48 protein-coding genes and 1 pseudogene (1 of these 49 only partly in view) are annotated in these 57,671 nt (G+C 70.1%); 28 read left to right on the forward strand and 21 right to left on the reverse strand.

Going from position 1 to position 57,671, the window contains the following annotated elements:
* Positions 1-1,090, reverse strand: the 5' end (the start) of a protein-coding gene (locus ACYQ78_RS33000) for an AfsR/SARP family transcriptional regulator (protein ID WP_459804872.1). It extends 1,955 nt beyond the left edge of the window; the window shows 1,090 of its 3,045 coding nt (coding positions 1-1,090); the start codon lies at positions 1,088-1,090; its stop codon lies beyond the left edge, outside the window.
* A gap of 172 nt (positions 1,091-1,262) precedes the next feature.
* On the opposite strand from ACYQ78_RS33000, the gene ACYQ78_RS33005 reads away from it, so the two are divergent.
* From ACYQ78_RS33005 to ACYQ78_RS33020, 4 genes are read left to right on the forward strand one after another with little or no spacing between them, the layout of a single operon-like run.
* Positions 1,263-3,923: a LamG domain-containing protein gene (locus tag ACYQ78_RS33005; RefSeq protein ID WP_459804873.1), complete on the forward strand. Its 2,661-nt coding sequence runs from the start codon at positions 1,263-1,265 to the stop codon at positions 3,921-3,923.
* Positions 3,920-10,018, forward strand: a complete 6,099-nt coding sequence (locus ACYQ78_RS33010) for an RHS repeat-associated core domain-containing protein (protein WP_459804874.1) — start codon at positions 3,920-3,922, stop codon at positions 10,016-10,018. The genes ACYQ78_RS33005 and ACYQ78_RS33010 overlap by 4 nt, the downstream gene beginning before the upstream one ends.
* Before the next feature lie 16 nt (positions 10,019-10,034).
* Complete coding sequence (locus ACYQ78_RS33015; RefSeq protein WP_459804875.1) at positions 10,035-10,295, forward strand: DUF2087 domain-containing protein; 261 nt, start codon at positions 10,035-10,037, stop codon at positions 10,293-10,295.
* A gap of 34 nt (positions 10,296-10,329) precedes the next feature.
* Complete coding sequence (locus tag ACYQ78_RS33020) at positions 10,330-11,253, forward strand: YhjD/YihY/BrkB family envelope integrity protein (RefSeq protein ID WP_459804876.1); 924 nt, start codon at positions 10,330-10,332, stop codon at positions 11,251-11,253.
* Here the strand turns inward: ACYQ78_RS33020 and ACYQ78_RS33025 are convergent.
* The 16 genes from ACYQ78_RS33025 to ACYQ78_RS33100 form a co-directional block, all read right to left on the reverse strand.
* Positions 11,171-11,527, reverse strand: a complete 357-nt coding sequence (locus ACYQ78_RS33025) for a hypothetical protein (RefSeq protein WP_459804877.1) — start codon at positions 11,525-11,527, stop codon at positions 11,171-11,173. The genes ACYQ78_RS33020 and ACYQ78_RS33025 overlap by 83 nt on opposite strands.
* A 46-nt stretch (positions 11,528-11,573) precedes the next feature.
* A complete protein-coding gene (locus ACYQ78_RS33030; protein ID WP_459804878.1) occupies positions 11,574-12,998 on the reverse strand; it encodes a sensor histidine kinase in 1,425 nt (474 codons plus the stop codon).
* 89 nt (positions 12,999-13,087) lie between these two features.
* On the reverse strand, positions 13,088-13,891 hold the full coding sequence (locus ACYQ78_RS33035) for an SMP-30/gluconolactonase/LRE family protein (RefSeq protein WP_459804879.1): 804 nt from the start codon (positions 13,889-13,891) through the stop codon (positions 13,088-13,090).
* Positions 13,884-14,810 (reverse strand): ABC transporter permease, encoded by a 927-nt coding sequence (locus ACYQ78_RS33040; protein WP_459804880.1) that lies wholly within the window; start codon positions 14,808-14,810, stop codon positions 13,884-13,886. Before ACYQ78_RS33040 ends, ACYQ78_RS33035 begins: the two co-directional genes overlap by 8 nt.
* Positions 14,807-15,733 carry an ABC transporter permease gene (locus tag ACYQ78_RS33045; protein WP_459804881.1) on the reverse strand — a complete coding sequence of 309 codons (927 nt, stop codon included), beginning with the start codon at positions 15,731-15,733 and terminating at the stop codon, positions 14,807-14,809. The genes ACYQ78_RS33040 and ACYQ78_RS33045 overlap by 4 nt, the downstream gene beginning before the upstream one ends.
* Positions 15,726-17,249, reverse strand: coding sequence for a sugar ABC transporter ATP-binding protein (locus ACYQ78_RS33050; protein ID WP_459804882.1), 1,524 nt, complete (start codon positions 17,247-17,249; stop codon positions 15,726-15,728). Before ACYQ78_RS33050 ends, ACYQ78_RS33045 begins: the two co-directional genes overlap by 8 nt.
* Positions 17,246-18,328 carry a sugar ABC transporter substrate-binding protein gene (locus ACYQ78_RS33055; RefSeq protein ID WP_459804883.1) on the reverse strand — a complete coding sequence of 361 codons (1,083 nt, stop codon included), beginning with the start codon at positions 18,326-18,328 and terminating at the stop codon, positions 17,246-17,248. Before ACYQ78_RS33055 ends, ACYQ78_RS33050 begins: the two co-directional genes overlap by 4 nt.
* A gap of 84 nt (positions 18,329-18,412) precedes the next feature.
* Positions 18,413-19,576: an ROK family protein gene (locus ACYQ78_RS33060; protein ID WP_459804884.1), complete on the reverse strand. Its 1,164-nt coding sequence runs from the start codon at positions 19,574-19,576 to the stop codon at positions 18,413-18,415.
* Positions 19,577-19,702: 126 nt separating this feature from the next.
* Positions 19,703-20,344, reverse strand: a complete 642-nt coding sequence (locus ACYQ78_RS33065) for a hypothetical protein (RefSeq protein ID WP_459804885.1) — start codon at positions 20,342-20,344, stop codon at positions 19,703-19,705.
* A 94-nt stretch (positions 20,345-20,438) separates the two neighbouring features.
* Complete coding sequence (locus ACYQ78_RS33070; protein ID WP_459804886.1) at positions 20,439-23,036, reverse strand: hypothetical protein; 2,598 nt, start codon at positions 23,034-23,036, stop codon at positions 20,439-20,441.
* On the reverse strand, positions 23,033-23,368 hold the full coding sequence (locus ACYQ78_RS33075) for a hypothetical protein (RefSeq protein WP_459804887.1): 336 nt from the start codon (positions 23,366-23,368) through the stop codon (positions 23,033-23,035). Before ACYQ78_RS33075 ends, ACYQ78_RS33070 begins: the two co-directional genes overlap by 4 nt.
* A gap of 132 nt (positions 23,369-23,500) precedes the next feature.
* Positions 23,501-24,721, reverse strand: coding sequence for a family 16 glycosylhydrolase (locus ACYQ78_RS33080; RefSeq protein WP_459804888.1), 1,221 nt, complete (start codon positions 24,719-24,721; stop codon positions 23,501-23,503).
* 101 nt (positions 24,722-24,822) lie between these two features.
* Positions 24,823-25,608 carry a phosphotransferase gene (locus tag ACYQ78_RS33085; protein ID WP_459804889.1) on the reverse strand — a complete coding sequence of 262 codons (786 nt, stop codon included), beginning with the start codon at positions 25,606-25,608 and terminating at the stop codon, positions 24,823-24,825.
* Positions 25,605-25,934, reverse strand: a complete 330-nt coding sequence (locus ACYQ78_RS33090) for a cupin domain-containing protein (RefSeq protein WP_459804890.1) — start codon at positions 25,932-25,934, stop codon at positions 25,605-25,607. Before ACYQ78_RS33090 ends, ACYQ78_RS33085 begins: the two co-directional genes overlap by 4 nt.
* A gap of 32 nt (positions 25,935-25,966) precedes the next feature.
* A complete protein-coding gene (locus tag ACYQ78_RS33095; RefSeq protein ID WP_459804891.1) occupies positions 25,967-27,571 on the reverse strand; it encodes an arylsulfatase in 1,605 nt (534 codons plus the stop codon).
* Between the two features lie 187 nt (positions 27,572-27,758).
* Positions 27,759-30,188, reverse strand: coding sequence for a M14 family zinc carboxypeptidase (locus ACYQ78_RS33100; RefSeq protein WP_459804892.1), 2,430 nt, complete (start codon positions 30,186-30,188; stop codon positions 27,759-27,761).
* Positions 30,189-30,382: 194 nt separating this feature from the next.
* Between ACYQ78_RS33100 and ACYQ78_RS33105 the strand changes: the two genes are divergently transcribed.
* The 3 genes from ACYQ78_RS33105 (at position 30,383) to ACYQ78_RS33115 (ending at position 33,673) form a co-directional block, all read left to right on the forward strand.
* Positions 30,383-30,856, forward strand: coding sequence for a low molecular weight protein-tyrosine-phosphatase (locus ACYQ78_RS33105; RefSeq protein ID WP_459804893.1), 474 nt, complete (start codon positions 30,383-30,385; stop codon positions 30,854-30,856).
* Between the two features lie 62 nt (positions 30,857-30,918).
* On the forward strand, positions 30,919-32,616 hold the full coding sequence (locus tag ACYQ78_RS33110) for a VanW family protein (protein ID WP_459804894.1): 1,698 nt from the start codon (positions 30,919-30,921) through the stop codon (positions 32,614-32,616).
* 121 nt (positions 32,617-32,737) lie between these two features.
* Positions 32,738-33,673, forward strand: coding sequence for a helix-turn-helix domain-containing protein (locus ACYQ78_RS33115; protein ID WP_459804895.1), 936 nt, complete (start codon positions 32,738-32,740; stop codon positions 33,671-33,673).
* Between the two features lie 106 nt (positions 33,674-33,779).
* On the opposite strand, the gene ACYQ78_RS33120 is transcribed toward ACYQ78_RS33115, so the two are convergent.
* A complete protein-coding gene (locus ACYQ78_RS33120) occupies positions 33,780-34,025 on the reverse strand; it encodes a DUF397 domain-containing protein (protein ID WP_459804896.1) in 246 nt (81 codons plus the stop codon).
* A 305-nt stretch (positions 34,026-34,330) separates the two neighbouring features.
* On the opposite strand from ACYQ78_RS33120, the gene ACYQ78_RS33125 reads away from it, so the two are divergent.
* The 4 genes from ACYQ78_RS33125 to ACYQ78_RS33140 are packed head-to-tail and all read left to right on the forward strand — an operon-like array spanning position 34,331 to position 38,997.
* Complete coding sequence (locus tag ACYQ78_RS33125; protein WP_459804897.1) at positions 34,331-35,269, forward strand: AfsR/SARP family transcriptional regulator; 939 nt, start codon at positions 34,331-34,333, stop codon at positions 35,267-35,269.
* Entirely contained in the window at positions 35,266-37,446 is a 2,181-nt protein-coding gene (locus ACYQ78_RS33130) for a hypothetical protein (protein WP_459804898.1), read from the forward strand. Before ACYQ78_RS33125 ends, ACYQ78_RS33130 begins: the two co-directional genes overlap by 4 nt.
* Entirely contained in the window at positions 37,443-38,246 is an 804-nt protein-coding gene (locus ACYQ78_RS33135; RefSeq protein WP_459804899.1) for a hypothetical protein, read from the forward strand. The genes ACYQ78_RS33130 and ACYQ78_RS33135 overlap by 4 nt, the downstream gene beginning before the upstream one ends.
* Before the next feature lie 10 nt (positions 38,247-38,256).
* Entirely contained in the window at positions 38,257-38,997 is a 741-nt protein-coding gene (locus ACYQ78_RS33140; protein WP_459804900.1) for a hypothetical protein, read from the forward strand.
* A gap of 5 nt (positions 38,998-39,002) precedes the next feature.
* Here ACYQ78_RS33140 and ACYQ78_RS33145 read toward each other — a convergent pair whose 3' ends face one another.
* Genes ACYQ78_RS33145 through ACYQ78_RS33155 form a run of 3 tightly spaced genes read right to left on the reverse strand, consistent with a single transcriptional unit; the run spans position 39,003 to position 40,910 of the window.
* Positions 39,003-39,770 (reverse strand): SDR family NAD(P)-dependent oxidoreductase, encoded by a 768-nt coding sequence (locus ACYQ78_RS33145; protein ID WP_459804901.1) that lies wholly within the window; start codon positions 39,768-39,770, stop codon positions 39,003-39,005.
* Positions 39,767-39,964: a CDGSH iron-sulfur domain-containing protein gene (locus tag ACYQ78_RS33150; RefSeq protein ID WP_459804902.1), complete on the reverse strand. Its 198-nt coding sequence runs from the start codon at positions 39,962-39,964 to the stop codon at positions 39,767-39,769. Before ACYQ78_RS33150 ends, ACYQ78_RS33145 begins: the two co-directional genes overlap by 4 nt.
* Positions 39,954-40,910 carry an iron-containing redox enzyme family protein gene (locus tag ACYQ78_RS33155; protein ID WP_459804903.1) on the reverse strand — a complete coding sequence of 319 codons (957 nt, stop codon included), beginning with the start codon at positions 40,908-40,910 and terminating at the stop codon, positions 39,954-39,956. The genes ACYQ78_RS33150 and ACYQ78_RS33155 overlap by 11 nt, the downstream gene beginning before the upstream one ends.
* A gap of 103 nt (positions 40,911-41,013) precedes the next feature.
* On the opposite strand from ACYQ78_RS33155, the gene ACYQ78_RS33160 reads away from it, so the two are divergent.
* The 17 genes and pseudogenes from ACYQ78_RS33160 to ACYQ78_RS33240 all read left to right on the forward strand — a co-directional run bounded on the left by ACYQ78_RS33160 (position 41,014) and on the right by ACYQ78_RS33240 (position 57,485).
* The gene (locus ACYQ78_RS33160; protein ID WP_459804904.1) at positions 41,014-41,136 is read left to right on the forward strand and encodes a hypothetical protein; all 123 of its coding nucleotides are present in this window, start codon (positions 41,014-41,016) and stop codon (positions 41,134-41,136) included.
* Positions 41,129-41,893, forward strand: a complete 765-nt coding sequence (locus tag ACYQ78_RS33165; RefSeq protein WP_459804905.1) for a tetratricopeptide repeat protein — start codon at positions 41,129-41,131, stop codon at positions 41,891-41,893. Before ACYQ78_RS33160 ends, ACYQ78_RS33165 begins: the two co-directional genes overlap by 8 nt.
* 53 nt (positions 41,894-41,946) lie before the next feature.
* Complete coding sequence (locus tag ACYQ78_RS33170; RefSeq protein ID WP_459804906.1) at positions 41,947-42,864, forward strand: N-acetylglucosamine kinase; 918 nt, start codon at positions 41,947-41,949, stop codon at positions 42,862-42,864.
* Positions 42,854-44,317, forward strand: coding sequence for a glycoside hydrolase family 3 protein (locus ACYQ78_RS33175; protein ID WP_459804907.1), 1,464 nt, complete (start codon positions 42,854-42,856; stop codon positions 44,315-44,317). The genes ACYQ78_RS33170 and ACYQ78_RS33175 overlap by 11 nt, the downstream gene beginning before the upstream one ends.
* Positions 44,314-45,186 (forward strand): MurR/RpiR family transcriptional regulator, encoded by an 873-nt coding sequence (locus tag ACYQ78_RS33180; protein ID WP_459804908.1) that lies wholly within the window; start codon positions 44,314-44,316, stop codon positions 45,184-45,186. Before ACYQ78_RS33175 ends, ACYQ78_RS33180 begins: the two co-directional genes overlap by 4 nt.
* Positions 45,187-45,295: 109 nt before the next feature.
* Positions 45,296-47,086, forward strand: coding sequence for an ABC transporter substrate-binding protein (locus ACYQ78_RS33185; RefSeq protein WP_459804909.1), 1,791 nt, complete (start codon positions 45,296-45,298; stop codon positions 47,084-47,086).
* Positions 47,083-48,087: an ABC transporter permease gene (locus ACYQ78_RS33190; protein ID WP_459804910.1), complete on the forward strand. Its 1,005-nt coding sequence runs from the start codon at positions 47,083-47,085 to the stop codon at positions 48,085-48,087. The genes ACYQ78_RS33185 and ACYQ78_RS33190 overlap by 4 nt, the downstream gene beginning before the upstream one ends.
* Positions 48,084-48,983 carry an ABC transporter permease gene (locus tag ACYQ78_RS33195; protein WP_459804911.1) on the forward strand — a complete coding sequence of 300 codons (900 nt, stop codon included), beginning with the start codon at positions 48,084-48,086 and terminating at the stop codon, positions 48,981-48,983. The genes ACYQ78_RS33190 and ACYQ78_RS33195 overlap by 4 nt, the downstream gene beginning before the upstream one ends.
* 5 nt (positions 48,984-48,988) lie before the next feature.
* The gene (locus ACYQ78_RS33200; RefSeq protein WP_459804912.1) at positions 48,989-49,999 is read left to right on the forward strand and encodes an ABC transporter ATP-binding protein; all 1,011 of its coding nucleotides are present in this window, start codon (positions 48,989-48,991) and stop codon (positions 49,997-49,999) included.
* A complete protein-coding gene (locus ACYQ78_RS33205) occupies positions 49,996-50,997 on the forward strand; it encodes an ABC transporter ATP-binding protein (protein ID WP_459804913.1) in 1,002 nt (333 codons plus the stop codon). The genes ACYQ78_RS33200 and ACYQ78_RS33205 overlap by 4 nt, the downstream gene beginning before the upstream one ends.
* Positions 50,994-51,242: pseudogene (locus ACYQ78_RS33210) on the forward strand (GNAT family N-acetyltransferase); the annotation flags it as partial. The gene ACYQ78_RS33205 and the pseudogene ACYQ78_RS33210, both read left to right, overlap by 4 nt.
* Positions 51,243-51,245: 3 nt before the next feature.
* Entirely contained in the window at positions 51,246-51,758 is a 513-nt protein-coding gene (locus tag ACYQ78_RS33215) for a GNAT family N-acetyltransferase (RefSeq protein ID WP_459805079.1), read from the forward strand.
* Positions 51,755-52,651, forward strand: coding sequence for an N-acetylmuramic acid 6-phosphate etherase (gene murQ / locus ACYQ78_RS33220; protein ID WP_459804914.1), 897 nt, complete (start codon positions 51,755-51,757; stop codon positions 52,649-52,651). Before ACYQ78_RS33215 ends, murQ begins: the two co-directional genes overlap by 4 nt.
* The gene (locus ACYQ78_RS33225; protein ID WP_459804915.1) at positions 52,644-53,666 is read left to right on the forward strand and encodes a serine hydrolase domain-containing protein; all 1,023 of its coding nucleotides are present in this window, start codon (positions 52,644-52,646) and stop codon (positions 53,664-53,666) included. Before murQ ends, ACYQ78_RS33225 begins: the two co-directional genes overlap by 8 nt.
* 51 nt (positions 53,667-53,717) lie before the next feature.
* Positions 53,718-54,227, forward strand: coding sequence for a PadR family transcriptional regulator (locus ACYQ78_RS33230; protein ID WP_459804916.1), 510 nt, complete (start codon positions 53,718-53,720; stop codon positions 54,225-54,227).
* A complete protein-coding gene (locus ACYQ78_RS33235) occupies positions 54,224-54,916 on the forward strand; it encodes an ABC transporter ATP-binding protein (RefSeq protein ID WP_459804917.1) in 693 nt (230 codons plus the stop codon). Before ACYQ78_RS33230 ends, ACYQ78_RS33235 begins: the two co-directional genes overlap by 4 nt.
* Before the next feature lie 67 nt (positions 54,917-54,983).
* A complete protein-coding gene (locus ACYQ78_RS33240; RefSeq protein ID WP_459804918.1) occupies positions 54,984-57,485 on the forward strand; it encodes an FtsX-like permease family protein in 2,502 nt (833 codons plus the stop codon).
* The last annotated feature ends 186 nt before the right edge of the window (positions 57,486-57,671 follow it).

Genomic DNA, 57,671 nt, shown 5'->3' on the forward strand with positions numbered 1-57,671 from the left:
GGATCCGGCTGCCCGGCACGCCGAGCGCCCGCAGGAACCGGTCGACCACCTGGCGGGGCGCCAGCGGTTCGGCGTCCTCGGCGTAGCCGCGCAGGTCGACGTAGAGCTGGCCGTCGGCGAAGCGCCCGGCCACGCGATGGGCCCAGTGGACCGCGAGGCCGGTCTTGCCGACGCCGCCCATGCCGGTGAGTCCGAGGAACGCCGGAACCCCCTGGCGCTGGCGCAGGTCGAGGAGCCGGTCGAGTTCGGTGAGCTCGCCGGTCCGGCCGACGAAGTCGGCGACGTCGTGGGGGAGCTGCGCCGGGGTGGGGAAGAGGTTGGGGCCGGTCTTCGGCTCGGCCGGGCGGGGCGCGGGCACCCGGGAGTCGCCGCGCAGGATCTCCTCGTGCAGGGCGCGCAGTTCGGCGCCGGGCTCCAGGCCGAGCTCGCCGATGAGGACGCGCCGTCCCTCGCGGAAGGTCTCCAGGGCCTCGGCCCGGCGTCCGGCCCGGTGGAGGGCGAGCATCAGGTGGGCGCGCAGCCGCTCGCGGGTGGGGTGTTCGGCCACCAGTCCGGTCAGTTCGCCGATGAGGTCCTCGTGGCGGCCGAGCGTCAGGTCGGCGGTGATCCGCAGCTCGGCCGCGCGTAACCGGGCCTCTTCGAGGCGGGTCGCGGCGGGCCAGATGGCGGGGTGGTCGGCGAGGTTGCCGTAGGCCGGGCCGCGCCACAGTTCCAGGGCCTTGGCCAGCAGGCGGCGCCCGGCCGCCGGTTCGCCGCCGTTCATCGCGCGGGCGCCCTCGGCCGTGAGGGCCTCGAAGTCGGCCGCGTCGAGCTCGCCCGCCCCGACCGACAGGGCGTAGCCGGACGGGTGGCGGACCACCCGGTCCCGGTCTCCCAGGGCTTTGCGCAGGTGGTAGACGTACAGGCGAAGATTTTCGTGCGCGGACGCGGGCGGATCCTCCCAGAGCGCGCCGATGAGGCGCGAGCCCGCCGTGGGCGCGTTGGCGTTGCCGATCAGCAGGGCCAGCAGGAGCCGCTGTTTCTCCGAGCGCAGCGGCACGGGCGCGCCGTCGACCGTGATTTCGAGCGGACCGAGAACGCGAAGCCTCATCGCCACCTTCGGGGGGTGATCTTCGGGAGTGACAGCACCCTATCGGGCGATCGTGCTATGTGCCTTATCCAATTACGGATCGGGGCAAGACGGCCGTATACCGCGTTATACGGCAAAAATACGCTGCTGCCTCATGGTGTGCCTCAGCCCCAGCCTTCACTGAGGAGACATCGTGGTGTCCCGTTCCCGGGCGGCCTCGTTAGCCGTCCTGCTCTCCCTCACGACCGTCGTGGCGCAGCCCGCCCCGGCGGCCGCGATCCCGGTCCCGATTCCGGGTGGACCGCAATGTGTGGCGTCCGTTGACGACCAGTTCGGCGCCGCCGGAATGGCCGCCCAATGCGGCAACCCCGTCGAGGTGCTCTCGGAGCGCACCGAGACCAGCCAGGTCTTCGCCCAGCCCGACGGCTCGCTGGAGTCCGTCACCTCGCTGTTCCCCACGCAGGTCGTCAAGAACGGCGTCTGGACCGACGTCGACACGGACCTTCGCCTGGCCGGCGGGGTGACCCCGGTCGCGACCTCGGCGAACGTGCGCTTCTCCACCGGCGGCACCGACCCGATGGTGACCCTCACCGAGGGCGCCGCCAGCGTGAAGATCAAGTCGCCCTGGACCCTGCCGGCTCCCACCCTGAACGGCGACACGGCGACCTACGTCAACGTGCTGCCCGGCGTCGACCTCCAGCTGCGCGCCGAACCCGACGGCTTCTCGCAGTACCTCGTGGTGAACACCCCCGAAGCGGCCGAGAACGACGAGCTCGACCGGATCGCGTTCCCGCTGGAGACGACCGGAGGGGCGTCGATCCGCGAGACCGAATCGGCCCTGGAGGTCGTGGACGCCGCCGGGAACACCCTCTTCGCCTCGGGCTCGGCCCTCATGTGGGACGCCGACGGCGCCGGTGACGACGGCGCCGACGGCGCGCCCGGCCGGACCGCCGAGATGGACGTCGAGGTCGCCGCCCACGAGCTGGTGATCACGCCCGACCAGGAACTGCTGACCGCGACCGACGCGACCTTCCCGATCTACATCGACCCGGCGTTCAGCAAGCCCAACCAGGGCGGCAACTGGACCCACACCAACAGCTGCTCGCCCGGCACCAGCTTCTACACCAGCTACCGGACCGAGCTGCGCGTCGGCCGCCAGTGGGGCACGTCGTGCAAGTGGCGCTCCTACATGCGGTTCGACACCACCCAGCTCGCGGGTTCGACGATCCAGGCCGCCGAGTTCGCGGTGACCGCCGACCACGTCGCCAACTGCGCGGGCGCCAACACCAACCTGATCTTCCGCAACAACATCGCGGCACTGAACACCGCGACCTGGAACAGCACCGCCAGCGGCAACGTGGCGACCATCGGCACCGAGAAGTTCGACGCCAACGAGTCGAGCTGTCCCTCGGGCGACCAGCGGAAGGTCTACGACGATGGCAGCGCCAAGGTGCTGGAGGGCAGGATGCAGGCCCAGGCCAACGCCCGCGCCGCGCAGACCACCTTCCTGCTCTCCTCCGCCAACGAGGGCGACGACATGGGGTGGAGCAACTTCATCCCCGGCTCGGTGGCGCTGATCATCACGTACAACCACACCCCGACGGTGCCGACCGCGCTGACGATCACCACCGACTGCGGCATCTCGTGCGCCTGGGTCCGGTCCGGCACGCCCACCCTGCGGGCGGTCGCCGCCGACCCCAACGGCGGCACCCTCGCCAGGGTCGAGTTCGAGGTGTACGACCGCGCCCGCACCACCCGCAAGGCAGCGTCCGGCTCGGCCGTCTCCAACCGCACCTCCGGCCAGGCCGCCCCGTGGAAGGTGACGCCCACACTGCCCGAGGGCGCCTACTCCTGGCGGGTGCGCGGCTGTGACGCCTACGTCTGCGGCGGCTGGGGCGGCTGGTTCGACTTCACCGTCGACACCACCCCGCCCACGAACGTGAGCGTGACCTCGGCCGAATACCCGCCCGCGAGCGTCGGCACCTGGAACGGCGCCGCCGGTCAGGCGGGCACGTTCGCCATCGGCGCCTCCGGCGCGAACCGCTTCGAGCTGACCCTCAACGGCGTCAACAAGGGATGGGTGAACACCACCGGCGACGTCTGGACCGGGCCGCTGACCCCCGACCGCGACGGCGTCAACCTGCTCACCGCCCGCGCCGCCGACGCGGCCGGGAACGTCGCCGGAAGCCCGTTCACGTACGAGTTCCTGGTCCGCCCGGTTCCGGCCAAGGCCGTCGGCTGGGGCTTCAACGAGGCCACCGGCACCGTCGCCGCCTCCGACCCGGCCGGTACCACGCTCGACAGCAAGGCCGGTCCGGCCGCCCGCATCGCGGGGAAGACCGGCGGCTACGCGCTGGCCCTCGACGGCGCCTCGGCCTGGGCCACCACGCAGCCGGTCGTCGACACCAAGATGCCCTTCACCGTCACCGCCCTGGTGAAGCTGAACTCCACCACCGTCAGCGGCCCGATGACCGCCGTCTCCTCGCACGGCGCCACCGGCTCCGGATTCCGGCTCGGCTACCGCGCCGAGGGCTGGTGCTTCTCCATGTACGCCGCCGACGACGGCGCCGAGACCACGGCCTGCTCCCGCGAGGGGATCGGCACCGGCTGGACCCACCTGGCCGGGGTCTACGACGGCACCCGCCTGCGCGTCTACGTCAACGGCCTGAACTGGGAGGAGGCCGACCAGGTGCCGTTCACCTCGACGTGGTCGGCGACCCAGGGCTGGTCGGTCGGCCGGGCCAAGGCCGCCGGTGTCCTCACGCAGTACTGGACCGGCGCGGTCGACCGTGTGGGGGCGTACCAGAAGGCCCTGACCCAGAGTGAGATCGTCACGGACGGAGCCAAGGGATGAGAAAACCCGCCGCGTTACTCATCGCCCTCGTCCTGACCGCATCAGGCGTGGTCAGCGGGGGCACGGCCAACGCCGTCGCCGACTGGGAGCCTCCCGTCCCCGTCGACGTGGAGTCGGTCCCGACCGTCGACGACACCAAGCGCACCAGGGTCGCCGTCGGCGAACCGCCCCGGGTGAAGGGCCCGTCGACCATCGTGTGGCCGCCGGACACCGCCGCCCAGATCACCCCCGGCGCGAAGGCGGCCGCCGGTCAGGCGGTGACCGTCGAGTCGGCCTCGGCGGCGAAGGTCGGGGTCCGCACGTACGGCCGCGCCACCGCGGAGAAGGCCGGGATCAGCGGCGTCATGATGTCGGTGACCAGGGGAGACGGCCTGAGGACGGCGGGCACCGTCGGCGTCAACCTCGACTACTCCGCGTTCGCCGGGGCCTACGGTGGCGACTGGGCCAGCCGCCTGCGGCTCGTCCGGCTCCCGGCCTGCGCCCTGACCACCCCCGGCGCCAAGGGCTGCGGCCTCGACGCCGCCACGCCGGTGGTCTCGAAGAACGACTACGCCGCCCAGAGCCTGACGGCCGACGTGGCCCTCCCGGCGGCCGGCGCCCCCGCGCTGCTGGCGGCGGCGCCCGCCCCGTCGGGCCCGAACGGCGACTACAAGGCGACCTCGCTGACGGCGGCCTCCACCTGGCAGGTCTCGCAGCAGACCGGCGCCTTCGCCTGGCAGTACCCCATCAAGTCGCCACCCGCCGTGGGCGGCCCGGCGCCGAGCCTGGCCTTCTCCTACTCCTCGCAGTCGGTCGACGGACGCACCTCCGGCACCAACTCGCAGGGCTCCTGGGTCGGCGACGGCTGGGACATGTGGTCGGGGTACGTCGAGCGGACGTACAAGGGCTGCATCGAGGACGACGACGCCATCGGCGGCAAGGACCCCAACAACAAGGACAAGAAGACCGGCGACCAGTGCTGGTGGAAGTCCAACGCCACCATGAGCCTCAACGGCGGCTCGACCGAACTGGTCGACGTCGGCGGTGGCAAGTGGAAGGGCGTCACCGACGACGGCTCCCGGATCGAGCTGCTGAAGGACGCGTCCAACGGCGACAACGACGGTGAGCACTGGAAGGTCACCACGATCGACGGTACCCAGTACTTCTTCGGGCGCCGCACCGACTCGGCCTGGACCACCCAGGTGTACGGCAACCACCCCGGCGAGCCCGGCTACGACTCCACCTACGCCGACTCGCGCGAGACGCAGGCGTGGCGCTGGAACCTCGACTACGTCGTCGACCCCCACGGCAACACGATGACGCTGAACTACGGCAAGGAGACCGGCGCCTACGGCCGGGAGGGCGAGCCCGACAAGCGCCAGACCTACGACCGCGGCGGCTACCTGACCACGATCGACTACGGCACCCGTACCGACCAGTCGAGCGCCTCCTCGCGGATCGCCTTCGAGGTGGCCGACCGCTGCCTGCCGGGCGCGACCTGCTTCGACTCCGACGGCAAGGCCGTCGCGGCGTCGTGGCCGGACGTGCCGTGGGACCAGTACTGCCGGGACAAGTGCACCGAGCAGCTCGCCCCCACCTACTGGACCCAGAAGCGGCTCGCCGCCGTGCGCGCCCAGGTCCGGGACGGCTCAGGGTTCCGGACCATCGACACCTGGACGTTGAAGCACTCGTGGCTGAACGCGGGCGTGAGCCAGAGCGAGGGCGTGCCCATGTGGCTCGACTCGATCACCCACGCCGGCAGCGGCATCAAGGGCGGCCCCACCATCACCGACCCGGCGGTCACCTTCTCGCCGGGCGCCGACCCGTTCCCCAACCGGGTCGACGGCGGGAACGACAACCGCACCGCGCTCAACCGCTTCCGCGTCGTGTCGATCACGACCGAGACCGGCGCCCAGATCGGCGTCACCTACCTGCCGGGCGACTGCACCCGCGCCGCCCTGCCGCAGCCCCACTCGAACACCAAGCGCTGCTTCCCGCAGTGGTCCACCCAGGACGGCACCGACGCCACCCTCGACTGGTTCCACAAGTACGTCGTCGACCGCCTCGACGTCTACGACAACGGCGGCGGCTTCACCCACGAGCAGACCAACTACGACTACCTCGACACCCCCGCCTGGCGCTACGACGACAGCGAGCTCGTCGAGGAGAAGAAGCGCACCTGGGGCCAGTTCCGCGGCTACGGCCACGTCCGCGTCCGCACCGGCCTGGAGAGCGGGCCGCAGTCGTCGACCGAATACCGCTACTTCCGCGGCATGGACGGTGACAAGCAGCCCGACGACAAGGTCCGCGACGTCTGGGTGAAGGACAGCCTCGACGGCACCGGAGACGCCCACTCCAAGAAGATCGAGGACCACGACGCCCTCAGCGGCCAGCTCCGCGAGGAGACCGCCTTCGAGGGCCTCGGCGGCACCTGGGTCAGCGGCAAGCTCATGGAGCCCGCGTTCACCCAGACCGGGGCGTCGGGCTCGATCAAGGCGTACACGACCCAGATCCCGGTGGCGCTCACCCGCACCCGGATCAGCGACGGCACCACCCGCTGGACCAAGACCCTGACGAAGGTCAACGCCGACAACCTGCCGACCGAGGTCAGCGACCTCGGCGACGAGACCACCGCCGACGACGACCTGTGCACGAAGACCTCCTACGCCGTCAACAGCGGCCTGTGGATCAGGGACAAGGTCCTCCAGACCGAGCAGTACGGCGTCGCCTGCGCCACCACCCCCGCGATCCCGGCCGACGTCGTCAACATGCAGCGCAACTACTACGACGACGTCACCAAACCGCTCGGCACCGCGCCGACCCGCGGCCTGGTCGTCAAGGAGGAGGAGCTCAAGGGCTGGAACGGCACCACCGCCGAATGGCTCACCTCGGTCACCACCTCCTACGACGCCAACGGCCGCATCCTCAACGCCACCGACGCCCTCGGCCGCACCAGCAGGAACGAGTACATCCCGGCCAAGGCCGGGCCGGTCACCGAGACGCGGATGACCAACCCCCTCGGCCAGGTCACCACGAACGTGCTGGACACCGCCTGGCAGATCCCGCGCACCGTCACCGACATGGGCGGCCGGGTGACCGAGCTGGAGTACGACGCCGCGGGCCGCCTGGCCAAGGTCTGGCTGCCCGGCCGGGCCAGGACAGACCACGCGAACCTGATCTACGAGTACAAGGTCCGCAACAACGCCCCGTCGGTCACCACCACGAAGAGGCTGCTGCCCAACGGCACCGGCCGCTACCAGGTCTCGACCGTCCTGTACGACGCCATGCTCCGCCAGCGCCAGGCCCAGACCCAGGCGGTCGGCGGCGGCCGGGTGATCGCCGAGACCATGCGCGACTCGCGCGGCCTGGTCACCTGGACCTCCGAGCCCTACTACCACGACGGCACCGGCCCCACCGACACCATCGCGGTGCCGACCAAGGCCATCCCCTCGGTCACCGAGAACACCTACGACGGCGCCGGGCGCGTCATCAAGACGGAGTTCAAGGCCAACGGCGTGGCCAAGTGGGCCACGACGACGACGTACACGGGGAAGAGCACGATCGTCACCCCGCCGCAGGGCGGTGTGAAGACCGAGACGGTCGCCGACGCGCGGGGCCGGACCGTCGAGCTGCGGCAGTTCCACTCGCCGACGGCCACCACCTACGACCGCACCCGCTACGCCTACAACGACCGGGGCGACCTGGCCACCATCACCGACCAGGCGGGCAACGTCTGGCGCAACCACTACGACGCGCGCGGCAACAAGGTCAGGATCGAGGACCCCGACAAGGGCGCCAGCGACCAGACCTTCGACCTGGGTGACCAGGTCCTGACGGTGAAGGACGCGCGCGGCGTCGTCCTCGCCTACGGATACGACGCGCTCGGCCGCAAGACCAGCCTGCGCGACGGCTCCGCGACCGGCCCGCTGCGGGCCGAGTGGCTCTACGACACCGCCCCGAACGGCGTCGGCAAGTCGGCCGGGTCGATCCGCTACAACGGCACCGCCAAGTACTCCACCCTGATCACCGGCTACGACACCGGCGGCTACGCGACCGGCATGACGGTCACGCTCCCCGCCGAGACCGGCGCCCTGGCGAAGACGTACGAGTACAAGACCAGCTACAAGCAGGACGGCCAGCCCGCCACCCTGACGCTCCCGGCCGCCGGCAACCTGCCGGAGGAGACGCTGGAGTTCGGCTACAACGCGGTCGGCAAGCCGAGCTACCTGCTGTCGGGCACGCAGACCTACGTCAACGACACCGTCTACAACCAGCTCGGCGGCGTCATCCAGCGCATTATGGGCCAGGACGACGAGCGCGTCTGGCAGACCGACACCTTCGACGAGCCCACCGGCCGCCTGGTCACCAGCTCGGTCACGCCCGAGCTGAAGAACCAGACGATCAACCTCAACTACCAGTACGACCCGATGGGCAACGTCACCAAGGTCAGCGACCTGCCCAACGGCGGCCAGGCCGCCGACCACCAGTGCTTCACCACCGACTACCTGCGCCGGATGACCGAGGCCTGGACCCCCACGTCGGGCGACTGCGCGGCCACCCGCTCGGTCACCGCGCTGGGCGGGCCAGCCCCCTACTGGCACAGCTACACGTACACGAGCACCGGCAGCCGCGACGTCGAGACCTGGCGCGGCACGACCACCACCGTCCGCGACTTCGTCCAGCCCGCCCAGGGCGGCGCCGCGGGCAGCAAGCCGCACACCACGACGCGGGTCGACAAGTCGACCGGCGGCTCCGACACCTACGCCTACGACGCCACCGGCAACATGACCGGCCGGACCGTCAACGGCGCCGTCACCAACCTGACCTGGGACGCGGAGGGCAACCTCGCCACCACCACCCAGGGCACCGCCGCCCCCACGTCGTATCTCTACGACACCGAGGGCTCCCGGCTGATCCGCAAGGAGGCGGGCGCGATCACCGCCTACCTGCCCCACGGGCAGGAGGTCCGCGCCGTCGGCACCACCGTCACCGCCACCCGCTACTACGACCACGGCGAGGAGACCGTGGCCGTCCGCACCGCGCCCGGCACCACGGGCCTGTGCTGGATGGCGCGCGACCACCACAACACCGCCGAGGCCATGGTCAAGGCGTCCGACCTGAGCGCGGCCCGCAAGCGCAGCCTCCCGTTCGGCGCCCAGCGCGGGGCCAACCCGGCCTTCTGGGCGGGCGACAAGGGCTTCGTCGGCGGCACCAACGATCCGACCGGCCTCACCAACATCGGGGCCCGCGACTACGACCCGCTGCTCGGCGCCTTCATCAGCGTCGACCCGGTGATCGACCCGCTCGACCCGCAGCAGATGCACGGCTACAGCTACTCCAACGGCAACCCGCTCACCTTCACCGACCCCGACGGCCTCTGGTTCAAGATCAAGAAGCCGCAGTTCCTGTCGACCGTGGTCAACGTGGCCAAGGCCACGGCGGCCGTGGCGGTCCGGCCGTACGTCTCGGCGGTGAAGTCGACCGGCAAGTGGCTGTGGGAGAACTCCGGCAAGATCTCCGCGGTCACCGGCATGGCGGCCATGGGCGTCGGCCTGATCCCCGGCCTCCAGCCGGTGGCCGCCGCGCTCACCGTGGTCTCGATGGCGACGGGGGCGCTCGACACCATCAAGTCGTGCAAGGAGGGGAAGAAGGTCGACTGCGCCGTGGGCGCGGCCGGCATGGTGCCGGGCGTCGGGAAACTGGTCCAGCGCGGGGCCAGACAGGCGATCAAGAAGGCGGCGGGCGACGTCCGGAACGCCGTGCCCGACGCCATGGTGGCCAGGGCCGCCTACCAGGGCCAGGAGAAGGCCTACAACATGGTCAAGAGCCGGGGCTGGGACACCGACGGCGCGCAGCTACGGCTCACCGAGGCCGCCACCGACTACCGCCGGGCCCAGCTCGAACTGGCCCAAGCCAGGAAGTCCTACGAGGCGGCCCAGGAGAAGCTCAGGTCGTGGGACCGCGCCGACAACGTCATGACCTGGGAGAACGGCGCCAACGAGGCCTTCAAGAACGGCTGGGGCCGCGAACGGGAGGACTACGTGCAGCGCACGGTCGCCAAGGTCGTCCAGATCATCCGCACGCACTTCCGCATCCCGCGGAACTTCCTGATGTAGCCCCTACGATCGAGGCATGACCCCGCAAGAAGTGATCGAAAGGTTCCTCGTCGAGGGCCGCCTGGTGCAGATGCCCGCGAAACACACGGTGCGCCTGGCGGTCCTCGACCGCATCGCCCAGTCGTTCGAGATCGGGGTGCGCTACCCCGAGAAGCAGGTCAACGAGATTCTCGTCGCGTTCTTCGACGACTACGCCGCGTTGCGCCGCTATCTTGTCGAGAACGAGTTGCTGTCCAGGGAGGACGGCGTCTACTGGCGCAGCGGCGGCACCGTCTGAGGTGCCGCCTCACGGGTAATAAGGGGCCATGCGGGTGAACCGGAGATTTCCTCCATGGCTTGATCACCACATCCGCGCGGGAGTCCGGTTCGACCGGCTGGGCGGCGGCCGCCTGTCGGCCGGCATGACCTACTACGCGTTCTTCGCGATCTTCGCCCTGGGCCTGCTCACGTTCGTGATCATCGGCCACGTCTGGGACACCCCGGCCGCGCTCACCCAGATCGCCGGATATCTCAGCGACACCTTCCCGAGGCTCGACGTCGCCGCCCTCCGCGACGCCCGCGACACGGCGGGCTGGATCGCGTCGTTCGGCCTGCCGCTGACCGGCCTGTTCTGGATAGATTCGATGCGGTCGTGCAGCCGCACCATGTGGGGCCTCGACGAACACCCCGGCAACTTCGTCGTGCGGTGGCTGATCGACCTGGCCGTGCTGGTCGCGCTCGGCCTGCTGCTCGCGACCTCGCTGTCCCTGTCGTTCGGCGCCCAGTCGGCACTGTCGTGGCTGACCGGCCACACGGTCGGCCCCGACGCCCCCGCGTCGAGGTGGGCACTCCAGGGCGCGGCCCTGCTGCTGGGCTTCCTGGTGAACCTGCTGCTGTCGATCGCCCTGCTCACGCTGGCACCCCGGCTGCGCCTGTCGTTCCGCCGGGTGATCGGCCCCGCGCTGATCATCACGGTGGGCCTGGAGATACTGAAGACGATCGGCCAGTTCTACTTCAACATGAGCTCGTCGAACCCGGCGTACACGGTGGTGGCGAGCGCCGTGGGCATGCTGCTGTTCCTGAAACTGCTCAACATGCTGATCCTGTACGCCGCCGCCCACGCCGCCACCAGCACCCACGGCACCGTGGTCGACTACGCGCAGGGCCGGCCCGTCACGCCAGCCGCATCCAGTTCTGCCCACGCTGCACAACCCCAGCCCGATTCGTCCGGATCCCTCGTGACGCCAACTCCGTGATCAACCGCCGCGGATCCCGCGGGGTGACCGCCGGCACGATCTTGGCCCCGACATCGACCCAGAGCGCCATCCGGCGCGAGGGCCGATCGCGGTCGAGGTTGTACCAGTGGACGAAATCGCCCGTCCCCCAGATCCGCCACGAACCGTTGGGCAGCGGGATCGCGTTGACCGCTCTGATCGCCCTCAGGGAGATGCGCTTGTCGCCGCCCCAGAGGTAATACCGCCTGATGATCAGCTCGGCATCCGTGCAGGCGACCAGACCGTCGTCGTACATATTTTGAACATATACCCAGGTCAACGGAGGGACGACCTGCGTCGTCCTAGCCGGTGGCCGGGACGCGCGCTCCCGGTAGGACGGCCGGTGACGGTCTCGGAGCGCAGCCCTCGCCGGGGCGGCGGGATCCCGCGCCTGGGAGGCGGAGGACGAACCGTGCGCCTCGGACGCTGTCCTCGACGGTCAGGGTGCCCTCGTGCGCTCGGGCGATCTCTCTGGCGATGGCCAGACCGAGCCCGGTCCCTCCGGCGTCGCGGGACCGTGACGCCTCCAGGCGGGTGAAGCGTTCGAAGACCCGTTCGCGGTCCTCGGCGGCGAGGCCGGCGCCGTCGTCCAGGACCTCCAGGACGGCGGTTCCGTTCTCGGCGCGTACGGTGACGGTGATCTGGGACACGGTGTGCCGCTCGGCGTTGTCGAGCAGGTTGACCAGGACCCGGGAGATGCGCAGCCGGTCACAGTCGACGCACACGCCCTGCTGGAAGTTCCTGACGATCTTCGCGCGGTGGGGGCGCCGGTCCAGTTCGGCTCCGGCCAGCACACCCAGGTCGGTCGGCTCACCGTCGAGGGGCGCGCCCGCGTCGAGGCGGGCGAGGGCCAGCAGGTCGGTCACGATCGCCTGGAGCCGGTCCACTCCGGTCAGGACCGTGGTCGCCACGGTCGGCCAGTCGGCGTCCCCGGGGCGCATCAGGGCCTCCTCCAGTTGCAGCCGCATGGCGGTGATCGGGCTGCGGAGGTCGTGGGAGGCGTCGGAGGTGAAGCGCCGCAGCCGTTCGTAGGCGTCCTCCAGCCGGTCGAGCGTGCCGTTGACCGTCTCGGCCAGGACCTTCACCTCTTCGTAGGTGTCGTAGGTGCCGGGCACCGGAACCCGGCGTTCGAGCTGCGCGGCGGTGATGTCGGCCAGCTGCCGCCGTATCGCGACCACCGGCTCCACGGCTTTGGAGATGTCCCGGAACACCCAGGCCGTGACGGCCGTGGTGACCAGGAGCGAGGCGCCGATCGCCAGGAACACGGCGGTGGAGGTGCCGTACCAGGGGACCGTGGGGGTGGCCACGTACACCGACCAGATGCCGTCCGGCTGGTAGACGTTGATCGACGTCACGGTCCGGCACCCCTCCAGCCCCGCGGGCGGGCACAGGACCTGGGTGGTGCTCAGTTTGTCGCCGGTGGGGTGGATGGTGGCCATCGGCGGTACGCCCGCCAGCTGGCTGGTCGCCGCGACCACCTTCCCGTGGGCGTCCAGCACCTGGATCGCCTCGTCGCCGGCGTGGGGCAGCATCGAGGGGAGCCGCCCCTGCTGGATCAGCGACTCGACGCTGTTCCAGGCCGACAGGCCCCGTTGCAGCGCGTTGTCGCCTTCTTTGCCGCCGACGTACATGAGGAAGAGGAAACTCAGCCCCAGGCACATCAGCGCCATCACCACCCCGGTCGCGAACGTCCTTCGCGCCCGGAACGAGGGCGGTTGCCTGACCATTCGACCTCTCCCTTGACCTCACTCCTTCACTAACGTCAACAAACCTTGGTGACCTGCAGAAACTTCCCATCTGCGGGCAAAGTTCCAGCTCAGCCCAGGAAGGGATGGGCCGGGAGCCCCCGCACGCCCGGGTCGGCCAGGAGCGTCTGGCCGGACAACGGGTGGTCTCCTCTGGCCGTGGTGATCGCGAGGACGTCGAGATCCGGCCCGGCGAAGGCGCACCTGGTCGGGCGTTCGACGGGGACCTTGAGGATGCGGTCGATCGTGCCGTCGGGGGCGTACCGGACGATTCTCGAGCCGTTCCACTTGCAGTTCCAGACGCCGCCCTCGGCGTCGACGGCCAGGCCGTCGGGGTAGCAGTCGTCGTCGGTAGCGAAGATCCGGCCTTCACCTTCCGTGTACGCGGTGATGCGCCTGGTCGTGGAGTCGACGTGGTAGACGGTTCGGCCGTCGGGGCTGAAGGCGGGGCCGTTGGAGCAGATGACGCCGCCGAAGATCTTGTCGACGGTGAGGTCGGGGTTCAGGCGGTAGAAGGAGCCGGTGGGGTCCTTCTCGGCCAGGTTCATCGAGCCGAACCAGAACCTGCCCTCGGCGTCGACGGCGCCGTCGTTGAGGCGGTTCTCCTCGGCGCTTTCGACCTCGACGACCGGCTCGATCGTCCCCTCGTCGATGTCGGCGAAGGCGATGGTGTGGCGGAGGGTGGCGACGAGGCCTTTTCTCCGCAGGGCCACGGCGCCGACCGGGCCGGGGGTCGCGAGGGTGAGGGTGTCGCCGTCGGGCCAGGGCTTGGCGTGGATGCGGTGGCCGAGGATGTCGACCCAGTAGAGGCGGCGGCCGTCCCAGAGGGCGCTTTCGCCCAGGTGGCAGGGGATGTCGCTGAAGACGTCAATCATGGGCCCTCTCCCGGCCGTAGGCGAACAGGATGGCGAGGATGACCAGCCCGTAGATCATGAGCCTGCCGAATTCGGGCACCTGCTGGGCCCTCAGTACCGTCGTGACGGCCACCAGCGTGAGCGAACCGGCCACGACGCCGAAGTAGTCGCCGCGTCCGCCGAGGATCGACACCCCGCCGACCACGACGGCGGCGATCGACTCGAACAGGTAGGGATCGCCGAGGCCCAGGGACGCCTGGCCGCCGTAGCCGACGAGCATGATCCCGGCCAGGGCGGCGCAACCGCCCGACAGGGTGTAGAGGGCGACCGTGACTCCCTTGACGCCGACGCCGGAGAGGAAGGCGGCGCGGGGGTTCACGCCCGTTGCGTACACGCGGCGCCCGAAGACGGTCAGCCTCAGCAGGACCGTCACCAGCAGTGCGATGCCCAGCCAGACCAGCAGCGCGGCCGGGACGGTGCCCGCGAACAGGTCCCTGAGCGGCTGCGGGGCGTAGTGGCCGCAGGTGTCGCAGGTCAGGCCCTGGGAGAGGCCCAGGGTGAGCCCTTGCAGGACGCCGTTCATGCCCAGTGTCATCACGACGGCGGGGACTCCGAGCCAGGCGACGCCGAGTCCGTTGACCAGCCCCGCGACGAGCCCGGCCCCGATCGCGAACGCGAGCGCCAGGGGGAGGCGTTGTGACAGGCCGAGACTGGTGGTGGTGAGGACGATCGCCGCCGCGTTCAGCACCCACGGAATCGACAGGTCGATCCCTCCGACGAGGACCACCAGCATCTGCCCGGCCGCCACGAATCCGGTGAAACTCGCCACCACGAGCACCGCCCGCAGTCCCGGCCAGGAGGCCAGGCCGGGGGTGAGGATCGCCCCGATGACCAGCACGGCGACGGCGATGGCGACGGCATAGAGGGCGCGGCGGTTCATGCGGCCCTCCGGCGGGCGAGCAGGGCGGCGGCGGTGCCGAGGAGGACGGCGACGACGAGGAACAGGCCCTGGAAGAGTGACTGGTAGAGCGGGTCGATGCCCGCGAAGAACAGCACGTCGATGACCAGGGTGAGCGCGACCGCGCCCGCGACGGCGCCCATCGCGCTGCCCCTTCCGCCGGTGAACGCGACCCCGCCCACGACCACGGAGGCGATCGACGTGAGGATGAACGGCGCGCCCGCGTTGGCGTCGCCCGCTGTCGTGGTGGACACGTAGAAGACTCCGGCCAGGGCCGAGCACAGTCCGGAGAGGGCGTAGACGGCGGTTTTGACCCGTTCGACCGGGACGCCGACCGCGCGGGCGGCCGTCTCGTCGCTGCCGACGGCGTAGACGCGCATGCCGAACCTGGTCCGGCGCAGCACCCACCATCCGGCCACGACGAGGGCGAGCCAGCCGAGACCGGTGGGGATGTTCGGGTTCGACAGAACGGCCCTGACCTCGGGCATGATCGACCCGCCCGGCACGGGCAGCACCCAGAGGGCGGCGCCGGTGTAGATCGAGAGCGTGGCCAGCGTGGTGAGAATGGGGGCGATCCGGCCATAGGCCACGATCACCCCGTTGACCAGCCCTGCCACGGCCCCCAAAGCGAGGACGGCGAGGATCCAGCCGGGGGAGCCACCGGTCGCGGCGGTGACGGCGACGCAGACGCTCACCACCCCGCCGACCGACAGATCGATACCGCCGGTCAGGACGACCAGGCTCTGCCCGATGGCGACGAGGACCAGCGGCATCGTCGTGTTGAGAATGGCCAGGTAGTCGAACGAGCCCGGGGGCCTGCCGAGACTGGTCGTGTAGACGGCGAAATAGGCGACGGCGGTGGCCGCCAGCACGAGATAGCCGAGCCGCTCCTGGAGATCACGCATCGGCGGTCTCCCTGATCGAGGCGGCGACGATCTTCTCCGCGTCGCCGACCGGGCCCGGGAGTTCGGCGGCGATGCGGCCTTCCCTCAGGACCAGGACCCGGTGGCACAGGTGGGCGATCTCCTCGGTTTCGCTGGAGTAGAAGAGGATCGCCTTGCCGCTGCGGGCCAGGTCGGCGATGAGGTGGTAGATGTCGTGTTTGGTGGCCGCGTCGACGCCTCGGGTGACGTCGTAGAGGAGAAAGACGTTGGCGTCGGTCAGTAGCCAGCGGGCCATCACCGTCTTCTGCTGGTTGCCGCCCGAGAGCTCACCGGCGGCGCGGGAGGTCGCCCGCCCGGCGCCGATGGCCAGCTTCTCTGCCATGCCGGAAATGGCGGCGTTCTCCGCCTGGTGACGGATGAATCCGGCGCGGGAGCGCCGGGTCAGCGTGGTGAGGGCGATGTTGTCGCGGATCGACAGGGGCAGCAGGAGCCCTTCGGCCTTCCGGTCCTCGGGGACATAGGCGATGCCCATCCGGATGGCGTCCTTGGGACCCCGCAACGACCACCCTCGATCTGCTCTGTGTACGCCGAATCTCCCGGCCACCGCGCGCGAAAGGCCGCCCGAAGACCGACTCGCGCCCGCTTGCCCGCCGACCACCAGCAGGCCCGCCGCAGGCTTCCGGGCGCCGAACAAGGTCAGGAACAGGTCGCGTTGCCCCTGGCCTGCCAGGCCGCCCACGCCGAGGATCTCGCCTCGCCGCAGGTCGAAGGACACGTCGTGGAGGCGTCCGCTGGTCAGTCCGGTCACTGCGAGAGCGTTCTCGCCGACCTCGATCGCTGAAATATCCGGATATGTCGTCCCCAGGGTCCGCCCCGTCATCAGGGTGATCGCTTCGCCTTCGGTCAGGTGGTCACGCGTCGCCACGTGGGTTCCGTTGCGGAAGACGGTCACCCGGTCGGCCAGGCGCTCGATCTCCTTCCACCGGTGTGAGGTGAAGACCACGCACGCCCCGGCGTCCCGGAGGCGGCGCATGTGCCCGGCCAGCCAGTCGACCTCGGCGGAGGCCAGGGCCGCCGTCGGTTCGTCGAGGAAGACCACGTCGGGTTCCAATGCCAGCACCCGGACCAGTTCCACCACCTGCTTCTGCGAGACCGCCAGGTCGCGGGCGGGGGAGCGGGGGTCGATGTCGCTCACTCCGTACAGGGAGAGGACTCGGGAGGCCTCGGCGGCGAGGTGGCTACGGCGGACCAGGCCGAGCCGCCCGCGGGGCGGCGAGCCCAGCAGGAGGTTCTCGGCCACGGTCAGGTCGGGGAGCAGGGAGAGTTCCTGGAAGGCGGTCGCGACCCGGCCGGAGACCGTCACCGTTCCCGCGTCGGCGCGCAGGACGCCGCACAGGACCTTGATGAGGGTGCTCTTGCCGGCGCCGTTCTCTCCGGCCAGGGCGTGGATCTCCCCGGGACGCGCCGTGAAGGACGCGTCCCGGAGGGCCAGGACACCGCCGAAGGAGCGGTGGACCCCGGTGGCCTCGACCGTCATGGGGTGCCGAGTTTGACGTCGAGGGTCTTGCCGGGGCACGGGGTTCCGTCGGTCGCGGCCTCCTGGCAGAGGACCAGGATCGCCTCGGGGCCCGAGTCGGTGAAGTCGGCGAAGAAGCTGTCGGGCAGGTCGGGGAAGACGGTCTCACCCGGGGTGAGGGCCGAACCGGTGACGACGGGGAAGGGGATCGTCAGGTTCCCCTTCTCGCGTTCCTTCGTGATGACCGCGCGGGCCAGCTCCAGTGCCACGACCGACAGGTACGGCGGCTGGCCGATCGACATGCCGGTCACCTGCGGGGTGAGGGTTCCGGCCATGTACTTGCGGAAGCCGTTCTCGGCCTCGCCGCCGAAGACCGGCATCTTCCGGTCGGCGTCGGCGAAGGCCTTGATGACGCCGTCGGTGCCGCCGGACACCCACACGCCGTCGACCTGCGGCAGGCTCGGGAGCTGCGCGGCCGTGACGCGCTGGGCGGTCGCCGAGTCCCACATGCCGCTGTACTCGGCCACGATCTTGATGTCGGGGCTGGCGGCGAAGACCTCCTTGGCGCCCTTGTTGCGGTCGTTGTCGGCGCCGGTTCCGGCCACGCCGGTGACCATGACCACGTTGCCCTTGCCGCCGAGCTGGTCGACGACGAACTGGGCGAGCTGCTGCCCGAACTTCACCTGGTCGGTGTTGACCGTGATCCCGCAGGGGTGATCGACCGTGTTGTCGAACGACACCACGACGATGCCCCGGTCACAGGCCTGCTGGACGACCCCGTTGAGCCCGCTCGTCGAGGCCGCGTTGATCACGATGCCGTCGACGCCCTGCGAGATCAGGTTGGAGATCTGGCGCGACTGCGTCGACACGTCGTTTCCGGCGTTGAAGACCGAGCACTCGACGGCGGCGGCGTAGGGCGGCATGGCGCAGGCCGCCTTGAAGACGTTCTCCATCTCGACCCGCCACTGGTTCCCGATGAACGAGTTGGACAGGGCGATCTTCAGTTTCTCTTGCGGTGCTGCTTCTCCGGAGGGCTGGGACGTCCCGCAGGCCGTCGCCACCACCAGCATGATGAGCATGCCGAGGCGGGGTAGATTCATGATTGCTCCACATGTGTATCGCCGCCACGGGCCCACCCCGTGGCGTATGGGCCCGGTTCACGGCGGCAACCGCGAACCGGGCCGTCACTTCTCGATCGGCAGCGGGAACCTCTCGTCGTCCCGCAGCACGACGGCGGCGGCGCCCAGGACGACCACCACGTCCTGGTCGAGCTCGCCGGTGATGAAGGGCGGCAGCACCTCTCCCGCGTGGATGGCCCGGCGGGCCATGGACTCCCGCAGCGGCCCCAGCAGGATCTCCCCGGCGGGCGCGAGGTTCCCGCCCAGGACGATCAGCTCGGGGTCGAGCAGGTTGTAGAGGTTGGCCGCGGCCAGCCCGATGTGCCGGCCCGCGTCGGCGATGACCCGGCGGCAACCGAGATCCCCGTCGTGGGCGAGCGTGATGACCTCGGCGATGGACAGTTCGCGTCCATGGCTCCGCCGCAGGTTCTGGGTGATCGAGTAGGCGTTGGCCAGCGTGTTGAGGCAGCCCCGGCCGCCGCACTCGCAGATCTCGCCGTTCTCGTCGATCGTGGTGTGGCCGAGTTCCCCGGCGGTGCCGTTCGCCCCGGCGTACAGGGATCCGTTGAGGATGAAGCCGACACCGATACCGGCGGCGGAGTAGACGTAGGCGACGTCCCGCAGCCCGCGCGCGGCACCCCACGTGGCCTCCGCGACGGCGGCCAGGTTGGCGTCGTTGTCGACGGCGAGCGGCAGCCGCAGCGCCTCGGCGGCGGTGGCGTAGGGGTTGACGTCCACCCACGGCTTGAGCGTGGTCGCCCGGCCGCTGCGCCCGGTGCCCCGCTGGATCGGCCCCGGGATCGCGATGCCCACGCCGAGCACCCGCTCCCTGGGCCGCCCGTCGAGCAGCCGGTCGATGAGTTCCCCCACCACGACCAGGGTTTTCCTGGGGTCTGTACGTTCGTCGACCGCGACCTCGCCCCGCGACAACAGCCGCCGGGACACGTCGCAGACCGCCGCCCGCACCACGCCGTTGGCGATCTCCACCCCCACGGCGACCCCGAGCCGCGGGTTGAGCGACAGCAGTTGCGCGGGCCGCCCCGCGCCCCTTTCGACACCGGGCACGGGCCCGTCGACCTCGACGACCACCCCCGCGCCGACGAGATCGTCGACGACCACGGTGACGGTCGAGCGGGAGAGCCCCACACCGGCGAGTTCCCGGCGCGACAGCGGACCGCGTTCGCGTAAGGCGCGGATGACGCGGGTGCGGTTGGCGGTCCGCTGGGACAAGGCCTACCTCCTCACAGAGAACGCTCTCTCGAAGTGAACCGAGTATCGGCCGGGTGCCGAAAACCGTCAATACTCCTGGTACGAAGAGGCTCATCACGACTGAATTACGCCTGAAACACGCATAAATCAGCCTCGGATGGCCCCGCCGACGCACGAAGAGAGCGCAAGGTCGAGCCGCGTGGTGTCGGGCGCCTGGTCCAGCCCGGAGAGCGCTACCGGGCCGATCGTGGCGGGATTGCGCACCGTCGCGGCCGACACCGGGGCCAGATAGACGCCGATCGGGATACCGGTCGTGTTGCCCACCCGCAGCCGGTAACGCGCACCCGGAGTGACCTCGACGGGGGTGAAGCGCGCCTCGGTGCCGCCGTCGCGCACGGGGACCACGGTGGCCCGCTGGATTATCGTGTCACCGGACAGAATGGCGAGTGTGAGCCGATCGGGCACCTGATTTCCCTTCCAGCCGACCGCCGTGCGCATCGCCCATATATAGGGTGTCGTGGCGGTGAATTCCTGGTCGACGTGCCCGTCGGGGGAAATCATGAAAGGGGTGGCGCCCAATCGGGTGACCTCGTAAATGCAGGTGTGGTCACGCAGTTTCCCGCCGGGTGGCGGCGTGAGTGCCGAGGTCAGCGCGACGGAGGCGGCCGTGACCACCGCTCCTGTGCCGATGATGTGCGCGGGCCGTAATCCCGGCGCCCAACGCCGGTAAAATGCGAGGACCGTGAGGGTGAGCAGAATCGGAACCCCAATGGAAACGATCAGTGCCATTGCTTCCGAACCCCATTCTGATTCGTCTACGGCGAACGCCGACAATTAGACGTGGGGGCGCGGCGGAATGGCACCGTCCATTCCGTGACATTCGTCAGACGTGCTCCAACAGCCGGCGATATCCCGCCAGATCGCGGCAGCCGATCCGGTAGCCGACGTGCCCGTCGCCCGAACGGGGGAACATCCGCAGATCGGGCCCCGAGACCAACCCCGTCACCGAGGGCACGGCCAGCCCCTCCACGGATCTCAACCGGTCGAGTTCGATCGTCGGTGCGACGATCACGGCGACGGTGTCCTGCTCGAGTTCTCCGCGGTCCACGTACACGACCGACGAACGTCCCGCATGGACCATCTCGATGACCGAACCCGTCCGGTACGACCGTGCGAAACCCGACTCCCCGGCCAGGCTGATCAGCATGGCCTCGGCCGGAGACGAGCTGGTCAGGGCCGGGGTTTCGGGGCGGCCGCGCAGCGCCCGGCGCTCGCCGGAGCGGCGGGCGAAGTCGATGAGGCGGCGCTGTCGGCGGGCCTTCTCCTGGGCGATCCACCGGTGCCCCTCGGCGGCGACCGCCTCCAGGATGCGGGCGGCGCCTCGGATGCCCGAGGTGTCGAGGGCCAGTTCGAGCAGCCGCTCGGGATTCTCCCGCAGGCGGTCGATCAGGCCCTGGTCGAAGTTCTCCGCGACCACGTCGATCATCTGTCCACTCGTCAGCGACAGGTGCAGCGCCTGGGCCATCACGAGTGACCGGCCGTCGAGCTCGGAGTTCCGATCGTGCCCGTCGAGCAGCACGATCAGCCGTTTCCGGTCGCTGAGCCGCACCCCGACCTCGACCACCTGCACGGCCGCGATCGAGTTGTACTGGAAGTTCATCCGCTCCTCGTTGCCGGTGATACCGGTCCGGAAGTCCAGCCGGACCGTCACCTGACGGACTCCCGTCTCGTTCAGCAGGAACAGGGTGACGAGGTAGGCGTCGTAGCGGGGCGGGCCGTGCAGGACGCGGGCGCGCAGGCAGCCGGGCGCGGCCTCGGTGAGCACGGCGTGGGCCATGATGTCGCGGTTGGTCATGGTGTAGTAGCGCAGTGCCTGGGTCTTGATGTGGATCAGGTCGTAGTCGAGCCACCGGGCCATCTCGGCGTCGCCCGGCCGGTCGGCCAGCTCCGCCAGCCACTCCTGGTGGGCGGCGGTCTCCTCGGCGAGCCGGGCTGCGTCCTCCTCCGTCTGGAGTTCGTGGGCGCGGACCTTGACGGGATACAGGAACAGGTCGTCGCCCGACGCGATCCACGCCCCGGCGACGACGAGCAGCAGTCCGATCACGCCGGGGGCGGGCAGGGAGGTGACGGCGTGCCAGCCCGCCGACAGGATCCCGGCGGCGGTCAGCAGGATTCCGGCGGCGCCGCCCAGGAAGACGGACGTCGGCGCGGCCAGCCGGTCGGCGGAGTCGTGCAGCCGCTCCTGCCGCCAGGCCTCGGCCAGTTTCCGGATCCGCCACCGGATCAGCCAGCGGATCGCACCCTGTGCGGGGAGCGGATGGCGATAGCGGGCCAGCAGATCGGCGACCAGGTCGTCGCGGATCGGGCGCATCTCGTCGTCCCACTGGTTGCGGCGTTGGCGCAGCTTGTCGCCACTGCCCCGTTTCGGTCGGTGCCTGGACAGCCGGTAGTCGACGTAGCCGCCCACCTCCTGCTCGAAGGCCGCGCGGTGCAGGTGCCGCTCGGCGTCGCGGGCCTGATCTGCGTGTTCGTCGTAGAACTCGTCGTCGAGATTGCCCGGATCTTCCGGTTCTGTTCGGTCTTCCGGCGGTGGTGACGCGGGACGGCGGCCGAAGTAGTGCTTCTCGTAGGTGGCCGTCAGGCGGGTGCGCGCATGTTGCTCGATGCCGTACCGGACGACCAGGAAACCCCCCGAGACCAGGAGCAGGAGATGAACGGGCAGCCATCCGGGCGCGGCCGTCAGCACGACGAACAGGCCCGGCAGGAGGAACAGCCCGGCGATCACCGCTTGGGCCTTGCCGCCCATCGTCAGCTTCGGTGCCTCCCGCCGCGGGGCCCGCGGCGGTTCAGGCTCCGGCTCGAAGAACTTCCACACCCTTTCCGTACGATTCCCGCTCATCCGCTGCTCGGCCGCCTGCTCGGCGTAGACGGCGTCGATCTGGTCCTGCACCCCGCCGGTGAGGATCATGTCGAGGTGCCGCCGGATCTCCTCCTGCCGGGCATCGGGCAGCCCTTCGAACAGCAGCAGCACCTCGGCGAAGCCGTCGTGGTCGACGACCTCGGCACGTTCCTGCTCCAGCAGGCAGCTGATCAGCGCCGAGACCACGCTGGAGGCCCTCGACCACTCGTCGGCGTGGTGCCGCGCCGCCAGTTCGCCCGCCTTCTCCAGCGCCTTGAGCTCCTGGTCGCCCAGGTGGTCGAACGAGCGGCCGCTGAGGATGGCCAGCGCCCAGTGGTAGGCGATCTCGGCCGACTCCATGCCCTCGGCGACGACCTGCCGGATCAGCTCTTCTGCCCGCCGGGCCATGTTGCCGCGCAGGCAGTTCAACGCGACCTCGTAACGGCGCCGCGGGGTGTCCTCGCCCCGCACGTCGTAGATGTGGACGTTGCCGTTGACGACGCCGAACATCGCGCCGACGTTCGCGTCCCCTTCGGCGTGGTTCGTGTACCAGGTGCCGGTCTCGGCCGCGTTCTCGGTCACTGCAGGCCCTGAACCGCCGCGATGACCCCCGCCACACGGGCGACCGTGTCGGCGCTGCCCTCTGCCAGCCCCTTGATCCGTCGTAGCGTGCGGACCATCCGGCCCTTGTCCTGCTCGCCGTGGAGGGTGTCGAGCTCGGCGCCCGCCTCTTCCCTGGTCTCGGCGTCGATCTCCCCGGTGGCCTCGGCCGCGGCGAGCGCTCGCCGCACCCCGTCGAGCTGCTCCTGGAGCGTTCCAGACGTCGCGCCGATGTGCACGTCCCCGAGGACCTTGCCTATCTGCGTGAAGCCCGACGACCCCGCCCCGGCGTAGTTCCTGTACGACTCCGCCACCTGACCCCCTAAATGCTGAAAAACAACCAATTCACAGCATGAAGTACAGGGTCGCTCGCGGAGCGTGGCGTGGATGAGAAAGCGGGGACACCAGGTGGGCCCGCGTCTGGAGTGACGCGGGCCCGTCGAATGCTACGAGCGCGACCACTTCTGGTTGGAGGCGCCGGTGCAGTCCCAGAGGTGGAGCTGTGCTCCGTTCGCGGTGTTGCGGCCGGCGATGTCGACGCATCGGTTGGCCGCGATGTTCACCAGGTCACCGGCGCCCGACAGTGTGAACCGTTGGGCCGCCGTGCCGTTGCAGGTGTAGAGCTGGATCGGGGTGCCGTTGGCCGTGCCGGCCGCCGCGGCGTCCATGCACTTGCCCATGGCGCGGACGGTGCCGTCGGAGTTGATCGACCACTGCTGGGCGGTGGTGCCGTTGCAGTCGTACATCTGGAGCCTGGCGGCGTCGACCGGGTTGGCGGCCGGGATGTCGATGCACTTGCTGTTCAGGGCGGAGCGCAGGTTCGAGCCGGTGCCGCCGCCACCGTCGTTCTGCCAGGCCGAGACGCGCACCCAGTCGATGAGCATGGTCTGCGGGAACTGGGTGGTGCCGTCGGGGTAGCCGGGCCAGTAGCCGCCGACCGCCACGTTGAGGATCATGAAGAACGGGTGGTCGAAGACCCAGGCGTTGCCGCGCAGGCTGGCGGGGGTGACGCGGAAGTACTCGGCGCCGTCGAGGTACCAGATGATCAGGTTGGGCGACCAGTCGACGCGGTACTGGTGGAAGGCGTCGGCGAGCGGGACTCCGATGTTCCGGTTGCCGCCGACCGCCGTGCCGCCGGAGTAGCCCGGTCCGTGGACGGTGCCGTAGACCGTGCTCGGCTGGTTGCCGACGTTCTCCAGGATGTCGATCTCACCGCCGGCCGGCCAGTTGCCCCCGCCGAGCATCCAGAACGCGGGCCAGATGCCCTGGCCCCTGGGGATCTTGATCCGGGCCTCGAAGCGGCCGTACGCCTGGGTGAACTTGTCGGCCGTCAGGATGCGGCCCGAGGTGTACTGACACGTGCCGTAATGGCACTGCAGGTTGGACGGGTTCTCGCGCCGGGCGGTGATCGCGAGGTTGCCCGCGCCGTCGTGGGCGACGTTGCGGGTCGAGTTCGTGTAGTACTGCTGCTCGTTGTTGCCCCACCCGCTGCCGCCGATGTCGAACTTCCACTTCGACCCGTCGATCGAGGTGCCGGCCGGTGCGTTGAACTCGTCCGACCAGGTGACCGGGCCGATGGCGGCCTGGGCCTGGGGCATGGCCACCAGCCCGCTGACGAGCGTGGCGGCCGCGGTTAAGAGAGCGAGAAGCAGCCGGGGTCGGCGCATAGGGATCCTCCGGTGGTGCTTTACGGCTTAAATTAAGAGGATGTAACACCCCTGTCACTTGAGTTGTCAATAGGAAAGTTTACTTATTGATCATGCGACGGTCAGGCAAGATCCCAGAGGAGCCGGTAATAGGCGATGCGAACGGGGTCTGGAGCGATCCCGTACCCCTCGTAGACCAGCCCGTCGTAACCGGGGCCGAAGTTCCACTCCGTGCTCCACGCCGCCACGGTCAGATCGGCCCAGCGGTCGGCCACGCCGAGCGAACCCAGGTCGACGTGACCGGTGAACGAGCCGTCGTCACCGATCAACGTGTTCGGCACGCACGCGTCCCCGTGGCAGACGACCAGCCAGTCAATTTCGGGTGGTTCAGCCAGGAGGGCGCGGGCCTCCGGCACGCTCAGGTGCCGGTGTTCCGGCCACCAGTCGTCCGGCCGCATGCCGCCCGCGATCCGCTCATCCACCTGCGCGAGACGGCCGAAGACGCCCCAGTCGAAAGGGCACTCCTCGACCGGAAGCGCGTCGTGGAGCAGTCGCAGCCCGCGGCCGATGGTCGCCGCCGCCACCTCCGGCGGGGTGGGGCGTCTGGGGTCGACCGCGGACAGGCCGGGGAGCGCCTCGGTGAGCAGCCACGATCCCTGGTCGTCGGTGCCGTGGCCGGCGACGCGGGGAACGGTCGCCCATCGGGAGGCCCACGCCAGGCGGTCCGCCTCGGGGCGGAGGTCGGTCGTGGACGACCACTTCACGTAGCGGTCGCCGAGGTGGAAGGTCAGGCCACCGAGGCCGTTGCGCCAGACGGGGGTGACGGTGCCGCCCGCGGCGAGGGCCAGCACCGAACGCGGGACGTCGACCGGGCCCGAAGGAGCCGCGGCGAGGGGCGGCCGGGTCACGAGCCCGCGGCGCGGCGGGATTCGTAGGCGGGGCCGAAGACGACCAGGAGGGTCAGGTCTTCGGTCACGTCGGCGAAGCGGTGCTCCTCGCCCGCCGGGACGAAGATGACCGCGCCCGGAGCCACCTCCGCCTCGCCGCTCGTGGCGACGAACCGGGCGCGGCCCGAGGTCACGACGTAGATCTCGTCTTCGGTGTGGGGGCTCTGGTCGTCGACGCCGCCCGCCGGGATGCAGTAGGTGCCCACCGACAGGTCGGGGGTGCGGAGGTGCTCGGTCCAGTCGTCGCCTCCGCCGGCCCACACGCCGGCTCCTTGGATGATCCGCATGTGGGCCAGCGTACAAAGCCGCTGAGAAGGGGTCAGACGGGAGGCGTCTGGACCTTGATGCGGAAGTGGACCTCTTCGCCGTTCATGCGGAAGCGGGCGTGGGCCACCTTGCCGCTCTGCGGGAACGTCGCGACGAACGACTCGCCCTTGGCCAGGCTGTCCTGGCCGATGCCCTTGTCGTCGTCGGTGCCGAGGTAGAGCTTCACGTCGTTCCACGGGCCGGTCGAGCCGTTCGCCAGCGAGACCACGACGTCGCCGCCCTCCTGGCGGGCCGTCAGGCCGTAGGGAACGCGCGGGTCGGAGCCGATCGACCGGTCCAGCAGCTTGACCAGCGTCTCGACCAGGTCGGGGTAGCGCTTGGCCACGTTGTGGCGTTCGCCCCGGTCGCTGCGCAGGTCGTAGAGCTCGATGCGGCCCTCGGGGCCCGCGCCGGCGATGTTCGGGTCGAAGCGGATGAGCTTCCAGTGGCCGCGCCGGATCGCCTGCATCTTGCGGGGGCGGTTCCAGACGAGGAACGGGTGTCCCTCGTAGGTGTCGCCGGTCAGCAGGGGGCGGAGCGAGCGGCCGTCGATTCCGGCCGGTCTCGGCACGCCCGCGAAGTCGGCCACGGTCGGCAGGATGTCCCAGAGCGCGACGTTGTCGTCGACGACCCTGTGCGTGAAGTTCGGGTTCCAGGCGATCATGGGGACGCGGATGCCGCCGTCGTACAGCTGGCGCTTGACGCCCCGGTAGGGACCGTTGGAGTTGAAGATGTTCGGGTCGACGCCCTTCTCGTGGTGGGGGCCGTTGTCGGCGGTGAACACGACCACCGTGTCGTCGGCCACGCCCGCCTCGCGCAGGGCGTCGAGGATGTCGCCCACGTGGGAGTCGAGCCGGGTCACCTGGGCGGCGTGGCGGCGGTTGGCCTTCGTCCACGGCTCGTCCTGGTAGCGGCCCGCGTCGCCCGGGATCTCGCTCGGCGAGTGGGGGAGGATCGTGGCGAATTGGAGCAGGAACGGCTTGCCGTCCTTCGCCGACTCCTTGATGAACTTCACCGCGCGGTCGCGCAGGAAGTCGGGGGAGTACGTCGCCCCGTCGAACGCCACCATCTCGCGGTTGTGCCACAGGTAGGTCGGCCAGTACTGGTGCGCGTGCGCGTGGGTGATATAGCCGTAGAACTCGTCGTAGCCGCGCACGTTCGGGTGGGAGTCCTGGTCGGGCTGCTCGGGCCCGAAGCCCCACTTCCCGATGAGCGCGGTGCGGTATCCGGCCAGCCGCGCGACCTCGGCGAAGGTCAGGTCTCCCGGGTTCAGCGCGTGCTGCGGGCCGCCCTCGGGGTTCTCGCGCACGGTCGTGTGACCGGTGTGCAGGCCGGTCAGCAGGGAGCAGCGCGACGGCGCGCAGAGCGACGAACCGGCGAAGGCGTTGACGAACTTCACACCCTGCGCCGCCATGCGGTCGAGGACCGGGGTCTTGATGATGCGCTGGCCGTAGGGGCCGATCTCACACACGCCCAGATCGTCGGCGAGGATCAGGACGATGTTGCGCGGAGCGCGGGCGCGGGCCTCCGCCGACTGGGCGGTTCCGGCGGACGCCAACCCGGCGGCGAGCATTCCGCCGGTGCCCGCGAGGAAACCTCGCCTGGTAGTGGACAGCATGGATCCTTGGCTTCTGGTGAGGGCAGGGGGAGGCCGTAATGCGGCCTGCCGTGCTGGAACGTACCTGATCTGATCATTTCACGCTAGCTGTCGGGAAATTCTCATCAAGTGGTCCGGAAAACGGTCCATCTCGGAAACGACGGTGGCCGCCGGGTACGCACCCGGCGGCCACGTGGTGAAAGACGGACTAGCCGACCTTCACCGTCTTGCTGCTGTAGTTGCCCGTGCCGGTGGCCGGGTCGTAGTTGCGCTCGACGTTGCCCGCGATGTCAATCGAGAACCAGTTGACGGTGGTGTTCTTGTCAACCGTGATGGACGCCGCGCCCTCACGCATGCCGGCCTGCTCCAGCTTGGTGCTCTGGAGGGTCGGCTTGGTGCCGTCGAGGGTGTAGTAGACGTTGGCGGCCTCGTTCACCGAGAAGGTGAAGGTGGCGGTGCCGGGGCCGCTCGACTGCTTGACCAGGCTGGAGGTCGGGCGCTTGCTGTCGTCGGCGAACTCGCTGGCGACCTTCAGGATGGCGATCTGGCCGTTGGCGAACTCCATGGCCTCCTGGTGACCTTCGGCGAACGGCGGCTGGAAGCCGACGGCCTCGAAGCGCTTGGTGGTCGGGTTCCAGAGGTCGGCGCCGACCTCGAAGTCCCAGCCGATGATGCCGCGGTTGAACCAGTGCTCGTCGGCGCTGTTGCCGGCGGCCGAGTACAGGACGTCCGGGACGGGACCGGTGCGGCCCGGCCAGATGCCCGTGCCACGCCAGGCCTGGACGGCCGACAGGATCTCGGACGAGGAGTCCCAGAAGTAGTTCTCGGTGCCGAAGTCGACGCGCGGGAGCAGCTCACGGCCGGCCGACTTGTAGGCGCCCGGAGGCCACATGAAGTAGCCGCCGTACGAGTGGGTGTTCATCGCGAACTTGATGTTCGGGAACTGGTTGGTCAGCCAGACCTCGTTCTTGGCCTCCGGCTCCGACAGCTCCGCCGGGCCGGCGAAGGTGTCCGAGGTGCAGGAGGTCGAGGCGCCGCTGTACCCGTCGAAGAGCGAGCCGACGGAGAAGTTGCGGTTGAGGTCCACACCCCACGAGTTGCGGCGACCCGGGTCGCCGTTGTTGTCGGGGCAGTGGTTGGTCATGTTGCGGCGCATCGAGTTGAAGTCGTAGAAGCTGTAGTGCGCGCCGTCCGGGTTGGCGACCGGGAGGATGAAGATGTCCAGGTCGTCGACCAGGTCCTTCGTGTCGCGGTCGGTGGCGTAGTTGCGCAGCAGCCGCTCGGCGGTCTCCATGCAGGTGATGGACGTCACCCACTCGCGGGCGTGCTCCTGGCAGTACAGGAAGACACCCGTCTTGGAGCCGTCGCGGGTCTTGCCGACCCGCAGCACCTTCGTGGCCCACGGGTCGCGCGAAATCGTCGCAGGCGCCAGCAGGTTGTCGGTCAGCGTCACGGCGGCGGCGACGGGCGCCACGGCGGTGCCGGTGTTGGTGCGGTAGAGGGCGGCCTTCACCAGGGCCGAGGCGGCCGGGCTGGCGTTGATCGCGTCCACGACCTGCTTCGACGTGCTGCTGACCGCGCCGGTCCCGTTGGTGGCGAGGTTGACCGTGACGGCCTTGGCGTTCACAGCGACGGAAAGGGCGCTGTTAGCGCTACCAGGGTTGACCGTCGCAAGCGTGATCCCGTTGCCGCCCTCGGACCCGTAGGCCTTCGAGCTGACGTAGAACGCCGAGGCACCGGTGCCGCCGAGCTGAGCCTGGGCCGCGCGGCGGTAGCCGTTGGTCAGGTTCGGCATGGTGACGATCTCGGAGATCTTCGGGAACTCCGCGGCCAGACCCTCGATGCGGTCGGTCAGCTCCGTCGGGTCCATGTAGTGGTCGATGAAGTCCGAGACGTAGTGGGCGCTCGGGGTCTTCTGCGGCTCGCCGAGCCACTGCTTCACGGGCACGGTGACGGTGCCGCCGCGGTTGCTGGTGATCGTCACCTCGGAGGGAGTGGTGTTGATCGCCAGCGGGGTGTTGAAGCGGTGGTACATGTACTGGCCGGCGTCGGTGAAGCGGCTCATCGTGGCGGTGCCGGGGTCGGCGCCGGGGCCGTTGTCCCAGGTCACGGTGAGCACGGTCTCGGCGTCCACGGCGCTCGACTTGACCTCGACCGACAGGAAGCGCTGGCCGCCGGTGTTGGTGAACCACTCCGACCGCAGGACGGTCAGCTTGTCGGAGTCGGCGGCCTCGGCGGCGGCGATCCGGGCGAGCGCCTGGCGGCGCTGCGTGGTGTTGGCGGCGGCGTCGCTCGCGTCCGCGATGGTGCCGACCAGGTTGTAGCCCAGGTCGCGGAGCTGCTGGGCCTCCTCCGGGCTGAGCACCGCGTGGACTTCGAGGCCCCCGTCAACGGGCTTCTTGTATTCGGCGAGGTCGACGCCCAGGTCGTTCAGGCGGTCGACGGCCGCCTGGTCAGGAACGACGATGCGAATCAGCGCGACACCGTCTTGGGTGCCGGAAGGCTGCCGGTCAGGGGTGACCACGCTGACCGGTGGCACCGGGTCGGCGAGGCTCGGCAGGGGGCTGAGCACCAGGGCGAGTGGGATGGCGAGGCCGACCGCCAGTTGGCGGCTCCTCCTTCGGGGAACGATCCTCACTGAAGTTCCTCCAGATGAGCGTGCCTGCCGGGCGAGGTTCTACCGGGCGGGAGAGGGCACGCGAGTGTTTTTGAAGTCTTCGCCCATGAGATGATCACCGTCAAGGTATCGAAACAACCGATTTAGGAAGTTTCGATAACTAAATGGTCTATTCGGACACAAGGTGACAAAACGACCAGGTATAAGGTCGGGCCGTGGTCTTCCGCGTGACTTTCGTCTGTACGGGCAACATCTGCCGCTCCCCGATGGCCGAGCACATCCTCCGCCGCCGCCTCGAAGACGAGGGCCTCGACGTCGAGGTCGACAGCTCGGGCACCCACGGCTGGCACATCGGCAAACCCGCCGACCACCGCACGGTCAACGCCCTGCGCCGGGCCGGATACACCTCCGCTCACAGTGCCCGCCAGTTCCGCCCCCTGTGGTTCGATCGGTACGACCTCATCATCGCCCTCGACGGCGGGCATCTCCGTGACCTGCGCTCCATGGCGCGCACCGAGGCCGACCGGGCCAAGATCCGGCTGCTGCGCGAATTCGACCCGGCGGCCGACTCGCCCGACGTCGACGATCCCTATTACGGCGACCGCGCCGCATTCGAACGCACCCGCGCCGAGATCGAGGCCGCCGCCCCCGGGCTCGTCGCCGAGATAAAGGTGCGTCTGACTGTCTGATTGACTCGGCATAAAAGTCCGTCTCGCCATAAAATGCCCGGAAAAATGACCGGGAGGCGGCTGTGACGTACGTGAAGAGTGGGCCGCACCCGCCCGTCGTCCAGCGGCGGCGCTCCCGGACCCCTCTGATCATCGCGAGCGTGGTCGTGCTCGGACTGGTCGCGGCGGTCGCCGGTCCGGCCGTGGCGATGGCGGGGGAGTTACCCCGCAACACCTACGTCGCCGGCATCCACATCGGCGGCCTCGACCCCGCCGACGCCCACGCCAAGCTGACCGCCGAACTGGCCGCCCGCGCCGACCGCCCGATCGCCGTCACGACCGGCGAGAAGACCGTGCCGGTCACCCCGAAGGACGCCGGTCTCGCCTTCGACGTCTCCGCCACCGTCGCCGACGCGCACGGCGGCGTGGTGACCTCACTGGGCGCGCTGTTCGGACGCCGCGACATCCCGCTGCAACTGACCGTCGACGAGTCGCTGCTGAAGACGGCCGTCGACGTCATCGCCGAGGGCGTCGACCGCCCGGCCCGGCAGGGCGGCGTCGTCTACCGGGGCACCACCCCCCGGGTCGTCGCCCCCGCCCCCGGCCAGGTCATCGACCGCACCGTCGCCGCCACCCGGCTGCGTCAGGCCTACCTCGAAGGCGCCGAGGCGGTCACCGTCGACCTGGGCGCCGTCGCCCCGCGCGCCACCGCCGAGGAGATGAAGGCCTTCGCCGACTCCACGGCCACCGAGGCCGTCGCCCCGATCACCCTGACCAACGGCGACCGCTCGGCCGAGCTCCCGTCGGCCGTCGTGGCGGCCAACCTGCGCTTCCTCCCCGACGACCGGGGCGAGTTACGTCCACAGTTCAACGGCCGCAAGGCCCTCACCGGCGTCGAGGACCGCCTGGTCGACGCCGCCAAGGCCCCCAAGGACGCCACCTTCAAGATCGTCAAGGGCAAGCCCGTGGTCGTCCCCTCGGAGACCGGCCAGGGCGTCGACGCGAAGGCGCTGTCCGCCTCGGTCGAGGAACTGGTGGCGGGCGGCGGTGACCGTACGGTCCCCGTGTCGTTCACCACGAGCGAGCCCGCGCTGACGACGGCGAAGGCGAAGGAACTCGGCATCAAGGAGAAGGTGTCGAGCTTCACCACGCAGCACCCGTGCTGCGCCCCCCGCGTCACCAACATCCACACCATCGCCGACATCCTCGACAACCACCTGGTGCTCCCCGGCGAGACCTTCTCCCTGAACGGCACCGTCGGCGAACGCGACACCGCGCGCGGCTTCGTCTCGGCCCCGATGATCTCCGCCGGCCGTTTCGTCAACGACGTCGGCGGCGGCATCTCCCAGTTCGTCACGACGATGTTCAACGCCGTGTTCTTCGGCGGCTTCGAAGACGTCCAGCACATGGCGCACCAGTACTACATCTCCCGCTACCCGGCCGGCCGTGAGTCGACGGTCTCCTTCCCCCAGCCGGACTTCCGGTGGAAGAACGACTCGAAGTACGGGGTGCTGGTGACGACGTCCTACACCTCGACGTCGGTGACGGTGACGTTCTGGAGCACGAAGCGCTGGGACGTCGAGGCGGAGAGTTCGGGGCCCTACGACACCAGGAGCGCCGACCCCATCACCGACTCGGGGCCCGACTGCCTTCCGATGGCGGGCGCCCAGGGCTTCTCGATCGACGTGACCCGCGTCTTCAAGAAGGACGGCAAGGAGGTTCGGCGCCAGAAGTTCCACACGGTCTACGACGCCGAGCCCGTCCTCACCTGCGAGGACTGACGGGTCATCAGGGCCGACCCGGCCTGAATCATTCTGAATCAACATCTCCGCTGTTGCGTGCTGCCTCCGTGTTGACGTGCGGCTACGTGCTCTGATTGACTCCGCATGGATTTGGGGGAAAATGAATCACCGGGATCGCCGAGGAGACGACGGAGCGGCCGATGGATCCGAGGAGTACGGGAGCGAATCCCAGGCTCGGCGGCGCCGGCTCGCCTCGGAGTTGCGGGGCCTCCGCGAACTGGCGGGGCTGTCCGGGCGGTCGCTGGCCGACCTCATCCAGATCAGCCAGTCGAAGGTGTCCCGCATCGAGGCGGGGGCCACGATCCCCTCCCTCCCGGAGGTGCGGCGCTGGGCGAAGGCGGCCCAGGCCTCGGCCGAGACCACCGAACGACTGGCCGACCTGACCCAGGCCGTGGTGTACGAAGTCCACACCTGGCGCGGGGCGACGCGCGGCAAGGGCCACCTGCAGGAGGAGATCCGCAGACGCGAATCCGACGTCGCGCTGGTGCGGAACTTCCAGTGCATGGTGGTGCCCGGCCTGCTCCAGACCGCGGCCTACGCGCGGGCCGTTTTCGGTCTCTACGAGCAGCCCTACGAGAAGGGGGATCTCGCGGCGGCGACGGCCGGCCGGATGCGGCGCCAGGAGGCGCTCTACGACGAAGACCGGCGCTTCGAGTTCCTGATCACCGAGAGCGCGCTGCGGGTCCGGCCCGGCCCGGCGAACCTGCTGCCCGCCCAGCTCGACCGGATCATCTCCGTGAGCACGCTGGAGACGGTCACGATCGGGGTGATCCCGCAGAACGTCACGGCTCGGGTGCTGTCACTGCACGGGTTCGTCATCTATGGGGGCGACGACGATGGTGCGGAGGGGCCCGACCTCTTCGTGGAGGTGGAGACCGACCACGCACGGCTGACGATTTCCGACGTGGACGTCGAGCGTTATCTCAAGCGGTGGTCGCTGCTGTCGCGAACGGCGCTGTTCGGAGACGAGGCGCGCGCGTTTCTCGAAGGGCTGGCCGTGGAGGTACGGGCCGAAATTCGTAATATGGAGAAGTAATGAAATATCGGGTAATTGGTGTAAATCGTACAGAAATTGATGTCATTACCCGCTGAGCCATCCCGGGGCCCGGGGCCGCGCCGGGTGGGCGCGGCCCCGGGGATCACTAGGAGGTACGGCGGGCCCGCAGCGGCCAGCCCCACCCGGGCCGCGTGAAGCCCGCTTCCCGGACGTCGAACTCGCCCGCGCGCACGCCGGACAGGAAGGCCCGCCACTCACCGGGGGTGAACGAGAGGGGAGTGCCGTCGGGGTCCTTGGTGTCGCGGACCTGGACGACGCTGACCACCTCGACCTCCACGCACTCGCCCACGGGTCCGCTGAAGCTGCTCTTGCGCCGGCTGGACTTGTTCATCACAGAACCTCTTTCGGTTCGCCGGGGCGGCCTGTCCGCCCTCGAACACTTCCCATGCTGGCAACGGATTCCGGGTGATGATCTTGGTATTCCCTGGCGGATTCCCGGGGGATTTCCGGGTGTTTCCCGGCTCGCTTCAGAAACACGTGCTATATCAATAAATCGATCGCTAGAGCTGTCAATCATCTGACGAATGGCGAAATCTCATGACAAGTTCTACAGAGGTGGACATATCGCTCTTAGGGAACATATCCCTGGAGGTTGGGGGGAGGGACGTCCCGCTCCCACGCAAGACCCGCGCGGTCGTGGCCGCGCTCGCCATCGGGAAGTCGCTGACCACCGGGCAGATGATCGAGTGGATCTCTCATACCAGTGATCTCGAGGCCGAGCCCGAAGCCGTGCACGAGCACGTGGGCAGTCTGCGGGCCGCGATCAAAGCGGTGGCCCCCGAGCTGGAGAACCTGCTTCCGCGTAACGCCAAAACCACCTATCGCTTCGACGAGAACGTGGCCGCGATCAGGGTCGACGTCGAGAAGTTCGAGGGGCTGGTCGAACGGGCGCGTCAGGCGCGTCCGCGTGATCTCGCTGAGTTCGTCCGGCTGTCCCATCAGGCGATGGCGGTCTGGGGCCCCGGCTATCGGGGGCTGTACGGTGGCGAGCCCCTCGCCGGTCTGCTCGGCCCGAAAGCGGACGAACACCAGCAACGGCTCCGGGGTCTGTTCCGCATCGTCCGGCTCGGCTGCCTCGAGGTCGAACTCGAACTAGGGCGGCACCGCGACGTCCTGCCCGAGCTGCAGGGCATGGCGCACGGGGCCGATCTCGACCAGACGGTCGTCTACCTGCTCATGCTCGCACTGCACCGCGACGGCAGATCCGAGGAAGCGCTGACCGAACTGGAACGTGCCCGTGATCGTGTCCTGGGATACGGGGGCGTGGTCGACCGGCGGCTCAAGACGCTCTACCAGGACATCAGGCACGGCAACCCGATGCTCGACCTGCCCATCGCGCCCGCAACGTCTGCGGTTGCCAGACCTCTCCATGGAGCCCTCATGACAGAAGAGCAGCCCACACCGCCCGCGCAGCCCCTCCCGCACATCGGCCACATCGACCGCGTCGACCTCGTGCAACTCGGCGAGCATGCGAAGGCTGCCGACGTGTACTTCGAAATCACCGGTGCGAACCCCGTCATCAACCACGCTCACGACATGACCGTCAATCAGGCTGCGGCGGCGGACGGACCGTGACCGACCAGGACGACGAGCGCTCCGGGCCGCGGCTCGGCCCCTCCTCCGGACCCGGGGAGAAGAAGGACGGGGACGAGGAGGAGCTCAAATACGAAAACAGCGGTCGTTCCGGCGAGAAGGACATGTTCTTCAGCGTCCAAGAGCGGGAACAGCGCCGGGAGAATCTCCACAGGCTGCACGATGACCGACCCCATATCGGCACGCACTTTACGATACCGGGCGAAAAGCCGAACGTTTACTCCGGCAACATCAACATCTTCCGCACAGATCCCGAGGAACGTCCGCAGACCATCCCGCTGCCACAGGAAGACCTTGACCGACTAGGGCACATCGCGACCTGCGACACGCTGCACGCCCTCGACGCCGGGCTGGCCCCCGGTGCGGTTCTGGGCACCTGGGGCCCGCCCGGGACCGGACGCAGGACGATCGCCCTGGCCGGATTGGCCAGGTTCGCCCTGCGCCAGGCCGGCGGGGTGAAAGTCGCGCACCTCATGGCCGCCGACAACCCCCGGCGGCTGCGGGCCGGCGACCTGACCCATGGCACGGCCTACCTGCTGGATGCCGGAGGCGCGGAATGGACCAGGACGCGCAACGAGGAGATCTTCCGTCACCTCGTGCTGCTGGCGGAGCAGACCAAGACCGCCATCGTCGTGGTGTTGAATGACCGTTCACTCCTCAGCCCGGCGCAGCGTGCCCGGTACATGTACGCCCATGTCGCTCCACCCGCGATCGACGTCTTCGAACGGTGCCTGGCTTACGGCCTGCGCAACGAGTTGGCCGACGTTGCGGAGGCCGCAGGTGATCTGGCCGACCACCCGCTCGTACTGGAGGAACTCGGCCCGGCCGCGCGCCCGAGCGACGGTGCGGCGCTGGCGAGCGCCCTCGTCGATCGCATACGTGCGGGGAAACGTCCGGCAGACGTACTGGACGAGGTCCTGAATCTGCAGCCCCAACGCCTCAGAGAACGGGCTTCCGACCTGCTGCGCGGGGTGGAGGCGGATGGCGGGGGCGAGCCAGGCCACCACCACCGCCGCATGGTCTACCAGCGCAGCTTCCTGCTCGCCCTGGCCGTGCTCGACGGCAAGCCGCTGACCGTGGTCGACGCGGTGGCCGTACGCCTCGCGGAGAAGATCGGCGTTCCCACGCCCGAACGACTTCCCGGGGACGAACTCTGGTCGGCCTTCGACCAGGTGGCACCCGACTGGCTGAAGTATGCGCGGGCCGAGATCGTCGACGGCCGCGGACCGTGGGACCGGCGGGTGCGGTTCCACGACACCCTGCTCGGCGCCAAGATCCTCGAAGTGGCCTGGCAGGATCATCCCGTCCTCCGCGAGCCCTTCATGGACCTGCTCGAAGGACTGTGCGAAGACGCCGACCTCGATGTGCGCATGGCCGGCGCTCAAGTGGTCGGTAAGCTCGCCACCTTCGACTTCGCGGCTGTGGACGCACGTTTCCTTCGCCCCTGGGTTCAGTCGAACCGGGTACGGGGGCACTGGGCTGCGGCCTGGGCGCTGGAGTCGGCCGCGTTCGAGCCGAGGTTCGCCGAGCAGGTCCGCCGCCAGCTGCTCCTCTGGAGCAGGGAGTCCCTCATCCGCCGTTCAGTCGCAGTGCGAGCTTTCGGCACCACACTCGGACTGCAGTTCATCGACGACGCGCTGTTCGGATTACGTCGGATCGCCGCCGAGCCGGGACGGAAGCTGTCGGCTGAGGTCGTCCAAGCGGTGCACGAACTCTTCGTGGCCGGTGCGCACGTCAGGATCGTGGCCGACCTGTCGTCCTGGGTGAGGGCGGCCGACGAGCGGCTCTCCCGGGTAGCGGCCGAGGCGTTCGACGTGCTGGCACAGACCCGGATCAGTGCCGCCGACGAAGGTCCGATGTTGCTGAAGATGCTGGCCGACGGGGAACGCCGGACCTTCGTGCTCGACCTGTGGCGCAACGCGCTCGCGGACACGGTGATGCGCGGTCCCACCTGGACCGCTCTGCACCGCTGGATCGAGATCGCCGAAGACGACCCCCGCCTCATCGGTGACATCGGCCGCCTCGTCGCCGACCTCGGCGAGGACCCGCAGATCCGGCGCGCGCTGCGGTTCCACCTCACCTGGTGGGGGACGCGTGTGATCTCCCGTCAGACCATGATCACCTTGCTCGCCTACCTCGATGGAAGAGACTCCCGATGACCACCGAACTGACCCGCCGGACGGGACGATTCCGGTCGTGGTTCCGGCCGACCGAGGAGGTGATCGAGCCCGTGCTCATCTACCGCATCGATCTGCCGTTCACGTTCCAGACCCCGGCGCAGACCGACGCCATGCCCTTCGGCGTGGCGGTCCGACTCCAGTGGATGGCTGTCGGGCCGCACACGGAACCGGTGCTGGAGAAGGAGATCGGCCGGCATCGCGATCGATGGCGCTCCTTCGTGGACGACACCGTCCGCGAGATCGCTCGCAGGCATCCGCCGCACCACGCCGAGGAGGCGGAGACCGAGGTCAACCGGCGGCTGCACGGCCTGCGGGTGTTCGACGACGGCGTGCAGATCGACTGTACGGCGGTCACCCGCCTGACTCCGGCGCAGCCCATCCTCGACCAGCGGCAGGCCGCCTGGCTGAAGCGCATCCAGCGAGAGGACGCGACCGAACACATGCGGCTGACCATCGCGTCGATGCGTGAGCTGCGGCAGCTCTGGCGAGACTTCCTGGACGAGGGCCTGAACGACTGGCTCACCCCTTATGCCGTCCGGCTCGCGGAGGAGAAGGCCGGAGCCGCCGACACCACCACGACGTTGCTGGAGCAGCGGAAGGCGGAGGCGGAGCGCCTGCTGAACGTGGTCAAACAGGTCATGGACGCTCAACAGGCCACCGATGTCTACGAGTTCACCGTGCGGAGCGAGACCGTGATGCGCAAGACCCTCGAAATGATGGGCCTGCCGGTGCCGGACCCGATTCCCGGGTCGGTCTTCGACCATCCGGAACAGGACTGAGAGGCCCGCCATGACGATCGTCACACAGGACTGGCTGTGCGGGCGCTGTGGCACCCGGACCCCATCCGACCGCTGTCCGGTCTGCGATGCCGTCCTGGCCGGGGAGGTGCGTCCGGCGGTGCGCTACGGCATGGCCCCCATCGTGCCCGTCCTCGCGGCCACGATGATCATGGCCCTGGTGGGTGTGGTCTGGTGGTCGTCCAGGGAGACGCCGAGCGCCCCGGCGCAGGTTCCGCCGAGCCCCGTCGCCCAGGCGGCGCAGGTCACCGAGGCGCCCCCCGAAACGTCCGCCTCGCCGACCTCGGTCGCCGAGGACCGTACCGCGAAATACCAGGCCATGGCCGTCGACGCGTTCCTCTCCCACAGCCAGGCCGCCCGGCAGGACCTCCCGGGCGCGATCGGCGTCGTGCAGAGGTGCGCCTCCAGCGGTCTCACCACGATCAAGGAGGTCACCGAAGCCCGGCGAGGTCAGCGGAGCGACGTGGAGGCGCTCGAGGTGGACCTGATCGCCGGCGGGGCCGAGCTGAAAAGGACGCTCACCGAGGCGCTTCAGGCGTCCTACGACGCTGACCGCGAATACCTCAAGGCCGGGCGGAGCTTCCTGAACCGGGGGTGCACCGGGTCCATGAACCTGGCCGCGGCGGAGCCCCACTCCCAGGCGGCCACCGAGGCCAAGCGCCGGTTCGTCGCCCTGTGGAACCCCCTCGCGGAGCAGCATGGGCTGGTGACCCGGGGGCCGGATGACATCTGATCTCGCTAGGGCAGGATCGCGTCCACGTAGCCGCCGTCGACCCGGAGTGCCCCGCCCGTCGTCGCCGAGGCCAGCGGTGAGGCCAGGTAGGTGACCATGTTGGCGATCTCCTCCGGTTCGATCAGCCGCTGGATCAGCGAGTGGGGCCGGTGCAGCCGCATGAACTCCCGCTGCGCTTCCTCCCACGGCAGGTCCCGGCTCACCAGGCCGTAGACGTAGTCCTCCACGCCGCCCGTGTGGGTCGGTCCGGCGATGACGCTGTTCACGGTCACCCCGGTCCCGGCGGCCTCCTTGGCGAAGCCCCGCGACACGGCCAGCAGGGCCGTCTTCGACATGCCGTAGTGGATCATCTCGCCGGGGGTCGTGACGGCCGAGTCGCTGGCGATGTACTGCACCCGGCCCCACCCCCGCTTCATCATCCCCGGCAGATAGGCCCTGGTCAGCCGCACGGCCGACAGGACGTTGGCGTCGAAGTAGCGGCGCCACTCTTCGTCGGTGATCTCCAGGGCGGGCCGCGACTCGAAGACGCCGAAATTGTTGACCAGGATGTCGACCTCGGGCAGCGCCTTCAGCACCTCGTCGGCGCCCGCCACCACGTCGGCCACGACGGGGAAACCGCCGATCTCGGCCGCCGCCTTCTCCACCCGCTCGGGGTCGCGGCTGTTCACCCCCACGCGGGCGCCCGCCCCCGCCAGCCGCGTCGCGATGGCCAGGCCGATCCCCTGCGTCGAACCGGTGACCAGCGCCGTCTTGCCCGTCAGATCGATGTTCATGTTTCTCCCCGTCGGTGTCTGGGTCGGTGGCTGGTGTCGCAGAAGGGATAGGTCCGGCTCCGGCGGCAGGCGCACAACGCCACGACGAAGCGGTCGGAGCGGACCACGCTCCCGTCGTCGAGGGTGATCTCCACGGGGCCCTCGACCAGGATCGGGCCGCCGGTCACCATCGTCACGCGCCGCTCATCCGTCATCGGCTGACTCCCTCAGCGAGGTCCTGCCCGCGTCCCAGGCGGTCAGCAGGTGGGTGGTGAAGCGGTCTTCGACCAGGGCGGTGGCCTGGAGGCCGAAGACGACGTCCCCGGTCAGCGACGGTTCGCGCCGTAGGAGGTCGCCGAGCACGTCGCGGCGGAGAACCTGTTCGTGTACGGCGTCCGCCTCCACGTGTTCCGTGAAGAACGTCGTCTCCGCCACGCCCAGCCGTTTCAGGGCCCGCGTCATCCTGGCCGCGCTCGGCGAGGTCGTGATCTCGGCGGCGGCGAAGTGCCCTACCAGGGCGCCGCGCAGCGATCGGTGCAGGCCGAACATCGACATCAGGTTGACCACGGCCAGCATCGGGGCCGGGACCTCGTCGAGCCAGGCCAGGTAGGTGTCGTCGAGATCCAGGGCGCGCATCAGGTCGCCGAACAGCGCCGAGTGCATCGAGGCGGCCCGGCCGCCGCCGTATTCGTCGAACTCGACGGCGACCACCGAGGCCTTGGCCTGGCCCGTCAGCCTCGGGATGACCCAGGCGTGCGGGTCGGCCTCCTTCTGATGGTAGATCGACCGGTGCGTCACGTATTCCCGCAGGTGGCGGAGTTCGCCCTTGTCCTCCAGGAAGTGGGAGACGCCTCCGGGCGCGTCGACCATCAGGTCGTTCACGGCCGACTCGACGTCGGTGCCTCCCAGGACGCCGTCGCGCAGGGCGGCGAGGAAGACGCGTTCCAGATCGCGGCGCAGCCGCAGCAGGCCGGGATCCCATTCCAGGTCGGGGTCCACGCCGGAGAAGCCCTGGTAGTGGAGTTCGTAGCAGACGTACAGGGACAGTTGAAGATCTTCCCCGAAGGGGTCGGGAGCGCCGGCGGACGGCGGCGCGCCACCGGTCAGCGCCGAGAGGACCCCCTCGGAGATCGGGCCTCGTGGTTCGGGCAGGTGTCCCATCCGGGTCCCATACCCGGCCTGCCGGTGCCAACCGCTTCCAAGTGATCCACAAGGGCGAACCGGGACGCTCTCTCCCAGAACGCACCGCCCACGAGGAGGAACTGTGAAGTTGGTCACCTGGGTCAGGATGCTGGCCGCCGTGGTCCTGGTCGCCCTGATGGAGGCGCCCGCGCTGGCCGAGCAGGGCATCCGCATCGCCAACCACTGCGAACCCCCGCTTGACTAGCGGATTCGCCCGCGACCTCGCCCGGGGCCTCCACTGCCACAGGCGCGGCTGGTACGCCGAAGGCGCCCGCTTCGCCTCCCGGGCGCAGGTCAGGGCGTCCCCGAAGCAGTTGGCCGAGGTGGCGGCCTTGTGGCACGCCCTCACCCGCTACGACGAGGCCTACGAAGCCGCCTCCCAGGCGGGTGACCACCTGATCATGGGCGACGTCGAACGCCGCCGGGCCCGCTACGACCCGGCCGAGGCGCACCTCCGCCGGGCGGGCGACTCGGTCGAGGCCCGGCTGGCCCTCGGGGTGCTCTGCAAGGAGACCGGGCGCCTCGACGAGGCGGAGGGCTGGTACCGCCGTGCCCTCGACGAAGCACAGGGGCTTACCAGGGCCGACGCCCTCCACAACCTCGCCGGGCTCGCCCACGCCCGGGGCATCGGCGACGGCGAAGACCATGCCAGGGAGGCGGTCGACATCCGGCGGCGGATTCTCGGCCCCCGCCACCACCTGGTCGCGACCGATCTCATGGTCCTGGGGGCCGTGCTGGCGCGGGAGGAGATCTTCCACGAGGCCATGGCCATCCTGCTCGCGAGCGTCGGGCCCGACCACTACGACGTCGCCGTCTGCCAGGTCAACCTCGCCCACCTCGACCGGCTCGCGCATCGTCCGGAGAAAGAAAGGGAGCGGCTGGCCGACGCGCTGCGCGTCAAACGCGCCGTTCTGGGGCACGACCATCCGGAAGTGACGAGGCTAACAGCGCGGTCGTTGTAGGAAATCTTCATCCTCTTGTACCTTCTTGGAAGGTATTTCCAGGGGGATGAGCCGTGACAGCTTTGATCATCGGAGTCGACGGCGGGGGCACCAGCACCCGGTGCGTCGTCGTCAGCGAGCGGGGAGAGGTCGCCGGACGCGGCCTCGCCGAGGGCGCGAACCCGGTTTCGGTCGCCGATCCGGCCGCCAACCTGCTCGCCGCGCTCCGCGACGCCCTGCGCGGGCTCGACCCTTCCCGGGTCGTCGGCGGCGTGTTCGGCCTGGCCGGCTCGGGGGCCGGGCGCGCCGGGAAGGTCGTGGGGGAGGCCTGGCGTTCGGCCGGGCTGTCCGGCAGCCCCTCCGTCGTGGCCGACGTGCTCGTGGCCTTCGCGGGGGCGACGGCCGAGCCCGACGGCGCGGTCCTGCTCGCCGGGACGGGCGCGGTCGCGGCCCGGATCGCGGGCTGGAAGGTCGCGAAGGTCGTCGACGGCCACGGCTGGCTCGTCGGCGACGAGGGGTCGGGGGTCTGGATCGGCACGCAGGCGGTGAGCGCCGCCCTGAAGTCTCTCGACGGCCGGGGCGTCCGCACCGATCTGGTCGGACTGCTCGGCCTCGGGACGTCGGCCGACGAGATCGTCTCCCGCGTCTACGGCCAGATCGCCCAGCAGGGCCCGGCCTCCCTCGGCCGGTTCGCGCCGGTCGTCGACCGGGCCGCCCGCGAGGGCGACGAGGTGGCCCTCACGATCATCATCGACGCCGCCCGGCGCCTGCGGGCCTCGGCCCACGCCCTCGGGGCGGGAAAGGGCCCGCTCGTGCTGGCCGGATCGCTGCTCACCGAACCCACCGAACTCGCCCGGCTGGTCCGCGCCGACTTCGGCGACGCCATCCCGGCCAGGGACAACGCGGCCGGAGCCGCCGCGCTCGCGCTGCGGGCCGCCTTCCCGTCGGCCGACGCGCACCGCCGGGTGATCGGGGACGCACATGCGGCTTGAGCAGATGGCGATGAGCGTGCTCCAGCCGGGGTTCGACGGCACCGAGCCGCCCGACTGGCTGCGCAGGGCCCTCGGCGACGGCCTCGGCGGGGTCGTACTGTTCGCCCGGAACGTCCCCAGCGAGAGCCTGGTGGCCTCGATCCGCGCGGAGAACCCCGGCGTCATCGTCGCGGTCGACGAGGAGGGCGGTTCGGTCACCCGGCTGGAGGCGCGGACCGGCAGCTCGTGGCCGGGCAACCACGCCCTGGGCGTCGCCGACGACCTCGCCCTCACCGAGCACGTCGCCCGGCGGATCGGCCGGCTGCTCGGCACCACCGGGATCAGCCTCGACTACGCGCCCGTCGCCGACGTCAACGCCAACCCCGACAACCCCGTCATCGGTGTGCGCTCGTTCGGCGCCGACCCCGAACTCGTGGCGCGGCACACCGCGGCCTGGGTCGACGGGATGCAGAGCTCCGGGGTCGCGGCCTGCGCCAAGCACTTCCCCGGACACGGCGACACGGTGGCCGACTCCCACGTGGAGCTCCCGACCGTGCACGTGTCGCCCGAGATCCTCACCGAGCGCGACCTGCGGCCCTTCCGTGCCGCGATCGACGCCGACGTGCGGGCGATCATGTGCGGGCACCTGCTCGTGCCCGCGCTCGACGACGTGCCCGCGACGCTGAGCCGGACCGTCATGACCGGCCTGCTCAGAGGCATCCTGGGGTTCCAGGGGCTGATCGTCACCGACGCCATCGAGATGCGCGCCGTCGCCGCCCACTGGGCGCCCGAGGAGATCGCCGTCCGCGCCCTGTCCGTCGGGGCCGACGCGGTCTGCGCGGGGATCTCCTCGGAAGACGGCTCTTCCGTGTACGCCCTCCGCGACGCCATCGTCGCCGCCGTCCACGACGGGCGGCTGCCCGAGGAGCGGCTGGCCGACGCCTCCCGGCGCGTGCAGGACCTGGTCGACTGGCACGCGGGGCAGGCCCCGGCCCGGGCGCGGGCGGCGGCCGAACCCGACGACGACCTCGGCCTGACCGCCGCCACCGCGGCCCTCCACGTGGTCGGCGAACCCCGGCTGGAGGAGGCGCCGCTGGTCGTGGAGATCGTCGCCCGCCCCCACCAGGCCGCCGACAGCGGCACCCCGCCCGGCGTGGCCCGCGCGCTGGCCGAACTCCTGCCCGGCACCGAGGCGATCACCGTCTCGGTCGGCGACCCCCTGCCCGACCTGGGCGGAGACCGGCCGCTCGTGGTCGTCGTCCAGGACGCCGCCCGGCACGGCTGGATCAGGGAGGTCCTCGGGCGGGCGCTGGAAGTCCGGCCCGACGCCATCGTGGTGGAGACCGGCCTCCCCGGCCCTCCCACCGGCGCCGGTTACGTCGCCACGCACGGCAACTCCCGAGCCTCGGCCAGGGCGGCCGCCCACCGGCTGGCCTGCCGACCCCCCGTACCGGAGAAAGAGAGCCCCCCATGAGCGGACCAACTGCCGCGAACCTGGTGGCGAGCGTGCGGGCCGTGCTGCCCTCGCTCACGCCGTCGGTGCGGTCGATCGCGCGGCTGATCCTCGACGACCCCGCGATGGTCGCCCGCAGCACGATCACCGAGCTCAGCGCCACCTCGGGCGCCAGCCAGGCCACGATCGTGCGGACCGCCCGCGCGCTGGGCTTCTCGGGCTACTCCGAGCTGCGCCTGGCGCTCGCGGCGGCCTCCGGTGCCGCCGACAGGCTCGTTCCCGGTGATCTCGCCCCCGGCGACCCCCTCGCGGATGTGATCGCCAAGGTCACCCGCGCCGAGTCGGAGGCCATCGCCGACACCGCCGCCCAACTGGCCCCTCAGCAGCTCGGGCAGGTCGTGGACGTGCTCATCGGGGCCCGCAGGGTCAGCACGCTCGGCGTGGGGGCCTCCGGGCTGGTCGCCGTCGACATGGCGCAGAAACTCATGCGCATCGGCCAGGCCGGACATCCGTACACCGACCGCCATCTCGCGCTGACGGCGGCGGCGCTGGCCGCCTCCGACGACGCGTGGGTGGCGGTGAGCTGCACCGGTGAGACGCCCGACGTGGTCGAACCGATCAGGACCGCCCGGGAGGCCGGTGCGGTCGTCGTGACGATCACCAACAACCCGCGCTCGACGCTCGCCGGGCTGGCCCACCACGTGCTCGTCTCGGCGGGCCGCGAGACCGAGTTCCGGCCCGGCGCGCTCGCCTCCCGGATCAGCCAGCTCCTCATCGTCGACTGCATCTTCGTGGGCGTCGCCCAGCGGACCTTCGCGGCCTCCGACACCGCCCTGCGGGTCACGAAAGACGCCCTTGATCGCTATTCGGTAAGGCGTCTTCGCAGCTAGATGCCCATTAGTAAAAATTAACTCCACATCCGTCGCCACGGGTGAAAAAAATTGACCTCTCCGGAAGCCGCCCGTATCGTCCAGGGAAACCGGCAACCAGGAGAAGTTCATGAGACGACTCGCGGCGATCGCAGCCGTGGCGGTGATCGCAACCGTCACGGGCACCGCGTGCAGCGGCGTGGGGGGGTCCGGCGATGCGGGCGTCTACACCACGATCGACGGAGCCAAGCAGATCGACGCCACCGCGCCGATCAACCCGTTCAACCCGCAGGGCAACACATTCCTCGGCTACGACGCCATGTCACTGGCATGGCCCAAGAACGACCCGGTCGACCCCAACCTGTTCTACCCGGGGATCGCCGCGAGCTGGACGACCACGCCCGACCAGAGCGAGGTCGTGATCCACCTCCAGCCGAACGCGAAGTGGTCCGACGGCAAGCCCGTGACCAGCGACGACGTGAAGACCTCGATCGGCCTGGCCTACACCCAGGGCGGCACGGCCTACGCCGTCGACCCGAAGGCGGCCGGGGCCGCGGCCGACGTGATCGTCGTCGACCCCCACACGGTCAAGGTCACCCAGGGCGCCAACAAGAGCAACACCTTCCTGCGGAACGTGCTGTCCACGGTGGTCGTCCCGGCCCACGTGTTCGGCTCGCTGCTGCCCGGCGACTTCTGGACCCAGCTCAAGCTGGCCAGGGGCACCGGACCCGCCGCCGAGAAGGCCAAGGCCTCGATCACCGGGCTGGCGCAGAAGGTCATCTCCTTCGCCCCGGCCAAGGACGTCTCGGCCGGGCCCTTCGTGCTGGAGCGGGTGAACCCGGGCGAGGCCCTGCTGGTGAAGAACAAGCACTTCTGGGCCAGCGACAAGATCGCGCCCAACCGGGTGAAGGTCCTCAACTACACGGGCAACCAGCAGATCTGGAACTACCTGATCGCCGGCCGCCTCGACAGCGCGCCCTTCACCGCCACTCCGTCCGGGGTGCTGAACCGCATCCGGCAGACCGAGGGCAACGAGGTCGTCAAGGGCTTCTCGCCGGTCGCCGTCTCGATGGCGTTCAACCAGACCAAGGCGCCCTACGACAACGTGCACGTCCGCAAGGCGCTGGCCTACCTGATCGACCGCTCGCAGGTCACCAAGGTCGCCTCGCCCGAGGGCGGCACCCCGTCGACCACCACGACCGGCATCCACGCCGAGTCGGCCAAGGCGTGGCTCGGGAACTCGATCAACGGCCTCGACCAGTACAAGCTCGACCCGGCCAAGGCCGCCGAAGAGCTGAAGGCCGCCGGGATGAAGCAGGTCAACGGCAAATGGGCGATGCCCGACGGTTCTCCCTGGACGGTGGAGCTCCACGTTCCGGCCTCGTTCTCCGACTGGGTGGCGGCCGCCAAAGCGATCACCAGCCAGCTCAACGACCACGGCATCCACGCCACGGTCCTGACCTCGGCCGACTACACGCTCTACCTCGACGAACTGGCCGCCGGTAAATACGACATCGGGCTGTGGCTGATGGCCCTCGGCCCGGCGCCGTACAACATCTACCAGCGCATCTACGGCGCGGCCAACGGCTGGCAGCTGCTCGCCGGGAACCTGACCCACGTGGCCCCGGGCACCCAGGGCAACTGGATGGGCGGCCCCGAGAACCTCGGCGGCGTCAACCCGGGCGCGCTCACCAACCGGCTCAACGCGGCCACCCCGGCGCAGCAGAAGGAGATCGTCGGACAGCTCGCCACGCTGACCAACGAGAACCTGCCGGTGATCCAGCTCTACGACTACGTCAACACCCAGTTCGTCAACAACTCCCGCTTCACCGGCTGGCCGCCCAACGACAGCGACGTGCTGCGCCTGTCGGCCGGGGTGTGGATGCAGCTCGGCCTGATCAAGGAAACGGGGGCCCGATGAAAAGCGTCGTCCGGCGGCTCTCGGGCCACCTGGCCCGGGGCCTGGCCATGATCTGGGTGGTCATGACGCTCAGCTTCCTCATCATCCGGAACATCCCGGGTGACCCCGTCAGGGGCCAGTACGAGAAGCTCATCGAGCAGGGCATGTCACCCGACCAGGCGGAACGTTCCACCGCGGCGCTCTACGGCTTCCTGCCGAAGGGCAGCCTGTGGAGCCAGTACGTCGACTACCTGAACGGCCTGATCCACGGCAACCTGGGCCAGTCGCTCAGCACCCCGGGCACCGGCGTCGCGACCATCATCGGGTCGGCGGCGAAATGGACCATCCTGCCGGTGCTCGGCGGCACCCTGCTGAGCTTCCTGCTCGGCGTCACTCTCGGCGTGTACGCCGCCATCAAGCGGTCGGGCAAACTCGGCGACGCCCTGTCGATCTCCGGCTCGCTGCTGCACGGCATCCCGCAGTACGTGATCGCCCTGCTGGTCGTGGCCGTCTTCTCCACGCTGTGGCCGATCCTGCCCTCGGGCGGACCGGTCGACATCGACTTCACTCCGGGCTTCAACGGGCCCTACATCGCCTCGCTGATCCAGCACGCCACGCTGCCGGTGCTGACCTACGCGCTGGCCAGCTACGGAGGCTGGATCCTGGCGATGAAGTCGAGCGTGGCGACCGTGCTCGGCGACGACTTCATCATGGCCGCCGAGCTGCGGGGGATGAGCCGGGGCATCCTGTTCCGCTACATCGCCCGCAACGCGATCCTGCCGCTGTTCACGATCCTCGCCCTCTCCTTGGGCATGCTCTTCGGCGGCGCGATCTTCATCGAGTCGATCTTCAACTATCCGGGGCTGGGCCTGCTGCTCGTCAACAGCATCGGCGCCCGCGACTACGCGCTGATGGGCGGCACCTTCCTGGTGCTCACCGTCGCCATCGTGGTCGCCAACATCGCGGCCGACCTTCTGTACGCCGTCATCGACCCCCGAGTCAGGAAGGGAGAGACGGCATGACCGTCACCGCACCGGTCGCCCCCGCGCCACTGACGCTGCGCCGCAACTTCTGGCGCGGCGTCGGGCGGGTGCTGCGGCGCAAGCCGAGCCGCATGGTCGGCGTGGCCATCCTCGTGCTGTTCGTCGCGATGGGCATCTTCGGCCCGCTGCTCTACCCGAACCCGCTGCCGCGCGACGACAACGCGCTCTACGCCTCGCCGAGCTGGGCCCACCCGTTCGGCACCGACTTCGAGGGCACCGACGTGCTCGCCCTGGTCGTCACCGGAACCCGATACGTGCTGCTCGCGGGGCTGACCACGGCCGTGATCACGGTCGCGCTCGGCACCGTGATCGGCCTGCTGGCCGGGTTCCACCGGGGGCGCTGGGACACCGCGCTGATGCGGCTGACCGACCTCCAGCTCACCATCCCCGGGCTGCCGCTGCTGCTGGTGCTCTCCACGGTGTGGAAGTTCACCAGCCCGATCGAGATGGGCGTGGTGCTCGGCCTGCTCGGCTGGGGCGGCATCGCCCGTGCGGTCAGGTCGCAGTCGCTGTCGCTGCGGGAACGCGGCTTCATCGAGGCGGCCAAGGGGCTGGGGCTGTCGACCCGGCACATCATCGGGCGAGAGCTGCTGCCGTCGATGGCGCCGTACATCGCGATGAACATGCTCATCGCGGTCACCGGCGCGATCTACGCGCAGGTCGGCCTGTTCTTCCTGGGCGTGCTGCCGTTCGACGCCAACAACTGGGGCGTGATGCTCAACCTGTCGGTCTTCGGCGGCGGCGCGCTGTCGAGCACGGCCGCGCTGCCCTACCTGCTGGCGCCGCTGCTGGCGATCCTGCTGCTGACGCTCGGGATCGTGCTGGTCGTCGACGCCATGGACGAGATCTTCAACCCGCGTCTGCGTGAGGAGTAGGCCATATGACCAGGACTTCCGCGCCCGGCGTGCGCGTCAACGACCTTCGCGTCGTCTACAAGACCCCCGCCGGGGAACTCCCGGCGCTCGGGGGCGTGTCCCTGTCGCTCGCCCCCGGCACCATCACCGGCATCGTCGGCGAATCGGGGTCCGGCAAGTCGACCCTGGCGCTGTCGCTGCTCAACGCGGTGCAGTCGCCCGGCCGCATCAGCGGCGGCACCGTCGAGATCGACGGCCTGGGCAACGTCGCCGAGCTCACCGGCGAGGAACTGCGCAAGGCGCGGGGCCGCCAGGTCGGCTACGTCTTCCAGGCGGCGCAGAACTCGCTGAACCCGCTGAAGACCGTCGGCAAGCAGCTGCTCGACCTCGGCCGCTCCCACGACTTCGACGACCTGCCCGCCCTCCTTCGCGACGCCCGCGGCCTGCTCGGGCGGATGGGGCTCGACGGCGGCCGGGTGCTCGACTCCTACCAGCACGAACTGTCCGGCGGGATGCGCCAGCGGGTCGGCATCATGCTCGCCCTGGTGCTCAACGCGCATCTCGTGGTCCTGGACGAACCCACGACCGCCCTCGACATGATCACGCAGGCCGCCATCCTGCGGATCGTCCGCGAGGTCCACCACGAGCGCGGCCTGACCACGCTGATCGTCACCCACGACATGGGCGTCGCCGCCGAGGTCACCGACAACCTCGCCGTCATGTACGGCGGGCGCGTGGTCGAGCACGGCCCGACCACCGAGGTGCTGGGGGCGCCCCGCCATCCGTACACGCAGGGCCTGATCAGGGCGATCCCGCGCCTGTCGGGCGACATCGACGGCGCCACCGCGCTGCCCGGACGGCCGCCCACGCTGGGCACCATCCCCAAGCAGGGATGCGTGTTCCGTGAGCGCTGCCCGGTGCGGATCGCCGTGTGCGACACCGTCGACCCCGTGCCGGTCACCCGGGACGCCAGGACCGTCGCCTGTCACGCGGTCGGCCAGCCGGCCACCCCGGCCACCCGGAAGGAGTTCGCGTGATCACCGCGAGCGGCATCACCAAGACGTACAAACAGCGCGGAAACGTGCTCGGCGCCCGCGCGGTCCCCGCCCTGCGCGGGGTCGACTTCTCGATCGAGAAGGGCGGCGCCGTCACCTTCATCGGCGAGTCGGGCTGCGGGAAGACCACTCTCGGCCGGATCGTCGCCGGGCTGGAGACCTACGACTCGGGCGACATCGTCATCGACGGCACCCCGATGTCGTCGCTGAAGCCCCGGCACCGCCAGCCGTTCTTCCGCCGGGTCCAGCTCATCCACCAGGACCCCTACTCGGCGCTCAACCCGACCCGGACCATCCACCAGACCCTGTCGGCGCCGCTGGCCCTGCGCGCCAAGCAGACCGGCCGCGACAGCGCGTGGATGGAGAAGAGGGCCCACGAGCTGCTGTCCCTCGTCGGGATCGACCCCGGCTACGTGCTGCCGCGCTACCCGCACCAGCTGTCGGGCGGCATGCGCCAGCGCGTCGTGATCGCGCGGGCGCTGACCGTCGACCCCGAGGTCCTGGTCGCCGACGAGTCGGTGTCGATGATCGACGTGTCGCTGCGGCTCGGCGTGCTGTCCTTGCTCAAGGACCTGCGCGAACGGCTGAACGTCAGCGTCCTGTTCATCACGCACGACATCGCCACCGCCCGCTACATCGGCGGCGACGGCAAGCTCTACGTGATCTACCGGGGCATGGTCGTGGAGAGCGGCCCGACCGAGAGCGTGATCTCGGGCCCGATCCACCCCTACACGCAGTCGCTGCTGTCGGCCATCCCCGTCCTGCACGGGGTCGAGCGGCCGGGCCCCGAGCGGGTCGTCCCGACCGAGGCCCTCAACGAGTCGCACGCCGACTCCGGCTGCCTGTTCGCCCGCCGCTGCCCCTTCGTCACCGCCGAGTGCGAGACCCGGGTGCCCGCGCTGGTGACCGACCTCGACCAGGCGCACGCCTGCTACCACCCGCAACGCCGCAGCGTGATCCCGGTGGAGGCCGTCGCGTGAACCTCGGCGAGGCCCTGCATCTCGACGCCGACGTCGCCCTCGCGCTCGCCGACCGCCTGGTCACGCCCCCCGCAGACCGTCCCTGGACGTCCTTCGCCTTCGACGACGGGATCGTCTTCACCTCGATGTCCGGCACCGTCGGCCACATCGACCTGATCGCGGTCGACCCGCCGGCCCGGGGCCGCGGCGTGGGCCGCGCCCTGGTCGCCGCCGCCGAGGGATGGGCGCTGTCCCAGGGCGCCCGCGAGATGCGCTTCGCCGGGAACCCGCCCTGCTACGCCTGGCCCGGCATCGACGTGCGCTACACGCCGGCGTTGTGTCTCGCGGAGCGTCTCGGGTACGAGCGGTATCAGGCGGCCTGCAACATGACCGTCGACCTTTCCCAGGATTTTTCCGACGATCTCCCGGTCTCGGATGATCGGGAGGGGGTTGCCGAATTCGTCCGGGAAAACTGGAATGAGGCGTGGGCCTGGGAGGCCACCGAGGCCACCGGCTGCTACCACGCCGAGATCGACGGAGAGATCGTGGGATTCGCCGCCTGGGGCACCCGCCCCGGCTGGTTCGGCCCGATGGGCACCGCCCCCGCGGCACGCGGCCGGGGCGTGGGCCGCGCGCTGCTGCGGCGCTGCCTCTCCGACATGGCCGCCGCCGGGCTGTCCCACGCGGAGATCGCCTGGGTCGGCCCGATCCCGTTCTACGCGAAGGCCGTCGGCGCCCGGGTCGACCGGATCTTCTGGCTCTACCGGAAGGAGTTCCCATGACCCAGTCGCTGGGCGGACTGACCACCGAACAGAGTGATCCCCGGCACCGCCGGATCGACGAGCTCCCCACCGAGGAGATCGCCCGCCGCATGAACGCGGCCGACGCGACCGTCCCCGGCGCGGTGGCCGCCGCGATCCCCGCCATCTCCGCCGCCATCGACGCCATCGCCGCGCGCATGGGCCGTGGCGGCCGCCTGATCTACATCGGCGCCGGAACCTCGGGGCGGCTGGCCGTCCTCGACGCCTCGGAGTGCCCTCCGACGTTCGGGACCGCACCCGAGCAGGTCTGCGGCATCATCGCGGGCGGCGCGGAGGCGCTGGTCAGATCGGTCGAGGGCGCCGAAGACGACGCCTCCGCGGGCGCCGCGGCCGTCGCCGACGTCGGGCCGCTCGACTCGGTGGTGGGGATCTCGGCCAGCGGGCGGGCTCCCTACGTGGTGGGCGCGGTGACCGAGGCGCGGCGCCGTGGGGCGTTGGCCGTGGGGCTGTCGTGCAACGCGGGCGGGCCGCTGTCTTCCGCCGCCGACCACGCCCTGGAGGTCATCGTCGGGCCCGAAGTGATCACCGGGTCGACCCGGCTGAAGGCCGGGACGGCGCAGAAGCTCGTGCTCAACATGATCTCGACCATCACGATGGTGCGCACGGGTCGGACGTACGGGAACCACATGGTCGAGATGTCCCCGACCAACTCCAAGCTCGTCGACCGCGCGGCCCGCATCGTCGGCGACATCACCGGGACGGGGCTCAACGAGGCGCGCGGCGTCCTCGAAGCGGCCGACCTGGAGCTCAAGACGGCGGTCGTGATGATCGAACACGCCGTTCCCGCCGAGCGGGCGCGCGCCATCCTCGCGGCCTCAGGAAACCGGCTGGACTCCGCCCTTCACCATGCTTGACCGGCTCCTTTCCGCCGCGGTGCCGTCGGTGGCCTCCGCGGCGGTGGCTCTGATCGCGGTCGACGGGGATGTCGTGGCCGAGGCCGCGGCCGGGGAGCTGGTCCGGTACGTCGATGGGATCGAGACCCTCGCCTCGTCGCGGCCTCCCGTGGGGATGGACTCGCTGTTCGACCTGGCGTCGCTGACGAAACTGTTCACGACGGTGGTGGCGTTGTCGCTGGTCGAGTCGGGTTCCCTTGGCCTGGACGAACCGGTGGCGACCTATTACGGGTCGCGGCCCGCGGTCACGGTGCGGCACCTGCTGACCCATACGGCGGGGCTGCCACCGGGGCGGCGACCGGATGGGGTGTCGGCGGGGGAGGCACGGTGGGACTACGTGCTCTCCGCCGAGTCGACGGGGCCTGCCGGGTCGCCTTACGTGTATTCCGACGTCGGAATGATCACCATGGGACGGGTCTGCGAGATCGCCTCCGGGATGCCCTTGGACGCGCTCGTGGAGCGGATCATCACAGGACCGCTGGGCCTCGCCGATACGTGCTTCCGCCCTTCACCGGAACTCCTGCCGAGAATCGCCGCAACCGAGTTCAAGCCAGAACGCGGCGTGGGTGTGCGGGGTGAGGTGCATGACGAGACCGCTCATGCGCTCGGTGGGGTCGCGGGGCATGCCGGGCTGTTCTCTTCGGCCGGTGATCTGGTGCGGTTCGCGGAGATTCTGCGTGCTGGTGGCGCGGGGGTGCTCTCGGCGGAGTCGGTGGCGGAGATGTTGCGGGATCAGCAGGTGCGGGGGGCGGCCTTCCGGCAGGGGCTCGGGGTCCGGATCGGGGATCCGGCGATCGTCGGGCCGTTGACCGATGCTTACGGACATTCCGGGTTCACCGGGACGTCCCTGGTCGTGGACGTCGAGCGCGGACTCACCGTGGTGCTGCTGACCAACAACGTGCATCCGCTGCGGGGGCGCCCCGGGATTCGCGACCTGCGGAACGAGGTCGCCGCGTTCGCCCGCTCGCTGGTCTGAGTCTCGTCGGGAATTTGCGGCGTGCATACTGAGTATGCATACTGAGTAACCATGTCGATCAGGCACGGGTTGCTCGCTCTGCTGAGCAGAGGGCCCCGTCATGGCTACCAGTTGCGGGTTGATTTCGAGGCGTCCACAGGGGCGACCTGGCCGCTGAACGTCGGCCAGGTCTATACGACGCTGGCCCGCATGGAGCGCGACGGCCTGGTCGAGCCGGGGGAGTCCGACGACCAGGGCCGGGTCGTCTACGCCATAACCGCGGCCGGTCGGGCCGAGATGGAGCGGTGGTTCACCACGCCGGTGGTCCCGTCCGACCGGCCGCGCGACGAGCTGGTCATCAAGCTGGCCATGGCCGTCGCGGCCAAAGAGGTCGACGTCCCCGAGGTCATCCGGCGGCAGCGCACCGCCACGATGCGCACCCTCCAGCAGCTCACCCGGGCCAAACGCGACGTCACCGGGGGCCCGGCCCAGCTGCTCGTGCTCGATTCCATGATCTTCCAGGCCGAGGCCGAGCAGCGGTGGCTCGATCACTGCGAGGCCGTTCTCAAGGAGGCACGATGACCGTCTTAACACTGGCCGGGGTGACCAGAGTGCACGGTGACGGTGAGACGGCCGTCCACGCCCTCAAGGGGGTGAGCCTCGAGGTCGGCGAGGGCGAACTGGTCGCGGTCATGGGCCCGTCGGGGTCGGGCAAGTCGACCCTGCTCAACGTGGCGGGCGGGCTCGACCGGCCGACGTCGGGCACCGTCCACGTCGACGGCCTCGACCTGTCGGCCGTGCGCGACCTGGCGGCGTTACGCCGCCGCAGCGTCGGCTACGTCTTCCAGGACCTCAACCTGATCACCTCCCTGACGGCCGCCGAGAACGTGATGCTGCCCCGCGAACTCGACGGCGTGCGCTCCCGCAAGGCGCGCGCCGAGGCCATGGCCGTCCTGAGCGAGATCGGCGCCGAGTCCTTCGCCGACCGGTTCCCCGACGAACTGTCCGGCGGCCAGCGCCAGCAGGTCGCCATCGCCCGAGCCCTGGTGGGGGAGCGCCGCCTGCTCCTGGCCGACGAGCCGACCGGCGCGCTCGACACTCCCGGGGGCGACGAGATCCTCCGCCTGCTGGCGGCCCGCTGCGCGGCCGGGGCGTCGGTCCTGCTCGTGACCCACGAACCCCGCTACGCCGCGTGGGCCGACCGGGTGGTGTTCCTCCGCGACGGCATGATCGCCGACGCCACCGACGCACCCATGGCGAGCGCCCGATGAGCGCGCTGTCCCTGGGGGATCTGGCCATCCGTTTCTGCGCCACCGACATGAAGCGGGTGAGCGCCCGATGAGCGCCGTCGTCGCCGCGTTGCGGATCGCCCGGCGGAACGCGTGGCGGGAGAAGGGGCGGAGCCTGCTCATCATGGTGATGATCGGCCTGCCCGTCCTGGTGATCACCGGTCTGCTCGTCGCCTACGCGACCAGCACGCTCACCATCGAAGAGAGCATGGCCAACCAGATCGGTGCCGCCGACGCGCAGCTGACGCGGGTACCCGAGGGCACGACGTTCGACCAGAAGCCCGATGGGTCATTCATCGACCGTGACCCGGATCCCCGTCCACCGGCCGACGCGGCCGAGGTCGTGGCACTCCTGGGGCCGGGCACCCGTCTGGTCCCCTACGGCGTCGGCGACGTCCGGCTGCCCACCGGGCCGGTCACGGGCATCGAGACCGACCTGCGCGATCCCCTCACCCTGGGCATCCTGACGCTGAGCGAGGGTCGCCACCCCGGTCCCGGCGAGGTCGCGGTGACACCCGCCCTCGGCCTGCGGCTCGGCGACACGCTCCGCCCGGTCGGTGCGGCGCCGCTCAAGGTGGTCGGCCTGGTCGACCACCCTCACCGGCCGACGATCCTGCAGGTGGTCGGCCCCCGGCTCCCGCTGGCCCCGCCCGATGAGCTGTGGGCGCCGAGAAGCTCCTCCTCCGGCTGGCTCGCCGACACCCCGAGGCCTATCTCCTGGGCCGACGTAACCGCCCTGAACAAGGTCAACGTGTCCGTCACGTCCCGCGCCACGCTTCTCGACCTGAGGGCCACCCCGATAGGGGCACGGGACATTCCCAACACCGTCGGCCTCGCCGCTGTGGTGGTCATGGGGATCCTGGTGACCGTCCTGCTCGCCGGTCCGGCCTTCGCCGTCGGACTCCGCAGGCGACGCAGGGAACTGGCCGAGATCGCCGCCCAGGGCGGGTCGGCCGGGCATCTGCGGCTGATCGTGCTGGTCGACGGCGCGCTCCTCGGGGGGCTCGCCACCATCGCGGCGACCGGGCTCGGCATCGCGGGCGGGCTGCTGGCCGTCCCGGTCATCGGCCGGCTCGGGGGAACCGTCGGGCCGCCGGAGATCCCGTGGGCGTCCGTTCTCGACATCGCCGCCCTCGGACTGGTGACCGGAATGGTGGCGGCGCTCGTCCCCGCCGTGCAGGCGGGGCGCCAGCACACCGCGACGGTCCTGGCCGGGTGTGCCCCCGTGGCCTCCGGGCGGCGTGGTCAGGCCGTGTTCTGGCCGGTGATCGGGGTGGTGCTGGTGCTGGCCGGGCTGGCCGCGAGCGTGGTCGCGCGGCGGCAGAGCGCGCCGATGTGGTCGTTCACCGCCTCGGTGCCCATCGTGCTCGGGCTGGTGGTGCTGACCCCGTGGCTGATCCGGTTCACCGGACGGCTCGCCCCGCGCCTGCGGGTCCCGCTGCGGGTGGCGGTCCGTGACGCGGTGCGGAACCGGTCCCGTACGGTCAGCGCCGTGGCCGCCGTGATGGCCGTCACCGCCACGGCCGTGGCCGTGGGCATCGCGTTCGAGAGCCAGCGGCAGGACAACCGCGACTCCTACACCTCGGCCCGCCCGATCGGCTCCCTGGCCATCTGGGGCGGCACGATGCCCGACACGACCTGGGCCCGGTTCCGCGCCGAGGTGGTCCGTCGGCTCCCGGGCGTGCCCTTAGCCAGCGGCTACCGCGTCTACGACGCCGAAGGCCGCCGCTACGCCCTGCGCTACACCACCCGCTGGAACGGCATCCGCACGCCGCGCGCCGCCGCCGTCGGCGGTCAGGACCTCCTCCGGTTCCTCCAGGGCCGTCACGACCCGATGGCGGCCGAGGCCCTGGCGAGCGGCAAGGCCGTGGTCTTCGACCCGTCCGCCGTCCGCGACGGCACCTTCACCCTGCGCGCCAGCGTGGCCTCCCACCCCGACCGCCGGATCGTCGTGCCCGCGGTCGTGGCCGCGCCCGCCGACGAGCACCAGGGCGGCGCCCTCCTGCCGAGATCGCTGGTCGAGCAGAACGGCTTCTCCACCGTCGAACGCGCGCTCTACGCCATGCACACCGTGCCGAGAGAATCGACCTTGTTCCGCGACCTCTCGAAGGTGTCCGACCGCGTCACCTACGCCGGCGAACCGGGTGCCCACGAGGGCAGCGGCCTGCTGTGGCTGTGGGTCGGCCTGGGCGCGGCCGTGATCCTCGTCCTCGGCGGAACCCTGGCGGCCACCCGCCTGGCCGCGGCCGACATGCGCCCCGAACGGTCGACCATGACCGCCATCGGCGCGTCACCCTGGACGCTCCGCGCGGTCGTGGCCGGTCAGGCCCTCTTCATCGCCGGTCTGGGCGCGGCCATGGGCCTGGCCGCCGGAGCGGTCACGGGGGTCGCGCTGAGCCGCCCGATGACCTCGGACCGCGTGGGAGACCCGGCCACGATCGCCTTACCGTGGGCGTTCCTGCTCGCCGTGGTGGTCGGACTCCCGCTGCTGGCGGGCGCGCTGGCCCTGATCACCAGAACGCGCCCACTCCTGACCCGGAGACTCTCGTGACTTGACTGCCAGAACGCCGTCCTCCCCTGATCCGGAGGCACTGATGCCCTGAGTGCCATTCCGGTGCGGGCAGAGCAAGCCGGAAACGACCGATTGGCGGTCATGCGGTCCCGCGGTCAGCCGGTCACGCGGGCACGTGGGCACTCGGTCACGTGGTGGTCAGTCGGTCACGTGGGTACTCGGTCA

The organism is Herbidospora sp. RD11066 (assembly GCF_054661255.1).

What these genes read in the sequence shown, in the direction of transcription:
- ACYQ78_RS33090 (WP_459804890.1), bottom strand. Translation starts at nt 25,934, where the DNA reads ATGCGGATCATCCAAGGAGCCGGCGTGTGGGCCGGCGGAGGCGACGAC.
- ACYQ78_RS33195 (WP_459804911.1), top strand. Translation starts at nt 48,084, where the DNA reads ATGACCGTCACCGCACCGGTCGCCCCCGCGCCACTGACGCTGCGCCGC.
- ACYQ78_RS33015 (WP_459804875.1), top strand. Translation starts at nt 10,035, where the DNA reads ATGACCCCGCAAGAAGTGATCGAAAGGTTCCTCGTCGAGGGCCGCCTG.
- ACYQ78_RS33065 (WP_459804885.1), bottom strand. Translation starts at nt 20,344, where the DNA reads ATGGCACTGATCGTTTCCATTGGGGTTCCGATTCTGCTCACCCTCACG.
- ACYQ78_RS33040 (WP_459804880.1), bottom strand. Translation starts at nt 14,810, where the DNA reads ATGAACCGCCGCGCCCTCTATGCCGTCGCCATCGCCGTCGCCGTGCTG.
- ACYQ78_RS33225 (WP_459804915.1), top strand. Translation starts at nt 52,644, where the DNA reads ATGCTTGACCGGCTCCTTTCCGCCGCGGTGCCGTCGGTGGCCTCCGCG.
- ACYQ78_RS33035 (WP_459804879.1), bottom strand. Translation starts at nt 13,891, where the DNA reads ATGATTGACGTCTTCAGCGACATCCCCTGCCACCTGGGCGAAAGCGCC.
- ACYQ78_RS33025 (WP_459804877.1), bottom strand. Translation starts at nt 11,527, where the DNA reads ATGTACGACGACGGTCTGGTCGCCTGCACGGATGCCGAGCTGATCATC.
- murQ (WP_459804914.1), top strand. Translation starts at nt 51,755, where the DNA reads ATGACCCAGTCGCTGGGCGGACTGACCACCGAACAGAGTGATCCCCGG.
- ACYQ78_RS33115 (WP_459804895.1), top strand. Translation starts at nt 32,738, where the DNA reads ATGAATCACCGGGATCGCCGAGGAGACGACGGAGCGGCCGATGGATCC.
- ACYQ78_RS33135 (WP_459804899.1), top strand. Translation starts at nt 37,443, where the DNA reads ATGACCACCGAACTGACCCGCCGGACGGGACGATTCCGGTCGTGGTTC.
- ACYQ78_RS33230 (WP_459804916.1), top strand. Translation starts at nt 53,718, where the DNA reads ATGTCGATCAGGCACGGGTTGCTCGCTCTGCTGAGCAGAGGGCCCCGT.
- ACYQ78_RS33050 (WP_459804882.1), bottom strand. Translation starts at nt 17,249, where the DNA reads ATGACGGTCGAGGCCACCGGGGTCCACCGCTCCTTCGGCGGTGTCCTG.
- ACYQ78_RS33200 (WP_459804912.1), top strand. Translation starts at nt 48,989, where the DNA reads ATGACCAGGACTTCCGCGCCCGGCGTGCGCGTCAACGACCTTCGCGTC.
- ACYQ78_RS33150 (WP_459804902.1), bottom strand. Translation starts at nt 39,964, where the DNA reads ATGACGGATGAGCGGCGCGTGACGATGGTGACCGGCGGCCCGATCCTG.
- ACYQ78_RS33155 (WP_459804903.1), bottom strand. Translation starts at nt 40,910, where the DNA reads ATGGGACACCTGCCCGAACCACGAGGCCCGATCTCCGAGGGGGTCCTC.
- ACYQ78_RS33175 (WP_459804907.1), top strand. Translation starts at nt 42,854, where the DNA reads ATGCGGCTTGAGCAGATGGCGATGAGCGTGCTCCAGCCGGGGTTCGAC.
- ACYQ78_RS33030 (WP_459804878.1), bottom strand. Translation starts at nt 12,998, where the DNA reads ATGGTCAGGCAACCGCCCTCGTTCCGGGCGCGAAGGACGTTCGCGACC.
- ACYQ78_RS33055 (WP_459804883.1), bottom strand. Translation starts at nt 18,328, where the DNA reads ATGAATCTACCCCGCCTCGGCATGCTCATCATGCTGGTGGTGGCGACG.
- ACYQ78_RS33045 (WP_459804881.1), bottom strand. Translation starts at nt 15,733, where the DNA reads ATGCGTGATCTCCAGGAGCGGCTCGGCTATCTCGTGCTGGCGGCCACC.
- ACYQ78_RS33180 (WP_459804908.1), top strand. Translation starts at nt 44,314, where the DNA reads ATGAGCGGACCAACTGCCGCGAACCTGGTGGCGAGCGTGCGGGCCGTG.
- ACYQ78_RS33080 (WP_459804888.1), bottom strand. Translation starts at nt 24,721, where the DNA reads ATGCGCCGACCCCGGCTGCTTCTCGCTCTCTTAACCGCGGCCGCCACG.
- ACYQ78_RS33140 (WP_459804900.1), top strand. Translation starts at nt 38,257, where the DNA reads ATGACGATCGTCACACAGGACTGGCTGTGCGGGCGCTGTGGCACCCGG.
- ACYQ78_RS33095 (WP_459804891.1), bottom strand. Translation starts at nt 27,571, where the DNA reads ATGCTGTCCACTACCAGGCGAGGTTTCCTCGCGGGCACCGGCGGAATG.
- ACYQ78_RS33215 (WP_459805079.1), top strand. Translation starts at nt 51,246, where the DNA reads ATGCGCTTCGCCGGGAACCCGCCCTGCTACGCCTGGCCCGGCATCGAC.
- ACYQ78_RS33010 (WP_459804874.1), top strand. Translation starts at nt 3,920, where the DNA reads ATGAGAAAACCCGCCGCGTTACTCATCGCCCTCGTCCTGACCGCATCA.
- ACYQ78_RS33145 (WP_459804901.1), bottom strand. Translation starts at nt 39,770, where the DNA reads ATGAACATCGATCTGACGGGCAAGACGGCGCTGGTCACCGGTTCGACG.
- ACYQ78_RS33235 (WP_459804917.1), top strand. Translation starts at nt 54,224, where the DNA reads ATGACCGTCTTAACACTGGCCGGGGTGACCAGAGTGCACGGTGACGGT.
- ACYQ78_RS33120 (WP_459804896.1), bottom strand. Translation starts at nt 34,025, where the DNA reads ATGAACAAGTCCAGCCGGCGCAAGAGCAGCTTCAGCGGACCCGTGGGC.
- ACYQ78_RS33190 (WP_459804910.1), top strand. Translation starts at nt 47,083, where the DNA reads ATGAAAAGCGTCGTCCGGCGGCTCTCGGGCCACCTGGCCCGGGGCCTG.
- ACYQ78_RS33185 (WP_459804909.1), top strand. Translation starts at nt 45,296, where the DNA reads ATGAGACGACTCGCGGCGATCGCAGCCGTGGCGGTGATCGCAACCGTC.
- ACYQ78_RS33240 (WP_459804918.1), top strand. Translation starts at nt 54,984, where the DNA reads ATGAGCGCCGTCGTCGCCGCGTTGCGGATCGCCCGGCGGAACGCGTGG.